This is a genomic window from Streptomyces sp. enrichment culture, assembly GCF_964273255.1.
Classification (GTDB): domain Bacteria; phylum Actinomycetota; class Actinomycetes; order Streptomycetales; family Streptomycetaceae; genus Streptomyces.
On record NZ_OZ186836.1, the window covers coordinates 1 to 57,671 of the forward strand.

At 67.9% G+C, this 57,671-nt stretch carries 45 protein-coding genes and 8 pseudogenes (1 of these 53 running past the window's edge); 26 read left to right on the forward strand and 27 right to left on the reverse strand.

Annotated elements, in window-relative coordinates:
* Positions 1-575: 575 nt before the first annotated feature.
* The 4 genes from ACSU53_RS30235 (at position 576) to ACSU53_RS30250 (ending at position 7,624) form a co-directional block, all read left to right on the forward strand.
* A complete protein-coding gene (locus ACSU53_RS30235; RefSeq protein ID WP_437033498.1) occupies positions 576-1,730 on the forward strand; it encodes a hypothetical protein in 1,155 nt (384 codons plus the stop codon).
* Complete coding sequence (locus ACSU53_RS30240) at positions 1,727-3,601, forward strand: hypothetical protein (protein ID WP_437033499.1); 1,875 nt, start codon at positions 1,727-1,729, stop codon at positions 3,599-3,601. The genes ACSU53_RS30235 and ACSU53_RS30240 overlap by 4 nt, the downstream gene beginning before the upstream one ends.
* 64 nt (positions 3,602-3,665) lie before the next feature.
* On the forward strand, positions 3,666-5,006 hold the full coding sequence (locus ACSU53_RS30245) for a hypothetical protein (protein ID WP_437033500.1): 1,341 nt from the start codon (positions 3,666-3,668) through the stop codon (positions 5,004-5,006).
* Positions 5,000-7,624 (forward strand): RNaseH domain-containing protein, encoded by a 2,625-nt coding sequence (locus ACSU53_RS30250; protein ID WP_437033501.1) that lies wholly within the window; start codon positions 5,000-5,002, stop codon positions 7,622-7,624. Before ACSU53_RS30245 ends, ACSU53_RS30250 begins: the two co-directional genes overlap by 7 nt.
* A gap of 283 nt (positions 7,625-7,907) precedes the next feature.
* Here ACSU53_RS30250 and ACSU53_RS30255 read toward each other — a convergent pair whose 3' ends face one another.
* Positions 7,908-8,417: a hypothetical protein gene (locus tag ACSU53_RS30255; RefSeq protein ID WP_437033502.1), complete on the reverse strand. Its 510-nt coding sequence runs from the start codon at positions 8,415-8,417 to the stop codon at positions 7,908-7,910.
* Positions 8,418-8,613: 196 nt separating this feature from the next.
* On the opposite strand from ACSU53_RS30255, the pseudogene ACSU53_RS30260 reads away from it, so the two are divergent.
* Positions 8,614-8,781: pseudogene (locus tag ACSU53_RS30260) on the forward strand (transposase); the annotation flags it as partial.
* A 485-nt stretch (positions 8,782-9,266) separates the two neighbouring features.
* Here ACSU53_RS30260 and ACSU53_RS30265 read toward each other — a convergent pair.
* The 8 genes from ACSU53_RS30265 to ACSU53_RS30300 form a co-directional block, all read right to left on the reverse strand.
* Positions 9,267-10,061: a toxin glutamine deamidase domain-containing protein gene (locus tag ACSU53_RS30265; RefSeq protein ID WP_437033503.1), complete on the reverse strand. Its 795-nt coding sequence runs from the start codon at positions 10,059-10,061 to the stop codon at positions 9,267-9,269.
* Positions 10,058-12,316: a hypothetical protein gene (locus tag ACSU53_RS30270; RefSeq protein ID WP_437033504.1), complete on the reverse strand. Its 2,259-nt coding sequence runs from the start codon at positions 12,314-12,316 to the stop codon at positions 10,058-10,060. Before ACSU53_RS30270 ends, ACSU53_RS30265 begins: the two co-directional genes overlap by 4 nt.
* A 61-nt stretch (positions 12,317-12,377) precedes the next feature.
* Positions 12,378-12,620, reverse strand: coding sequence for a hypothetical protein (locus ACSU53_RS30275; protein WP_437033505.1), 243 nt, complete (start codon positions 12,618-12,620; stop codon positions 12,378-12,380).
* Entirely contained in the window at positions 12,617-12,754 is a 138-nt protein-coding gene (locus ACSU53_RS30280) for a hypothetical protein (RefSeq protein ID WP_437033506.1), read from the reverse strand. The genes ACSU53_RS30275 and ACSU53_RS30280 overlap by 4 nt, the downstream gene beginning before the upstream one ends.
* 139 nt (positions 12,755-12,893) lie before the next feature.
* The gene (locus tag ACSU53_RS30285; protein ID WP_437033507.1) at positions 12,894-13,370 is read right to left on the reverse strand and encodes a hypothetical protein; all 477 of its coding nucleotides are present in this window, start codon (positions 13,368-13,370) and stop codon (positions 12,894-12,896) included.
* A gap of 148 nt (positions 13,371-13,518) precedes the next feature.
* Positions 13,519-13,716: a hypothetical protein gene (locus ACSU53_RS30290; RefSeq protein WP_437033508.1), complete on the reverse strand. Its 198-nt coding sequence runs from the start codon at positions 13,714-13,716 to the stop codon at positions 13,519-13,521.
* A gap of 360 nt (positions 13,717-14,076) precedes the next feature.
* Positions 14,077-14,271 (reverse strand): hypothetical protein, encoded by a 195-nt coding sequence (locus tag ACSU53_RS30295; RefSeq protein ID WP_437033509.1) that lies wholly within the window; start codon positions 14,269-14,271, stop codon positions 14,077-14,079.
* Positions 14,272-14,470: 199 nt separating this feature from the next.
* Complete coding sequence (locus ACSU53_RS30300; protein WP_437033511.1) at positions 14,471-14,872, reverse strand: hypothetical protein; 402 nt, start codon at positions 14,870-14,872, stop codon at positions 14,471-14,473.
* Positions 14,873-15,162: 290 nt separating this feature from the next.
* Between ACSU53_RS30300 and ACSU53_RS30305 the strand changes: the two genes are divergently transcribed.
* Entirely contained in the window at positions 15,163-15,981 is an 819-nt protein-coding gene (locus tag ACSU53_RS30305; RefSeq protein WP_437033512.1) for a hypothetical protein, read from the forward strand.
* A gap of 117 nt (positions 15,982-16,098) precedes the next feature.
* Here ACSU53_RS30305 and ACSU53_RS30310 read toward each other — a convergent pair whose 3' ends face one another.
* Positions 16,099-17,241 (reverse strand): AlbA family DNA-binding domain-containing protein, encoded by a 1,143-nt coding sequence (locus ACSU53_RS30310; protein WP_437033513.1) that lies wholly within the window; start codon positions 17,239-17,241, stop codon positions 16,099-16,101.
* Positions 17,242-17,307: 66 nt separating this feature from the next.
* Here ACSU53_RS30310 and ACSU53_RS30315 point away from each other — a divergent pair, with 66 nt between their 5' ends.
* Positions 17,308-17,652 (forward strand): hypothetical protein, encoded by a 345-nt coding sequence (locus tag ACSU53_RS30315; RefSeq protein WP_437033514.1) that lies wholly within the window; start codon positions 17,308-17,310, stop codon positions 17,650-17,652.
* Between the two features lie 78 nt (positions 17,653-17,730).
* Here the strand turns inward: ACSU53_RS30315 and ACSU53_RS30320 are convergent, their stop codons facing one another.
* Complete coding sequence (locus ACSU53_RS30320; RefSeq protein WP_437033515.1) at positions 17,731-18,387, reverse strand: hypothetical protein; 657 nt, start codon at positions 18,385-18,387, stop codon at positions 17,731-17,733.
* Between the two features lie 112 nt (positions 18,388-18,499).
* On the opposite strand from ACSU53_RS30320, the pseudogene ACSU53_RS30325 reads away from it, so the two are divergent.
* The 3 pseudogenes from ACSU53_RS30325 to ACSU53_RS30335 all read left to right on the forward strand — a co-directional run.
* Positions 18,500-18,689 (forward strand): annotated as a pseudogene (locus ACSU53_RS30325) (hypothetical protein); the annotation flags it as partial.
* 46 nt (positions 18,690-18,735) lie between these two features.
* Positions 18,736-19,565 (forward strand): annotated as a pseudogene (locus tag ACSU53_RS30330) (IS5 family transposase).
* A 20-nt stretch (positions 19,566-19,585) separates the two neighbouring features.
* Positions 19,586-19,771: pseudogene (locus ACSU53_RS30335) on the forward strand (IS1380 family transposase); the annotation flags it as partial.
* Positions 19,772-19,773: 2 nt separating this feature from the next.
* Here ACSU53_RS30335 and ACSU53_RS30340 read toward each other — a convergent pair.
* A pseudogene (locus tag ACSU53_RS30340) lies at positions 19,774-20,078 on the reverse strand (IS5/IS1182 family transposase); the annotation flags it as partial.
* A gap of 113 nt (positions 20,079-20,191) precedes the next feature.
* Between ACSU53_RS30340 and ACSU53_RS30345 the strand changes: the two are divergent.
* The 3 genes from ACSU53_RS30345 to ACSU53_RS30355 all read left to right on the forward strand — a co-directional run bounded on the left by ACSU53_RS30345 (position 20,192) and on the right by ACSU53_RS30355 (position 22,690).
* Positions 20,192-21,051, forward strand: a protein-coding gene (locus ACSU53_RS30345; protein ID WP_437032984.1) for an IS5 family transposase whose coding sequence is annotated in 2 segments (ribosomal slippage) — positions 20,192-20,537 and positions 20,537-21,051 — 861 coding nt in all. Because the reading frame shifts where the segments join, the coding sequence is not laid out codon by codon here.
* A gap of 30 nt (positions 21,052-21,081) precedes the next feature.
* A complete protein-coding gene (locus ACSU53_RS30350; RefSeq protein WP_437033539.1) occupies positions 21,082-21,486 on the forward strand; it encodes a hypothetical protein in 405 nt (134 codons plus the stop codon).
* Positions 21,487-21,931: 445 nt separating this feature from the next.
* A complete protein-coding gene (locus ACSU53_RS30355) occupies positions 21,932-22,690 on the forward strand; it encodes an IS5 family transposase (protein ID WP_437033516.1) in 759 nt (252 codons plus the stop codon).
* A gap of 340 nt (positions 22,691-23,030) precedes the next feature.
* Here ACSU53_RS30355 and ACSU53_RS30360 read toward each other — a convergent pair whose 3' ends face one another.
* Positions 23,031-23,615, reverse strand: a complete 585-nt coding sequence (locus tag ACSU53_RS30360) for a hypothetical protein (protein WP_437033517.1) — start codon at positions 23,613-23,615, stop codon at positions 23,031-23,033.
* A 65-nt stretch (positions 23,616-23,680) separates the two neighbouring features.
* Positions 23,681-23,887 (reverse strand): hypothetical protein, encoded by a 207-nt coding sequence (locus ACSU53_RS30365; protein WP_437033518.1) that lies wholly within the window; start codon positions 23,885-23,887, stop codon positions 23,681-23,683.
* 122 nt (positions 23,888-24,009) lie between these two features.
* Between ACSU53_RS30365 and ACSU53_RS30370 the strand changes: the two genes are divergently transcribed.
* Positions 24,010-24,852 (forward strand): hypothetical protein, encoded by an 843-nt coding sequence (locus tag ACSU53_RS30370; RefSeq protein WP_437033519.1) that lies wholly within the window; start codon positions 24,010-24,012, stop codon positions 24,850-24,852.
* Positions 24,853-25,225: 373 nt separating this feature from the next.
* Here the strand turns inward: ACSU53_RS30370 and ACSU53_RS30375 are convergent.
* Positions 25,226-26,665 (reverse strand): annotated as a pseudogene (locus ACSU53_RS30375) (transposase).
* Between the two features lie 213 nt (positions 26,666-26,878).
* Complete coding sequence (locus ACSU53_RS30380; protein WP_437033520.1) at positions 26,879-29,752, reverse strand: VCBS repeat-containing protein; 2,874 nt, start codon at positions 29,750-29,752, stop codon at positions 26,879-26,881.
* Between the two features lie 595 nt (positions 29,753-30,347).
* Here ACSU53_RS30380 and ACSU53_RS30385 point away from each other — a divergent pair.
* From ACSU53_RS30385 to ACSU53_RS30400, 4 genes are all read left to right on the forward strand, one after another.
* Entirely contained in the window at positions 30,348-36,614 is a 6,267-nt protein-coding gene (locus ACSU53_RS30385) for an RHS repeat domain-containing protein (protein WP_437033521.1), read from the forward strand.
* A 44-nt stretch (positions 36,615-36,658) separates the two neighbouring features.
* Complete coding sequence (locus tag ACSU53_RS30390; protein ID WP_437033522.1) at positions 36,659-37,192, forward strand: hypothetical protein; 534 nt, start codon at positions 36,659-36,661, stop codon at positions 37,190-37,192.
* Positions 37,193-37,357: 165 nt separating this feature from the next.
* Complete coding sequence (locus ACSU53_RS30395) at positions 37,358-37,771, forward strand: nucleic acid/nucleotide deaminase domain-containing protein (protein WP_437033523.1); 414 nt, start codon at positions 37,358-37,360, stop codon at positions 37,769-37,771.
* 20 nt (positions 37,772-37,791) lie between these two features.
* Positions 37,792-38,373, forward strand: coding sequence for an SUKH-4 family immunity protein (locus tag ACSU53_RS30400; protein ID WP_437033524.1), 582 nt, complete (start codon positions 37,792-37,794; stop codon positions 38,371-38,373).
* A gap of 315 nt (positions 38,374-38,688) precedes the next feature.
* On the opposite strand, the pseudogene ACSU53_RS30405 reads toward ACSU53_RS30400, so the two are convergent.
* Positions 38,689-39,363: pseudogene (locus ACSU53_RS30405) on the reverse strand (3'-5' exonuclease); the annotation flags it as partial.
* 22 nt (positions 39,364-39,385) lie between these two features.
* On the opposite strand from ACSU53_RS30405, the gene ACSU53_RS30410 reads away from it, so the two are divergent.
* Positions 39,386-40,245 (forward strand): IS5 family transposase gene (locus tag ACSU53_RS30410; RefSeq protein ID WP_437032984.1). Its coding sequence is split into 2 segments (ribosomal slippage): positions 39,386-39,731 and positions 39,731-40,245, totalling 861 coding nucleotides; the frame shifts between segments, so codons are not numbered across the junction.
* Positions 40,246-40,258: 13 nt separating this feature from the next.
* Here ACSU53_RS30410 and ACSU53_RS30415 read toward each other — a convergent pair.
* The 4 genes and pseudogenes from ACSU53_RS30415 to ACSU53_RS30430 all read right to left on the reverse strand — a co-directional run.
* Positions 40,259-41,149 (reverse strand): annotated as a pseudogene (locus ACSU53_RS30415) (UvrD-helicase domain-containing protein); the annotation flags it as partial.
* Positions 41,146-41,583, reverse strand: coding sequence for a hypothetical protein (locus ACSU53_RS30420; RefSeq protein ID WP_437033525.1), 438 nt, complete (start codon positions 41,581-41,583; stop codon positions 41,146-41,148). The gene ACSU53_RS30420 and the pseudogene ACSU53_RS30415, both read right to left, overlap by 4 nt.
* A 42-nt stretch (positions 41,584-41,625) precedes the next feature.
* Positions 41,626-42,066, reverse strand: coding sequence for a DUF6083 domain-containing protein (locus ACSU53_RS30425; protein WP_437033526.1), 441 nt, complete (start codon positions 42,064-42,066; stop codon positions 41,626-41,628).
* Between the two features lie 159 nt (positions 42,067-42,225).
* Positions 42,226-42,498 carry a helix-turn-helix domain-containing protein gene (locus ACSU53_RS30430; protein WP_164334205.1) on the reverse strand — a complete coding sequence of 91 codons (273 nt, stop codon included), beginning with the start codon at positions 42,496-42,498 and terminating at the stop codon, positions 42,226-42,228.
* A gap of 580 nt (positions 42,499-43,078) precedes the next feature.
* Here ACSU53_RS30430 and ACSU53_RS30435 point away from each other — a divergent pair.
* Complete coding sequence (locus ACSU53_RS30435) at positions 43,079-43,678, forward strand: hypothetical protein (protein WP_360598304.1); 600 nt, start codon at positions 43,079-43,081, stop codon at positions 43,676-43,678.
* A gap of 222 nt (positions 43,679-43,900) precedes the next feature.
* Positions 43,901-44,497 (forward strand): hypothetical protein, encoded by a 597-nt coding sequence (locus tag ACSU53_RS30440; RefSeq protein ID WP_437033527.1) that lies wholly within the window; start codon positions 43,901-43,903, stop codon positions 44,495-44,497.
* A 59-nt stretch (positions 44,498-44,556) separates the two neighbouring features.
* On the opposite strand, the gene ACSU53_RS30445 is transcribed toward ACSU53_RS30440, so the two are convergent.
* The 5 genes from ACSU53_RS30445 to tpg all read right to left on the reverse strand — a co-directional run bounded on the left by ACSU53_RS30445 (position 44,557) and on the right by tpg (position 49,828).
* On the reverse strand, positions 44,557-45,279 hold the full coding sequence (locus ACSU53_RS30445) for a helix-turn-helix domain containing protein (protein ID WP_437033528.1): 723 nt from the start codon (positions 45,277-45,279) through the stop codon (positions 44,557-44,559).
* The gene (locus tag ACSU53_RS30450) at positions 45,279-47,354 is read right to left on the reverse strand and encodes a hypothetical protein (RefSeq protein ID WP_437033529.1); all 2,076 of its coding nucleotides are present in this window, start codon (positions 47,352-47,354) and stop codon (positions 45,279-45,281) included. Before ACSU53_RS30450 ends, ACSU53_RS30445 begins: the two co-directional genes overlap by 1 nt.
* Positions 47,355-47,382: 28 nt before the next feature.
* A complete protein-coding gene (locus tag ACSU53_RS30455; RefSeq protein WP_437033531.1) occupies positions 47,383-47,979 on the reverse strand; it encodes a helix-turn-helix domain-containing protein in 597 nt (198 codons plus the stop codon).
* A 389-nt stretch (positions 47,980-48,368) separates the two neighbouring features.
* Positions 48,369-49,109, reverse strand: coding sequence for a DUF6193 family natural product biosynthesis protein (locus ACSU53_RS30460; protein WP_437033532.1), 741 nt, complete (start codon positions 49,107-49,109; stop codon positions 48,369-48,371).
* 149 nt (positions 49,110-49,258) lie between these two features.
* Positions 49,259-49,828 carry a telomere-protecting terminal protein Tpg gene (tpg, locus tag ACSU53_RS30465; RefSeq protein WP_437033533.1) on the reverse strand — a complete coding sequence of 190 codons (570 nt, stop codon included), beginning with the start codon at positions 49,826-49,828 and terminating at the stop codon, positions 49,259-49,261.
* A 69-nt stretch (positions 49,829-49,897) separates the two neighbouring features.
* Here tpg and ACSU53_RS30470 point away from each other — a divergent pair, with 69 nt between their 5' ends.
* Positions 49,898-50,965, forward strand: coding sequence for a TniQ family protein (locus tag ACSU53_RS30470; protein WP_437033534.1), 1,068 nt, complete (start codon positions 49,898-49,900; stop codon positions 50,963-50,965).
* A gap of 32 nt (positions 50,966-50,997) precedes the next feature.
* Here ACSU53_RS30470 and tap read toward each other — a convergent pair whose 3' ends face one another.
* Positions 50,998-53,052, reverse strand: a complete 2,055-nt coding sequence (gene tap, locus ACSU53_RS30475; protein ID WP_437033535.1) for a telomere-associated protein Tap — start codon at positions 53,050-53,052, stop codon at positions 50,998-51,000.
* Positions 53,053-53,359: 307 nt separating this feature from the next.
* On the opposite strand from tap, the gene ACSU53_RS30480 reads away from it, so the two are divergent.
* From ACSU53_RS30480 to ACSU53_RS30495, 4 genes are all read left to right on the forward strand, one after another.
* The gene (locus ACSU53_RS30480) at positions 53,360-54,118 is read left to right on the forward strand and encodes a TnsA-like heteromeric transposase endonuclease subunit (protein ID WP_437033536.1); all 759 of its coding nucleotides are present in this window, start codon (positions 53,360-53,362) and stop codon (positions 54,116-54,118) included.
* Complete coding sequence (locus ACSU53_RS30485) at positions 54,115-56,487, forward strand: hypothetical protein (RefSeq protein WP_437033537.1); 2,373 nt, start codon at positions 54,115-54,117, stop codon at positions 56,485-56,487. Before ACSU53_RS30480 ends, ACSU53_RS30485 begins: the two co-directional genes overlap by 4 nt.
* Positions 56,484-57,548 carry an AAA family ATPase gene (locus ACSU53_RS30490; protein WP_437023960.1) on the forward strand — a complete coding sequence of 355 codons (1,065 nt, stop codon included), beginning with the start codon at positions 56,484-56,486 and terminating at the stop codon, positions 57,546-57,548. Before ACSU53_RS30485 ends, ACSU53_RS30490 begins: the two co-directional genes overlap by 4 nt.
* An 81-nt stretch (positions 57,549-57,629) precedes the next feature.
* Positions 57,630-57,671: the 5' portion of a hypothetical protein gene (locus ACSU53_RS30495; protein WP_437023961.1), read on the forward strand. 417 nt of this gene lie beyond the right edge of the window; the window shows 42 of its 459 coding nt (coding positions 1-42); it begins with the start codon at positions 57,630-57,632; the stop codon falls past the right edge of the window.

Sequence of the window (57,671 nt, forward strand, 5' to 3'; positions counted from 1 at the left end):
GGGGGCGGAGGGCCTGTCGGCTCTTAAGTTGGCCTGACGGCCAACTACGGGCCTGACGGCCCGTAAGGTGACGCATCGTCATGCCTGGCGGCATGACTGGTTTGTTGGCTGGGTTGGCCCTGACGGGCCAACAGGTGCAGGGTGGGGCCTGGCGGCCCCGCTGTCGCATGTCCTGGTGTCATGCCTGGCGGCATGACGGTTGAAGACGGTGGGCTCGAGTGGTTGGGATTCCCTGCCCTGGCGGGCAGGGTTGGCACGTGTCGGCGCCTTGCGGCGCCGTGATGTCGTATGGGTTCGTTAGACAGTTATCCGATTGCTCTCCCCTCCCCCTTGGTGTGCCGGGGCTGTGGGGCCTGGCCCTGACGGGCCAGCGGAACGGGTTGAGGCCGGGGCTGGTGGTGGCCCTGCAGGATGCTGCCGGCATGTCTGGATCCTTGTGGTGCCCCGCTGTCGCGGGGCCCATCTTCGTTGGTTTTCGGGGGCGTTGTCGGACCGGGCGTGTATGTTCCGGAAGTTGTTGGCCCGTCTGGAATGGCCCCGAATACCACTGGTGGGGCGTGGAGGGGTGAGGAGCTGTGCCTGTTAGTCAGCATGTTGCCGCTCGGAGGATCATTACTGCTGCCCTGCGGGCGGGTGCGGCGTGGATCAACCGGGTTGAGGAGCCTCGTGCGTGGCGGGAGTTGTCCCGTATGCACGGGGTGCTTTTGTCGAGTCTGCCCGTGGGGGCCGGTCCTTCGACGCCTGCCGAGATGATCGACTTGCTGCCGGTCCGCCTGCGGGATTGGGTGCCTCTGTCCTGGGACGAACTTCCTTCGGCGATGGGGGATTTGATTGTCCTGACGGACAAGGGTGAGCTGACGGAGGAGGCCTTCGATGCGGGGATGAACTATCTGGAGGCCCTGTATGGGGACGACGGATATTTCGATCTCGGTGGGGCGTGGCTTCCGGCGTGGGTTCGGCAGACGGCTGAGCAGACGGAGCGGGCTGTGTTTCGGCACATCCGCTCTGGCGGGCAGGCCGGCTATGTGGCGGCGCGGACGATGCTGACCGAGGTGCCTTATGGCACGGAGCGGGCGTTGGTCGAGGAGTACTCGCGCCGTGGCGCGGCGCGGATGGATGTGTATCGGCCTGTTCCCTCAGACCGGGTGTGGGTGGGGGCGTCGTCGTGGTTGTGGCCGTGTCCGCAGTGCCGGTATCCGATGGTGCTGCGGGGTGGGCAGTTGCGGTGTGAGTATCCGCCGCATCAGAGCCGGTTCGGTCTCGTCGCGGGTAGTGGCAGGCGGGGCGGGCCGCCCGTACTGACCGGTGGGCGGGGCCGGTTGGCGGCTGCGGAGCCGGCGGATGGCGTGTTGTGCCTGGACTGGGGGGTGTGGCGGTACATCACCTGTCCTGGGCTGAGTGAGGTGGGCCTGATGCAGTGGCTGGAGAAGCAGGAGGGGGTGCGGGTCGAGCGCTGGGAGAATCTGGACGAGTGGGATGTCGGCGTCTACCTGGCGGACGGGCATCGCTGGCGGGTGGACGTCAAGGATCACCAGGACGCGCAGACGATCATCGACCGGCCGCCTGCAGGGGAGACGGTGGTCGTTCCCAACTATCGGCGTAGCCAGGTGAATCAGCTGCAGTCCGGGCTTGATGCGCTGCGGACTGCCGACGGGCAGCGCTACAGCGTGTTCACGGTCAGCCGTTTCAAGGCGGCTGTGACGAAGCGGCTGAAGGGGATGGGCACATGACGTCGCCGAAGAACGCGAGGTATTCCGTCAGTGTGCCGCTGACGCTGCGTGCGGCGATCCTGCTGGCCGCGCGGGTGTTCCCCAACCGGGCTCCGCAGGAGCAGGCGACATGGCGGCGTGTGGTGGATCTTGCTGATGCGCACTTCCTGGCCACGGGGCAGATGCATCTGTGGGACGGCTGGCCCGCTCTGGCCGTGCGGGATCAGGTGCGGATCACGCGGATGCTGCGGCAGCGGCCGGCGGTCCTGGCTTCCCACTCGGTGTTTGTCACGGAGGCGGCAGCGGTCCTGGACAAGGGTGAGGCGGTCGAGTTCGCCCCGGCCGACGGGGAAGAGCAGGTGCTGGTTCTGCCCGTCGGGGATGACGAAGCCCTCATCGATGCCTTGCTGGACGAGCTCGAGGACAATGCGGCCAAGGGGCAGTTGCTGCCCAAGCCTGCGCCGCCCGGCTCCTACGTCAGTGACTTGCGGATCAGGGATCCGCTCAGCCCGTCGGGCCGGGTGGTGGATGTCTTCTACGACCTCGACTACCAGGGGCCTGCAGCTGCCAGCGTGGTGCAGGAGCTGGGCGAGGCACCGGTCGCGGACGAGGTGGTGATCCCCTTCGCCGACCTGGACGAGATCGCGGGCCGGCTCGATCGGCTGCGCGGGCAGGACTACCGGCGCAGGGCGGTCGCGGACGTCCGGCGGCACGCCCGCGGCCGCGACGGTCTGGAGGTGGGCGAGCTCCTGCGGGTTCAGGCCGGGCCGCTGCGGGTCTTCCACGCCCCCACCGGCATGGGCAAGAACGTCCTGAGTGAACTCGTTGCGGTGTGGGGCGCCGAGACGGGCCGGGTGATCTCGCTGGTCGTTCCGCAGAATGCGCAAGTCCTGGCCACGGTGTACCGGCTGCAGCAGGACCTGGACGACCTGAAGATCTCCGCACAGGTCGCGCCGGTCGTCTCCCCCGCCTCCATGCAGGAGCTGGCCGAGCAGACGGCCGGCAACCCGCACGACGACGCGGACTTCAGGACCTGGGTGTACCGGGAGATGTCCTACAGCTGTGCTCTGACCGGGCACGCCACCACCTCCTCCGATGCGGTGGATGCCTGGACGCCGGGCCAGGAGCCGTGCGACCAGCTCAAACCCAATGGGCCCGCATCCGACAAGGTTATGGCCTGCCCGTGGCGCGGCGGCTGTGGGAAGTTCCGCCACCACCGGGCCGCGGCGTCGGCGGACATCCTGGTCACCAACCATGCGAACTTCCTCACCGGGCACATCCATGCGCCGGTGGCGGGTCGGCCCGCTCCGGGACGGCGCATGACCACCGAGCAGCTGCTGCTGCACCGCAGCCACCTGGTGATCATCGACGAGGCCGATGCGCTGCAGGCTCAGGCGTTCGACCGGGCGGCCCGTCAGGTGCTGCTGGCCCAGGACGGTGCGGAGCACACTCCGGTGCGTGATCTTGACAGTCAGTTCCGGCGGCACTGCCACCGGTTGCCGATGAGTCTCGAACAGCATCTGCGGCCGCTGATCAACCACCTGGTGTGGCTGGCCGAGTCTTATGTGTCCCATCTCGTCGGCGGGGTCATCCATCCTGACCGGGAACGGCGCAGCATGGTCGTTCCGCGCCGCTGGGACGGGATGTTCGCTTCCCGGATTTTCAAGCTGGAGGCGGGTGAGCGGCCCACCGCGCAGCAGATGCAGGCGGTCAACCAGCTCTACAAGCGGGAGGGGCCGCTGGAGTTCGCCGGTGAGGTCGAGGGGCTGGCGGAGCTGAGGGAGCTGCTGTCGGACCGGCTACCCGGTCACGGATCTGGCCGGCGGGTCGGACCGGCTTACCCACGCCACTCTCAAGCGCATCGGGGAAGCGTTCTCGGCGGTCACCGGTGAGACGGACGAGAAGCGGCTGTCTTCCCTGGCGCTGCTGGCGGCCCGGCGGGCGTATCTGGAGGAGATGCGCAGCATCCTGCACCGCATCGTCGGGGTCGCGGCGCCGCTGCAGGGGGCGGGGATCTCCGCCGGTAACGGTCTCGTGGACGCGCTGGCCTCGCACGTGCCGTGGCGTGCTGCCCCGTACGGCCCTTTGGGGCGTGCGCTGTTCGCGTTCTCCGAGACGTTCGACCCGGCCGACCGGCATCAGACGGCGCTGCGGTTGAAGTCGTATGTCGGGGATCCGCACGCTCACCTGGCCTATCTGGGCGAGGTGACCGCGCTCGCTCATACCGGCACCCGCCGGGCGGTGATCGGGATGTCGGCGACGGCGTTCATGCCGTACGCGCCGCGTCATCACCTTCTGCCGGAGCCGACCTGGTATGTGCCGGACGACGTCAACGGAAGCCTCACCGTCGAGCTGCAGGCCGGCCAGGACGACGGGGCGGGCATCGTGGTGTCGGGCACCGAGGGGTTGAGCCGGGAGCGCGCCTATACGGCCATGGGGCGCAGTGTCGGCCGGGATCTTCCCGCGCAGCTCGATGCGGTGGCCGCGGATCTGGCGACCGCGCACCGGGCGTATGCGCTGCTTGCGCCGACCGCCTACAACGCCGGTCCGGCGCTCGCGCGCGGCATGATCGACGCGGGGGTGGCGGCGGGTGAGATCTGTGTGGCGGTGCGGCCGCAGGAGATGGCGGCGCTGGAGCGGATGCCGCCCGGCTGGGTGCCCATCCCCAGCAACCGGCTCGAGCAGTTCCCCCATGCCGTGGGCCGCGGCCGGTGCCGGTACCTGATCGCCCCCATGGCGCGGGTCGAGCGTGGCCTGAACATCGTCGACCGTGACGGGCGGTCTTTGCTGCATGTGGCCTGCCTGGTCAACCGGCCCGTCCCGGTGATGGAAGATCCCCCGGTGCTGCTGTCCCTGGTCAACTCCCTCGCCTACCGCCGGAGGCGGCCTGGTCCGGATCCTGCGGCAGAGCTGGAGCGGCTGCGGATCGCGGCGGGCCAGATCTTCGACGACATCCGCAGCGGCCAGGGTTATTTCAAGTCGCTGGGTAAGGACGTCAAACTCGCCGTCGTCGCGGAGATCCTGACCCGGTTGATCCAGCTGGGCGGGCGTACCCGCCGCGGTGGGGACCCGGGGCGGCTGCGGCTGCTGGACGCCGCCTTCACCCGCACCGCCGCCGACTCCACCCTTCCCGCTCTCCTTGGGCAGCTGCGGGGGAAATGGCAGGACGAGGGCCACATGTCGCTGATCGACGCCGTCTATGGCACCACCATGAGCGGCGCCCTGCTGGGGCTGGCGGAGCACTCCGCCGCCGGATACGAGAACGAGGTTGAGGATGAGGAGTGGGGCGAATGGTGAGTGACGACCGGGGCCGCCTGTTCACCCTGTCCTTCCCGCTGGATGACCGGCTGCTGGGCACGGTGCATGTCTATCCGCAGGACGAGGCGCTCGCGTCGGCGTGGCGGCGGCTGCCCAGGCCGCGGGGCAGGGACGCCGTGCCGCCGATCGCGTCCCTGCAGACGGCGGCGCGCGCGGTGACCGGTGAGCGGCTGGTGTTCACCAACCCCGACCGGCCTGCCAGGACCGGCCGGTGGGCCGGTCGGAGCGTGATCGTCACGCCCAAGGCGGTGGACGAGGCCGTGGTGCGCACCCTGATGCGGGAGTGGGAGACGCGGCTGGACGGGCATGACGGCCGCGACACCCTCACTGCCCTGCTGCAGCTGTCCGACGACGGACCCCAGCCGCTCAGTTCGCTGCTGCACCGCGATGCCGTGGGGCGGGTCACCGGTCCCCGCTGGGCGTTTCGGGTGGCCGGGTGGCGGCTGGCGGGCATGCTCGCCGCTCAGCCGCTCCCCCTCGACGAGACCCTGCCTGCGCTGCGTTTCCACCTCGACAGTGAGGGTGACCTGCTGGCCTGGCAGGCCCCGCTGGTCCACGAGCGGACGTGGATCGACGAGGAGAGCGGCAAACGCCGGCGCATCGCCGGCTACGCCATGGAACGCATCCACATCGAGGTCGAACCCGCCCCCGGCGGCACGACGCTCATCGCGCATCTGTCGGCGCGGATCTCGCGCGTCGCCACCCACTACAAGGGCATCCGCAACGTTCTGCTGCGTCATCCCGTCAACCCCGACATCATCCTCAAGGCCCCGATCACCACCCGGTGGGAGAAGGGCCCGGACGGGTTCATGCAGCCCGCGGCCGTCACCTACCGCGGGGCGACGGCACAGATCGTCGAGGCCTGCGGCGTCGGCCGGCTGCCCCAGCCGCCCCTGACGGGGCTGGACGAACTGACAGAGGTGCGCGGGGTGCACCGCACGGGCAAGCACCCGATCGACAAGGGCGCCGGGGCGATGTTCCACGCCCGGCTCGAGGAACACGCCACACGCGTCCTCGGTCAGGAGCCCGTCGTCTACACCGGGACACCCATCAAGATCAGCAAGCCGGGCGGGAGCCTGCCGCCCTACGTGCCGGCCGGCAAGATGGCCGGCGCCATGGCCGGCGCCCGCCTCGATGCGGTGCGCACCGTCGTGCTGTATGAGTCGGCCGACTGGCGCAGGCGGGTGATGGGGCAGCTGGCCCGCGACTACGCGCGGCCCGACCTGGCCGATCTGCCCGACGAGCAGCCGGTGGTCCTGGCGGCCGGGTATGAGCTGGTGGCGGTGCGGCTGCCCGAGCTGGTGCGCCACGGCAGTCATGACCGCAGCCTGATCCTGAACACCCTGCCGTGGTTCAAGCCCGGTGCGGGGCGGGCGCTGGTCACCGCCCTGTGCGAGACGCGCTACCTGACCGAGCAGGAGAAGGAGGCGGGGGTGGCGGACGCCAAGCACGCGCTGAAAGTGCTCTTCGCCGAGCGTGGCATTCCCTCTCAGTTCATCACCATGGACTCCGATCCGGGCGATCCCTACCGGCTGAACACACCCGAGAAGATCGAGCGGGCCAGGGCCCGTAAGGCGGGTCTGCCGGAGCCGGAGGTCGCCTACAAGGACGACCATGCGGTGCAGATCGCGCTCGGCAGCCTGCACTGCGACTCCGGCATCATCGACAACCGCCTGGCGGCCACCGCCTTCCACCGCAACGCGCGTGACACCGCCCTTCACCGGGAGGCCGTGGTGGTGGGGCTGTGGACCCGCTACCACCGCTACGGCGAACGTCCCGGCCGCCCCCGCAGGCCGGCCGTGCTGGCTGTCACGCTGGTCGCGATGCGGATCCCGCCGGGTGAGGACGCGTACTGGCCCACCCTCATGTACAGCGATCAGGGCTGGCTCCCGCTGGCCCAGGCACGGGCTCTGCATCATGCCGGTCCCATCGGGAAGAAGGGGCACCATCTGCGGGAGGACAGTGGTGGGCCGGACAATGTGCGCGCCTATGTGGACCGGGCGCTGGCCGCGCTCGGTGGCCGGTATCCGATCATCGTCTTCGCCGAGGAGCGTGAGCGGATCTGGCCCGGGCTGTGCAACGACCGGCTCGGGGATGGCGCTGTTCCCGGGCAGAGTCTGATCGCGCAGGGATGGGATGTGGCGGTCGTCAGGGTCGGCAACGGGCAGGGCACGCCCCAGCCGTCACGGCGCACCGGCGGCGGGGGCAAGCGGCCGGCCAACCCGCTGCAGCCGGTCATGCCGGAGAAGATCCTCTACCGTCACGATCACGGGGACGTGGTGTCCTGGCTGTTTGCCGGGCAGTCCCGCCAGCACGCCGGCGGGCAGCGCACCGGCACCCAGTACACGCGGCGGACCCTGCCCGGTGGGCAACTGGCCCAGATGGGGGCTCCTTTCCACGCCATGACCCGCACCGAGTACGTGGTTGCTCAGCAGGGTGGCTGGCGGGAGGAGCAGTTGGTCGGTCTTGCCGCGCGGATCTCGGAGCAGGCCGCCATGTGGGACGGGCGGACCAACCTGCCCGCGCCGTTGCATCTGGCGAAGAGCGCTGATGAGAAACATCCGGGCTTCGTCGACGAGGAAGGGTTGAGCGAGTAGGGGCGGTTGACGCGTCGGCTCCGGAAACGGTGGCGGCTGGGCTGGCAGCCTGTCGGGCCTCGACCACGGCTGATGAGGGCGGGGGCGCACGCTGGGTCTTCCCTCCGGGCGTTGTCACGCGCATGGAGATGCACGCCGAGTGGCGGGGTGTCGGCCTGGGTTGGGCGCATTCCGGCTTTGTCTGTGAGAACGGGTTCTGGCCCAGGTTCTGGTGCGGCCACGTTGGGTGAGCGGGTCACCTCACGGTTACCGATCCCGATGACGAGCACACACGAACCTCGGGTCAGTCTCCCGCCTCGGCTACAGACCTCTTGCTCAGGAACTGCTTTGCTGCCTCGACCGCTTCTCCGTTGAGTTCCTCGACGGAGACTCCCCAGCTCTCCTCCCAGCCGTGCAGGTTGTGCGCGCAGTGCACAAGGGGTTGCAGCTCCTTGGGGTAGCCGAGGTCATAGGCGATGTCTGCGCAGATGAGGTGAGTGCCGGCGGCGGGATCCAGGGATCCGTCGGCGATCTGACCGGCGATCCAGTAGGCCATCGCCCACTTTGCGGCCCGGGGGTCCTCCGGCGGGTGGAAGAGCAGTCCCAGCTCCTCCAGTACTTGGTCGAAGAGCTCGGGCGCTTCGGGCTCTTCGCTCCGGAGAAGTCCAGCCAGCATCGCCAGGGACGGGCTCTCGACCCCAGCTATCAGCGCGTCCAGACCTGCCTGGATGAGCCTGTCCGACCCGACATGCCTGCCAAATGCCCTCTCACGCGCGATGTGTCTGAACTGATCGAGGGCGTCGTCGCTGGTCATCAAGGTCTTCTCCGTCGACATCTGGAAGGGGGAAGGCTTGCACACGCGTCGCCGCCGCGGCCATCGAGTTCTTCCCGTCTGTGGGCGCGCTTCCGTAGGTTGGTGAAGTCCGCGCGGCCGAACATCTGGCGCTTGAGCATCTTGATCCGGTTGACGTGCCCTTCCACGAGGCCTGAGCTCCAGGGCAGAGTCAGGCCTGGGCCGACGCCACTGGGTGGTCGAGCGAACGATGTCCTGGCTGAACGGGTGCCGTCGCTTGCACCGCCGCTACGAGCGCAAGGCCGGCCACTTCCTCACGTTCGTCGGCATCGCCGGTGCCCTGATCTACTACCGGCGCCTCGGCCATCAGGGAATAGGCAAGTAGGTATTCGCTGGAACGGGAGCCGAACCCGGACGGTTATTACTCGGGCTTTAAGTAGGACCTAGCGCGCCGCCAGACCTGCTGCTGGTACAAGCAGGCCTCGCTGGGGATAAAGGAACTCGACAACGCGTGACGGGCAGAAATACCCGTGCGCCCGGTGATGGTCTGCCTTAGGACAGTCCTCACCGGGCGCATCAGAGACTAGGAGGGCCTAGGTGTGAGGCTAAGGCTGCTCCAGAAGGCCCGCTCCTCCAACTCTCCGAACCTGGCCTCGCCGGAGGAGAGGTCCACCAGAATTGGCCAGCAGTCTAGCAATTGATCCTCGACATTCCTGGTGGCCAAGAATCGAGACGAGTTGTATGGAGCGATAAGAATCCCATCCTTCACGCGAGCAGCGCTCCAATCAATCGCCAATTCAGGTTCACCAGGCCTTCGGCTTGCTTGCAGCAGCCTTTCCGCAAGCGAGCGGCCCTCTGCTTCGGAAATCATCAGTTCGTCCTCATGAATTGATAGCCATCCCATGTGGGGGCATGGCTTGCGTTCCCAGTTTGCCCGTCCAGAAATGTCACCCTGCCTTCGATGTTGACCACATTGAACACGTGGCCACCTTCGGAGTCGAGTCCGTACACGATACCTCGCGCCCCAGGGCCCGCCTTCTGGATGTCATTCACTATATTCGAGAAGCTTCTACCTCGGAACTTTCTACCGTAGAACTCTTCGATCGGCTTCAGGGAGCCACGCTCGAGCGTGGGGATGGCGTTCGAGTGAGCCCCCTTGGCCATGAGTTGGTCGAGCGATATCACGCACGCGCGGCAATTCGTCTTTCCTCCGCCCGGGTTAATGAGGATTTTGAGGCCTGTTTCGGGGGTGTAGTACTTGCCGCCCAAGATAGTAGAGCGGGCGGCGCTATAACCACCGACACCGACTGCAGCCCCGCCGACAAGCGCGCTTCCACCAGAGGCGCCTCCTGTCACTATCTCTGAGATGTTCGCGGCGCATACCGGCGCTGTGGCCAGGCACCCCTCCGCCGCGACGACGGCTACCGGGGCGGCAGCCACAAGAAGTGCTGCACCTGCGAGGAGACCCAGCGTGACCTTCTGCCAGGTGGCGAGCTTGCCCGGGTCTGGTATGTCGTTGGCGTTCGGGTCGTAGTGGGGGTTCGTTCCCATGGCCCAGCAGGCATTGCAGTGGCCGTCATCCCGCTTGGGCTCGGGGTCCGGGCCCTTCTTGAACACGACCTTCGCCGTGGTTACACCGTTGGCGATCTTGACCGTGACCGTCATAGTGCCGGTTCCGACACCACCGCCATCCTTCTGGTACGTGAAATTTTGCGTGTACGTTTTCGTGTACCCCCAAGACCAGGGCCGATCTGCGTGGTGCACTTGGTGTTGGCCGCGCAGATCATGTCGTAGGGGACGTCGGGCCAGTTGGCCTTGGTGTCCTCGGTGAGGCTGGAGCAGCCGCCCGAGACGATGCAGCGCTGTCCGTAGACGAAGCGGACCTGCTGGGCAGCGGGCTTGGAGTAGATCAGGTCGCTGCGCAGACCGTAGTCGATCCGGTTGAGGTAGCCGCCGCGGGTGTAGGCGGTGCCGTTGACCGTGGTGTCGCCGTTCTTGGAGTAGTAGTTCGTCTCCTTGCTGTACCAGTAGGTGCTGGCGTTGCCGTGGGGGTCGACGACGTAGTCGAGGTTCCAGCGCCAGGCCTGGTTGCAGGAGGAGTCGGCGAAGCCGGTGGACTTGTGGCACGGCTCGCCGGAGTCGTCGCCGAAGACCGGGACGTTCCAGGTGGAGTAGGTGGAAGGGTCGTCGTCGGCGGTGTCGGTGGTGCCCTTGTCGCTCCAGCCGGGCATCCGGTGCTTGCCGAAGAAGTACTGGATGCCGGAGGCGTCGGTCACTTTCCAGTACTCGCCGTTGTTGTCGCCGTTGCCGGTGGCGCCGGTGAGGTGCTCGACGCGCGTGCCGTCCTCGTTCTTCAGTTTCCAGCTGCCGCCGGATGCCTCGGACAGAGCGGCGCTGTCACAGGCGTTCTTGTCGGCGCAGGTGTTGACCAGCTCTGCGGCTTTGCCGTTGAGGACCAGGGTGGCGTTGGCGTACTTCCAGCACAGGTCGCCCTTGCCGGACTGGCCGTCGTCCTTGCAGGAGGCGTATTTGCGCTCGATGTAGGACTCGGTGATCGAAAAGCCTTCGCCGACCATCGACGTCTGGTTGTTCTCGCCGGCCGTGCGGCCGTCCACCGAGGCGGAGTTGTAGGAGATCGACAGGTTCGGGGCCGGGCCGGCTGTCGCCGGGGGCACCCGCAGCGGGTAGTTCCAGGTGAAGTCGCCCGTGCTGCCGCCGGCTTCCCAGGTCGCGGTCGGGGACAGCGGGGTAGCGCCGTAGTCGCCGCCGCCGCCCGAGCTCTCGGCCGCTGCCGCCAGCAGCACCGGCGCACCCGCCTTCAGGGCGCCGGCGGAGAGGGTGCCCGTCAGGGTCTGGGACTCTGCATTGTTGTCCGCACCCTTTATGGGGGACTTGGTGCGGCAGGACTTCTTCTGCGGAGTGGTCAGCGCGCAGGCGGGGAGGGTCACCAGGCGCAGGCGGGGGCCGAAGTTGCCGCCGTAGGCGTCGCTGAAGGTGGAGTAGTCGAGGGAGACACGGAGCCCGTCGCTGTCTGCTGTGTCTGCCTTGGCCGGGTCGACGGTGAGCAGGACGCCGTTGACGCCCGCCTTCTTTGCCGCCGGGCGGGAGTGGACGCGGAGCGCCACTTCCTCGGCCGTGCCGCTGGCCTTCGCCTTGGGCTTGCCCTTGGACTTGGTCTTGTCCGACTTGGCCGATGCGGCGGCGGGTGCCTGGGCCAGCTTCACACCGAGTCCGCCGACGGTGACAGCGGCTAGGCCTCCGGGACCGTCCCGGCGGGCGGGATCACCTCCCCGGGGGAAGACGGCGTCCCGTGCGTCGGCCTGGGCCCACGACGGGCCGGCCGCCGCGTGTGCGGCGATCTGCTGCTGCACCCAGGTGCGGGACCAGGCGGTGGCCGCCGACCGGTACGGTTCGGCCAGTACCGCCGGTGCCACCGGGGTACACCAGGCGGGCCAGTTCGCCGCCCAGTACGCCCGCGCACGAAGACCGCGCGGCAGCAGGCGGGCCGCCGTGCCCGCCAGTTCCCCGGGCAGGCCGGGACCGGAAGCGGCGACGTCGGCCGCATACCGCATCGCGGCGCGCACACCCCGGCGCGCGGCGACCTCGCCGGTCGCATACCGCGGCACCCCCAGCAGTTCATCCGCCCCGTCCCCGGACAGCAGCACCTGGCAGTCCAGCTGCCGGGCGCGCAGCGCGGCGGCGGCGTTGACCTCCGGCAGCGCGTCCAGCCGGGGCCCGGCGGCCGACCAGAGCGGCTGTGCGCGGTGCCGGGCCGGGTCGAGGACCACCAGGTCCGCGCGCAGGTCCAGGCCGGCCAGCAGGCGGCGCACCACCGAGGCGGCGCCCGTGCCGGTGTCATCCGTCAGGTCGGTGGTCAGGGCGATGACCCGTCGTCCGCGGGCCGCGCGGAGTGCGTGCACCAGGACGGCGAGGGAGTCCAGGCGCCGGAGACCAGCACGCCGATCACGTCCGTGTGCCGGGTCAGGTCTTCCACCGCGCCGGCGAACGCTTGCGGCAGCGGGCCGGGCACCGGCTCCGGGACATCCGCCGGGGCCCGCTGGACGCCCTGCCACGGGGCGCGGGGATGAACTCTCCCAGCAGCGCGGGCGGCGCCAGCAGCAACGCGAGGGCTTCCAGGTCCACGCGGGCAACGGGGCTGGCCAGCGCCAGCGGGTCGGCTGACCTCCGGCCGGCCCCGTCCTCGAACAGCGGCAGCAGGCTCACCGGCGCCGCAGGACCCGCACGCCCCGGACCAGGTCTCTCACAAAGGCGACCGCACCGCGCTGCGGCTCACCTCCCACCACGCCCTTGCTGCCCTTGCCGTGCTGCCCGTCTCCGGGCGTGGACTTCGTCGACACGACCCCTCACCTTCCCCGTTGTAATCGAACGATCTCTCAGTGTGAGCGGGGGGGGGGTCGGGCGCTGACAGACGATTTCCGGCGGGCGCGCGGGCCGGACGCCGTGCCGGACCAACCCGCGAACGTGCGGCGACTGCCGCTACTTCTTGTCCTTGATGGTGTCGTCGATGACGATCTGCGGTTCCGGGTCGTCCGGGCTGGTGGCTGCTTCGATCTTGTCGATGGCCGGGGCGACGGCATCGTAGACACGGCGGGAGGCAGCGGTGTTGTCCATCTCGCCGTTCCACTTCGAGGGGTGAGCGTTGGAGTCCAGCTCCTTGAGATAGGAGACGAGGTCGGTGCCGGTCATGGTCACCTTCACCAGCCCGCGGCCCGAGCGAGGGCCGGAAGCGACCTCCGACACCTTGGCCTTAACCTCGTTGGCGCCCTTCGGCGGCTTGGTCTCCTCCCACAAGCCCTTCGGGCACACGATGGTCACCCGCGCCAGGCCCGCGGCCTTGCTCAGCCGCTCGTCATGCCCCGCCGGGGACTGGGTGCAGCCGGTCAGCATCAGGACGGCAACCATCGCCCCGGCCCCGGCCAGGCGCTGAACAGGAGAAGTCAGTGGCAGTTTCACCCCGACATCCATGAGCTGCACGAGGGGCCGATATGCACGCTGCGCAGACTTCGGCCGAAAATGCCGCCGCTCGACCGGGAATGACCCACCGCTCTCGCACTGTCCCGGGTTAGCGGGTCCCACGCCAGCACGGGCGCAGCGAGCCGGGTCAGAGGTCCTGGACGGCGCGCAGGGCGGCGTCGACGCGGGCCATAGCTACGGAGTCGACAGGGCCGATGAGTTTGGCGCCGTCGAACCGTTCGGTGCGCAGCTGGACGATGTTGACGGCGACGGCCGTGCAGGGCAGCGGGTCGCCGATGACGACGGACATGGCGGTGTCGGGGTAGCGGCCGCTGTCGTGGAGCACGAGGGCCAGGACGGCGCCGTAGGCCTCTTCGAGCCCGGTCAGGCTGATGATCAGGACGTTGCGGCCGTCGGGCAGTGTCCAGATGTCCCCGCTTAGGCCGGGCGGCCGCGGGGGCCCTCACTGTCCGGGCCAGCGGTATCGTGCCCAGGCACCTACACGCACTGAGGTGCGACGCCCGGGGGCCTGGGATGGGGCATCACACTGGTGTGCGTGTAAGCCCTCAGATCTTGGGGCACTCCCCGGCGAACTACGGGGCAGGTTCGGTGAAGCAGTCCAGCCGGATGTAAGAGTTGTCCCGGAAATGATCCCCGGGTAGCCGACGCCCGGCCAGAATCATTGGCCGGGGCCTCGCCGTGCAGGCTACTGGAACGAACCACCCTGGGCGATCTCGTCCGCGTACCGCGTCAGCTCCGGATCCGTGATCGCCCCGCCGCCCGTCACCAGCGCGTACCGCTTCACCAGTTCCGGCTTCACCTCGTCCACCGGGCGGCCAGAGAACTCCGCGCACATGCTGTTCAGCATCCGCAGCACGTCGGCCCGCAACTGCGCATTCACGTTGGGGCAACCTTCCGCTGCACCTCGCCCTGGACGTGGCGTTCCAGCCGCCGGCGGTGGGCGGCACTCATCTTGAACTTCGGGTTACGGGCCATGTGGCCTCCTCCCCACAGGGACCACCGGGCGCTGGTAAGCCGCCCCATGCGGCTCATGGCAGTCCAACTGCCCCAACGGTAGCCGGACCCACCGACAACGCGGATCACTCCTCAGACGGCGAAGGCCTCCGCATCCTGCGCTCCACTACCCCCTCCGACACCTTCGCCATCTCCGACAACGAGTACGACCGCATCTCCGGCGGGTAGGCGGCATGGACATCCAACGTGCCCTCGTCGACCAGGCGCAGCGCCCGCACATCGGCACGCAGGCCAGAGTGTGCCCCGTCCCGCTTCACCAGCAGGACCATCTCCCGAGCGTCGCAGCGCCCGTTGTCGCAATACAGCTCGAGACGTCCCGTGTCCTCGTCATGGTCGGTCGCGGACCGCTTCAGGGTCCGCTCGCCACAAAGAGCGCATTGGATGGGGTTGGGTTCGCTGCCGTATCCGGCGTCGGGCTGATGGCGGCGCAGCCACGGCGTGGCCCCCGCCTCCCACTCGCTTGACATGGCCGCAGTCTAGCCGCGGGGGAACTTAACTGGCTTACTCGAGACGGTCTGTGAGCGGCAGGAGGAGCTGGGACTATGACGACTCTCCTACCGACTGATGCGACAAAGAGGGGGCGCTTGTGGGGGACGCTGTACGACCAGAAGATCTACGGAAGACGATCATCAGCGAGCTAGTGGGGCATGAGACGGGATCGACCCTGCCCGGCGTGTGCCGACGCCTGGGGATTCCCCACCCTGAGTCGCCGGACAGCCTGGGCAGCGTCAGCAAGGGCGGGTACGTAAGGGCGTGCATGGAGGACGTGGACGGACCCGCGCTGATCGACCTCGCGGTCAGAGTCGTGAGGCAGGTCGGCAGCACCGCGCTGGACGAAATGCTCCGCACCTTGGGGCCGCGGGGCGCGGACGGCAGGTTCCGGAACCTGATCTTCGCAGGCACCACACCGAAAGCGGACCTGGTCCTTTCCAACAGCGTGGACAACACGGTGCAACTCGCGGGAGGGAACGCGGACGGCTGGCTGGTTTACGACCGGCCGCTCCCGTCGGAGGGGCTGCGATGGCTGGACATGATCGACTGGTGGCGGGAGACGGAGCCCGAGGCTACGGCCGGGAAGGACGACGCTGAGGTCTGTCGTCTCCTGTACGCCCGGTTCAAAGCCTCGCTGAGCAGGGAATCACCGCCCGAGCACCGCTTCTTCGAGGCGTACTGCGCACGTATCAACCGGCCGGATGGCTTGGCGCAACCCGCGCTGCTGCCTCAGGTATACCTGCATTACGACCCATACACGAGGCGGCAGCGCGACGGCGACAGCGTGTTGGCCCGTGAGCGCATGGACTTTCTGCTGCTGCTGCCGAACAGAGTGAGGGTCGTGGTGGAGATCGATGGCGATACTCACTACGGGACAGAGGAGAAGTACCAGGTCGGCGAACCTCACCCCAGACGCCTGACGAGTCCGAGAACGTACGCGAAGATGGTCGCGGAGGATCGCCGCCTCAGGCTTGCTGGTTACGAGGTGTACCGGTTCGGAGGGGCTGAACTCCCCAACACTGCGGCCGCACTGTCTGTGGTCGACGGCTTCTTCGACCAACTCCTGGAGATCCTGCTCCGCTGAGCATGACTGCCGCACAGCTGCCCGCCGTCGAGGGTGCAGGACACGGAGGAGGGCCACCTGGAGCCCACCGGGGCCCCAGGGCCCTTCACTATCCTGAAGGGCTTCGATCCAGCAGTGCTACGACTCCCAGCCTGTGAGCTGGTGGCGGAGTCCTTCGTTGAGTCGGTCCGTCAGGATGTCTCCTTCAGGGGTCAGGATGTGCGGCTGGTGGGCTCCCATGTCGGCCAGCAGGTCCGAGGCGAGAGCACACGCCACGGCAACTGCTTCCCGCTTGTCGGTGACGATGGCGGCGAGATCACCCGTGGTCTGCGCGGGAACGGTGGGGAACGGTAGGGCCGGGCCGCGTTGGAAGGCGCTCTCGGTCACGACCAGTCGGACGAGCTTGTCGCTGCCGTCGTAGCGGTGCAGTGCGGCTGACAGCATCAGGTCGCCGGCCGCTCCGGTCTCTGCCGCCCACGCCGCGGCTGCTTGCACCAGGGTGACGAGGTCGAGTTCGAATGTCCGCTGGGACATCTGTTGGGGTCCGTCGGCGTCGCGCTGATCGTTGTGGAGGCTGATGGTCTGTGCGGTGTAGAAGCTGCCGTCTTGATGGAGTTGGCCGGTGGGGAGGCCCTCGAAGCGGACTTGCCGACGGCCTACCAGCGGGGGGTGGCGGGGCCGGGCGTTGAGCGTCACTGCGTGACAGGCGAGGTCGTGGAAGCGGTTGAAGGCAGCGTCGCGATCGGCCCGGGTGGTCAACGGATAGGTTCCGCGTACGGCCGGAACTGCGGCAAGGCTGACCCAGCCCGGGTAGTAGGCCACCGGGACGCTGCCGCCGTCCACGGTCTTGGTCAGATAGTCCGACAGGTAGCGACGGCCTGCGTCGGTGACTTGTCGCAGGCGGTCGACGTCGTCGGAGGCTGCCTGGAAGCGGTCACGGTATCGCTGGGCGATCTCGGATTCGGCGAGGGTGCGGGTCGTCGTGCCGTGCCGGACGTGCACGCGGAAGTTGCAGTCGTTGCCCGGAGCCGCGACGGCGTGCGGGGCTTGGGGGCTCGGGAGCACGGTGAGGACCCAGTGGATCTTGCCTTCGTGGGCAGTGGACTTCACCGGTCGCACGCCCACGTTGGGGACGACGGGCTGGATCCAGTTGGCGAGTACCGAGCGGATCCACTCCTCGCCGCGGCCCGGGACCGGCTCGGAGGGGGCCAGGGCGTGTGCGTGGTCCTTTTTGCCGTCGTCGACGCCGATGACGACCATGCCGCCGACCGTGTTCGCCATGGCGGATACGTCCTTGGCGAGCTCCTTCTTGCCCGCGTCGGTGCCCTGGTATACAACAGCGGCGGCATGTCGTCCACCGAGGGCGGCATCAACCCGGCGATCCCGCCGGGGAAGACCACCCCCAGCGGGGATGCTTGCATTTCGATGTACGCGAAGATGCACGACAGCATGATCCACCTGTTCTCGCAGAACGGGGCTGACCCCACGTTCAACGAGGTGTGCGGCCGGGCGGCGATCTCGGGCATGCACAACCAGGAATCCATGGGCGGCCACTTCGCGAACTTCATGAAGCAGATGCGTATCAACGACAAGGATGCGTACTGGCTGGACACGCGCATGGATGACGGCGGCACCTGCCGTTACGGTGTCGGCGGCGGTCAGCCCGTGATCTGCGAACTCGTCGCGCAGTAACACCCCAGCGCCAACATGCTTCGGCCCCACCTGACGGTCAGGGTGGGGCCGAAACGTGTTGGCGCTGGGGTGTGCGGCTCAAGGAGCGAGGAGGTGGACGGCGGGGAGATTCCCGGCCCGGGCGGCATCCTGGTCGATACTCAGCCCCGTGTACGCGCCCAGCGCGGTGAACACCAGGGTGGGCAGGCGCGCGCCGTGCTGTTCGTAGTAGGCGGTCACCTCGTCGGCGGTGGCGTCGGGGATGGAGGGGAAGACGGCACCGGCGGCGGTGAGCGCCGCGTCCAACGCCGACTCTTGGCCGGTGGTGGTGCCGAACTCTGCGCGCCGTATCACCTCGTCGCCTTCGACGTGCAGGATCGCGGCGGGAGGGCTGTACAGGTTCCGGCTGGCGCACAGGATCTCTTCACCCGGGCCGGGCCTCATCGAGGGGACACGGCGGAAGCCGGTTGCCCAGGTCGCGGCGTGGTCGTTCTCCAGCACGTACGTCCACTCACCCTCGCTGCCGTACATCGCGTAGGCGTAGCGGGTGGGGTCGTGGCCGGGCGGGGTGGACTGGTTACGCAGTTCGGCCAACGGGGTGCGGGCGGCGAGCTGCTCGAGGTCGGCCCCGAGGTTGATGAGGAACTCGTCAGGGTCGATGCCTCGAGCGAGGGTGAGGGAGATGCCACCGAGCATTCCAGGGACGGGCGTGGCGGTGTGGGCGTGGGCGCCTATCCAGGTAAGGCCGTTGGTCATGGAGGGGAGTCCGTTCGCTGGTGGGGTGAAGTCGAGCTGAGCCTCGCGCTTTCATGAAGCAGGCTGTCCGGCACGTGACCAGGAAGGCAGAACGTGCCTCTGACCAGCGAGAATGAGGATTGCTGAGGTCCTTGTTCCCGCCCCTGTCGGAGGCACTTCCCAGGCGAAGCAGCCTATCGGGTCCTATCCCCATGTCCTTGTCCGGGCCGTGGTCTGTGGTCTCGCAGGCCGGTTCCATCCTGCTGGTCGAAACTGTCCGCAAGACCGGCCTTGACCAGGCCAAATCCACAGCGCTTGCCCCTAGGTCGTGTCTTCAAATGATCTTGAGTAGTGGATCATGGTGGGGTGATACGTCGCCATGAACTGTCCGATGCTGAGTGGGACTTCGTCCGGCCGCTGCTGCCCGAGTCCTTGCGGGGGCGGAAGCGGTTGGACGACCGCACCGTGCTCAACGGGATCGTATGGAAGTTCCGGACCGGCACCGCTTGGCGGGATGTGCCCGAGCGGTACGGTCCGTGGCACACGCTGCACACCCGCTTCCGCCGCTGGGCCCTGGACGGCACCTTCGAGCGGATGCTCCGTGCCGCCCAGGCACGGGCGGATGCGGCCGGGGACATCGACTGGCTGGTGTCGGTCGACTCCACGGTCGTGCGGGCCCACCAGCACGCCGCCGGAGCCCGAAAAGGGGGCTCCGCAGCCCCGGCCTCGGACGCTCCCGGGGTGGCCTGACCAGCAAGATTCACCTGGCCTGCGACGCCTTTGGCCGCCCGCTCGCCTTCACGGTCACGGGTGGGAACACCAACGACTGCACCCAGTTCACGGCCGTGATGGAGGAGATCCGGGTGCCCCGCATCGGACCGGGACGGCCCCGCGTGCGGCCCGCCCACGTACTGGGCGACAAGGGCTACAGCTCCAGGGCCATCCGGACCTGGCTGCGACGCCGGGGCATCAGTCACACCATCCCCGAGCGATCCGACCAGGTCCGCAACCGGCTCCGGCGTGGCAGCCGAGGAGGGCGCCCGCCAGTCTTCGACAAGCAGCTCTACAAGCGGCGCAACGTGGTGGAACGGTGCTTCAACCGCCTGAAGCAGTGGCGCGGTATCGCGACCCGCTACGACAAGACCGCCGAGTCCTACCAAGCAGCCGTCACCCTCGCATCGCTGCTGATGTGGACGTGACATTTGACGACAACCCCTAGCGGAAGCCGCGGTCCGTCCACAACCCGGGCAAGATCCTCCTGGACGTGGCGCTGGCGGTCGCGCTCGGCGGGGACTGCCTTGCCGACATCGCGATGCTGCCGGCCGAGCCGGCCCTGTTCGGACCGGCCGCCTCCGACCCGACGGTCTCCCGCCTGATCGACACCCTCGCCACTGCGGGCGAGAAGCACTGGCGAGAGCTGTATGCCTTGTCGCCGCTGACGTGGTCCGGCCGGGTCCGGGGCCTTCCGCCCCGTGGCCGCGGAACTCGGATCCGGTCCAGGACCTCGATCATCTGGAGTGCGTCGCCCCACTGTCCCGGCGTGAGCAGAAGGGACATGGGGCGGCAGCCGCCTTCGCCGGCGAGGTGGATCTTGCAGGTCAGGCCGCCCCGGGACCGTCCGAGTCCCTCGTCGGGGCGGTCGTGCCGGGGCGTCGTCCTTTTTTCGGGACCCGCGGCTTGGCCTTGCGAGCGCCGGCCGCGTGCTGATGGGAAGAGTGGGCCCGTGGCACGTCCCGCGAACCCGATCCCGAACCCGAAGAGCGCCGTCGGACGACTCGCTCAGCCACCTGCGCGACGGGCTAGGCCGTTTCTTTCAGATCATCGGATCGTTGGTCTGGGTGTGTCGTTGACTGACGCCCAGTGGGCCCGCATCGAGCCGTTGTTGCCGGACCGGACCCCTCGGCGCGGTGGTCGGTGGCGTGATCACCGGCAGGTGATCGACGCGATCGCGTTCAAGTACCGCACCGGCACCCCGTGGATGGACCTGCCCGAGCAGTTCGGGTCGTGGAAGGGCGCGTACAACCGGCTGCGGAAGTGGGCCGCCGACGGCACTTGGGAGAAGGTCTTCACCGCCCTGCTCGCCCAGGCCGACGCCGAAGGCGACCTCGACTGGGTCGTCGCAGTCGACTCCACTGTCGTGCGCGCACACCAGCACGCCGCCGGGGCCCGTCAAAAGGGGCCCCGGCCGGCGAGCCGGCTGACCATGCCCTCGGACGGTCCCGCGGCGGACTGACCACGAAGATCCACCTCGTCGCGGACGGCGGTTGCCGACCGCTGGCGTTCGTCATCACGCCGGGTCAAGCAGGTGACGCACCCGCCTTCGAGCAGGTCATGGCCCGGTTACGGGTGCCCAGACGGATCGGCCGCCCCAGGGTCACGCCAGACGTGGTCCTGGCCGACAAGGCGTATTCGTCCCGGGCGATCCGCCTCCATCTTCGACAGCGGAAGATCCGAGCGGTGATCCCGCAGCCGGCGGACCAGGCTGCGAACCGCAAGCGACGTGGTCGGCTCGGGGGCCGTCCCCCGGCCTTCGACCGCGAGACCTACAAGCAGCGCAACACCGTCGAGCGGTGCATCAACAAGCTCAAGCAATGGCGCGGCCTGGCCACCCGCTACGACAAGACGGCCACCATTTACCTAGCCGGACTGCACCTCGCCGCCATCTTCATCTGGTCGACGAGGTGATCCGAAAGAAACGGCCTAGCCCGCCGAGGCCTGGGCTACCGGGAGTTGGCGGACCTGACCCGGTATCACCCCACCACTCTCCAGCGTGCTGCTGACGGCAAGCGCGTCTCATCCTGGGAAGTGGTGGAGGAATTCACGCGAGGCTGCGGCCTCGCCACCCTTAAGGTCCGGACGTTGTGGCTGGCCGCCCGCAGCGAGCGCTTCGGCCGGCGTGGTCCCCGGGACGTCCCGGGAGTCGAGCAGGTCTACAACTACTCCGACTTGGGAGCCTTCCTGGCCGATCTACGTGAAAGGAAGGGGAGCCCTCCGTACCGGCTCATGGAACGGCGAGCCGAATTGACCAGGGAACAGTTCGGTGGCTTACCGCACTCGACTGCGCAGCGCATCGCTACCCGCAAGACACGGCCCTCCCTGTCTCAATGCAAGCCTTCCTGATCGGCTGCGGCATCCCTGCGGAGCGCCACGGCCCGCTGGTGCGGGCATGGCAACGGGCGGCCACTCGGCTCAAGGAGGACCTGGCGGGGCAGATCGGTGGGCGGAGTGGCGGTGAATATGTCCGACTGCAAGCCGACCTAGCGATGTCTGCACACGTTCACGAGTGGGGGGCCATCCAACTCGTTCGGGATCTGAGGTACGCGCCTGTTGAGGCCTTCCGGGGATGCACCCGTCCGTGGTCCGTGCACTGCCGCTCCTGTGGGCGCGCGCGGCGAATCCGGCTGGACTGGGAATTGGAGCGCCTGCAACGACTGGACGGCTCCAAGACCATGTACTGAGCCCTTTCCAACCTGGCGACTGGGCAAGTCAGTTGGGCTGACAGGCAGGTGAAGCCCCTGGTAGATGGGTTTTCGACCAAGAAATCCGTCTCCACCAGAGGCTTCGTGTGCTTGTCTACCCGTCGGGCGTCGACGTGTCCAGTTCTGCCCTGCGCTTCCTGTCCGCCCAGCTCCGCCGGGAGCTCGGTACCCGATGGCGGCGTCTGAGCTCGGGCCGGCAGGCCCTGCTCACGCTCGCCCACCTTCGCAACGGCCACCCGTACGCCCAGCTCGCAGCCGGTTTCGGCATCGGGACCACGACGGCCTACCGGTACGTCGCCGAGGCCGTCGAGCTCCTGGCCGCCCTCGCCCCGACTCTCGCGGAGGCGGCCCGGACGGCATCGACGAAGGCTTTCGTGCTGCTGGACGGCACCCTGCTGCCGATCGACCGGACCGCCGCGGACCGCCCCTTCTACTCCGGCAAGCACAAGAAGCACGGGATGAACTTGCAGGTCCTGGCCGATCCGTCCGGTCGGCTGCTGTGGGCGTCGCCGGCTCTGCCCGGAGCCGTCCACGATGTCCGGACCGCCCGTGAACACGGCATCATCGCCGCTCTCACGGACGCCGGCATCACCTGCTGGGCCGACAAGGGATACCGAGGCGCCGGGGGCACGGTCCGGGTTCCGTACTGGGGACGTTGGGAGAACCTCTCCACAGGCCAGAAGGCCGTCAACCGGTCTCAGGCAAAAATCCGAGCCCTGGTCGAGCAGGCCGTCGCCACCCTCAAGTCCTGGCGGCTCCTCCGCAAACTGCGGTGCTCGACCACCCGCATCACGAGCCTCGTCCAAGCCGTCCTGACCCTGCATTTGGCCAGCTCAGACCGATGATGGAAAAGGCTCACTGCCCCGAGTGCACTGCAGCCCCTCTCCCTGTGCGCGCGTTTGGGTGAGCCGCTCTCGGACGGCCGCGTCCGCCCCCCTGCCCCGCTGGCGGATTGAGGGTGGTGGCTCCGAGCACTCCGCGGGTCCGCAGATCGCCGAGGTCCGGGAGGCGGACGCCGGGCAGTGCCTCGAGAAGGTCGGCCTGTGCGGCGCGGATGCCCTGGGCAGGAGCATTGGGGCCGGTGCCAAGAGGGCGGCGGTTAGTGCGATGATCGTACGGGCGGGGTTCATCGCGGCCAGCGCTCCGCCGCCTGCCCGAGGATCTGCAGGTGGCGGCCGACCGTCCTCAGGGTGTGCGGACGACGGCTCCGGATACGACCCACTGCACCAGGGCGGCGGCGAGGTGAACGCCGGACCGGGCGGCTTCCAGGGTCTCGGGCACGGTCGCGGTCTGGGCCCCGTGCCTCGAGGTCTGCCCCTCCCACAGTGCGCGCATCATCGCCTCGGCCGGGGCAATCGGGTCGCCGGCCGGGGACGGGATCGCGGCGCTGAAATTGTGCCGGGCATTCTTGATCTCGCCCAGCATGGTGCCGAGGGTGGCCTTGGCGTTGTTCGGCTGGACGACGGCGTGCGCCGCGCATTCCACCGCCTTGATGGCCTCGCTGTAGGCGCGCTCTGGGTCCGGACCGCGCCCGTAGGCCGCCTGCCAGGCCGCGGCGAGGTGGTCGGCGGTCGATCCGGCGGCTGGCCCGGCCGCCGCGTCGGCGATCGTCTGGCGGACCGCGTCGCGCACCGCCGGGGTGACCCGCTCCTCCAGCCCGTCCGCAGCCTCGTTGACCCGGTAGGCCGACCCGGCGTCGTCGAGGATCCGGCCGAGTGCTTCGGCCTCGTACGAGCTTGCGGCCCGGGAGCGGAGGATCTCGTCCACCACATCCAGGAGCTGAGGACCGACGCTCTGCGCGAGCGGTCTGACGTAAATCGGCGAACCGTAGCGGTTCATTGACGGGGGGGGATGCGCAGGCGCAGACAGATCGGCTGGGCCTTGCTGTCGTCATCCCGCCCCTGGTAGGTGAGCGCGCGATGGACCCACCTCTGGAGCGGCGCGAGCAGGTGCTCGGGCACGTCGTCGAACGGTCCGTCGTGTTCGGGTGCGGCAGCGAGGCCGACGCGGACGGAGAAGCGCGGACGGGATCCGGTGGTCATAACGGAGACGGTACCGGCGTGGATAGTCACATCGATAACCTCTCCCCTCCTTATCCGACGCCAGGGAAGGGACGCTGACGAGAGGTCAGCGCGGGTGCCGGAACCGGGGAGGAAACCGAGACGTGAGCACGCATCCCGATCTGCCGGACACACTGGTCCACTTCACCGGCCGGCCCCGGCGGCAGGGCGACGAGCCGCCGGATTTCGCCCGGGGCACCGCCGAGGAGCGCATGGTGAGCATCCTGCACGGCGGGGCGCTGCGCGGAGCACGGGACTACTGGGCCGACGCTCCGGTGATCTGCTTCAGCGAGGTCACCGAGACCGCCCGCCGCGCCATGCTCCGCGACGGAGTGGGGGGCCGCGGGGCGTACGCGCCCTGGGGAGTGGTGCTCGACCGCGCACAGCTCATCCGGGCCGGCGCCCGGCCCGTGCTCTACCTCTCCAAGGAAGAGATGGCCCAGACGCAGTCCCTGCCGAGGCGACTGCGCAACCGCCGGGTGCGCTACGACCCCGGCAGCTCGGACTGGCTGCACGAGCGGGAGTGGCGGCTGTGCTTCGAGCCGGAGCAGACACCGGAGCTGGCCATCACGCCGGAACTCGTCGTCGGCGTCATCGTCAGCCGTCAAGGCTGGATGCCGCCGCCGCAGCACATGGGCATGGCGGAGATCCTCTCGGAGGCCAGGGCCCAGCTGCAGCCGGTGCAGGCTCAGATGGAGTCCTTGAAGGCCGCGGCCGCCGAGTTCTCGGGTTTCCAGAGCCTCACGGTGAGCGGGAGCGTGTCGCGGACAAAGTTTGCCGGTGCCGCCGACCGCCTGGCCCGCTGGTACTGGGATGGCGAGGACCTTGTTCCTGACGGCGTCTTCGACATACGGGAACAGCAGATCCACGACCTCCTGCACGACGACCGGGGCCCGAGCATCGAGGTCGGCTTCGGAATCGACCTCACCCGAGAGGACGGGAACTGATGACCACCGTGGAAAAGACGGTGCCAGACGGCGAGCTCACCGAGCCGGGGGGGCCGGCGCTACTGGATCCGGCGGCCGCCGATCCGGTGGTCGGCGTCGGCACCCCCGGCTCCGAGCGGCCCGCCCTGGTCGTCCAGTGGGCGCAGCGCCACGGCGTGGAGGTCACCCAGCGCCTCGCGGACGCGGAGGACTTCGCAGACGAGGTGCAGCGCCGCCTCACCCCGGCGAACCCAACGGACACGTACGCGAAGGCGTGGCGCGTCTGGACCCGGTTCTGCGCCGACCAGGAGTTCCCCGAGCTGGAAGCCACGCGCTGCGCCCTGGTGGCGTTCGTCGTGTGGCTGCTGGACCAGGGCCGGGCGGACGGGAATGGCTACGCCCCCTCGTCGGGCGGGACGATCCTCGCCGGGGCCGTCGTGGAGCTGCGCCCGCCGGGGCGCGGAGGTGAGCCGGGACGACCAGGCACAGGCCCGGGCCACGCTGGAGGCCGCCGCCGTGGGGAGGGCCCGGTGCGCTGCCGGGAGGACGCTGCGGGCGTCCGGGCCGGTGGGCGGCCATCGGCCCGGACGCGTCGTACCCGTCCTGCCCCTGACGCGCAGATCCACGGACGGCCGGTCGACGGTGTCCACCACGACCAGGTCGTGAACGAGAAGCCAGAGCGGTCGCCACCGTCAACGGTCCGCGACGGGGCTGTGGTCACCACCGACCGGTGCCTTGCTGCGCACTGTCGGCTTCCAGGAATCGTTCCGGGTGTGCACGTCATCGCCTTGCTCGGTGTGCATAAACTGCGCCAGTGGTCGACGTCCGCCGGTGCGGCGGCGGTGGCCGAGCACCACAGCCAGACCAGTTTCGGGTCCCGGTCGCCGGGCAGGCGCTCGACCTTCGGGCGGATCAACGTGCCGTGCAGGACGGGGAGTTCTTCCTTGGCGTGGTTCAGCCAGGGGCCGCGGTGGGTGAGCCGGGGGTGCATGCGGTCCCAGGCCGTCGCGGTGGCCGTGCCGTAGCGGCTGGTGTCCGTGGCGGTCGTGGTGTCGGGCTCGTGCCAGCTGTCGGGCTTCTTGACGTGAGGACGCCGCCATGCCGGCGGGGGCGCCCGCCCCGGGGGCCCGACCGGGCGGGGCCGGGGTCGCGGAGCATGACCCGGTCCGAGCGCACGCGCCCGACCAGTACGACGGGCAGGCCGGCGAGAGCGTTGGTCAGGTAGGCGACGTCGTAGCCGGAGTCCATCACGATCAGGATGTCCGGGTCGCCCGGTCTCCAGTGACCTGTGCTCGTCAACCGATAGATGACATCGTGGAGTTGGGCGGCTGTGACGGTGGTCGCGTCGTCGGCCGGGCCCAGGCGGACCGCGTCCAGGAGAGGAGGTGCGGCCGGACTCCAGGGCCGCGACGAAGGAGTAGGGCCAGCCGGGCACCAACTGGTCCGAGCTGCGGTCGCCGCGTCCGTAGACATGACAGAAGAGCTGGTCGCCGCTGGTGGGAGCGTCGGGTCGCAGCCAGTGCGACACGTCCACGGCGAGCACGATCCGCCCGTCGGCTGCCTTCGGCAGGGGCAGGCCCGCCAGCGTGCGGCGCAACCGTGTCGGCTCCAGTCAGCCACGGTCCAGGGCCGCGTACAGCGCACCGTGCCCGCGCCGGTGCTCGACCGCCAAGGAGAGCTCGACCAGGGTTTTCACCGGCCCGTCCGCGCACACCGCGTCGGTGAGCTCGAAGAGCGCGTCCGCCCGCTTGTAGAGACACTCGTAGAACTCGGCCCGAAAGCGGGACGACAGACCCAACGCCTCGATTACGGGCACGCCGGCAGGCAGACTCATGGGCAGCGGCCGTTCTCTCGTGCTTTGTGACTCGACATCTCGAAGCGTGGAGAACGGCCGTCTCCGCTGTCCCGTGAAGAACCGCAGGTCAGCAGGACGAGTGACCCGCGAGGTTAAACGCCAAGCTCAGGGGGAGGCCCCTATAGCTTTCAGGTTCACTCGAGCGACGCGTGGCCCGGGCAGAGTGCCGGGGCCACGCTTCCTGTGCCTGGTTCAGCTGATGGTTTGATAGCTTTCCCAGCCGCTGCTCAGTTGGCGTTGTCCTCGCTCGCCACCGCGGATAGTGAAGAAGTACCAGAGGCTACCCGTGTTCATGGTGTACCAAAGGTCGCTAGTGCCGTCGTTGTCGGCATCCCCCGGCGAGGTGATCAAGGGGACAGTTTCGGCTGTGTAGAGCCTTCCGGGCTGAACCTTGGTCTCTTCGTCAGTGAGGCCGTCACCGTCGCTGCTGGTCCCAGAGAAAATGTGGATGTCGCCAGTTACGCGATTGCGCGCTCCAAGGTCGACCTGTCCGTCGGCATTGGTGTCGCCGACGGCGAGCAAGTCCCGGTCTTGCCAACCGGCCGGGCCGATCAGAACGGGCTCGCGGTAGGAGTCGAGGCGGAAATCACGGTTGCCGTAGTAGAGCCAGAGCAGGTCTCCCTGCTTGACCAGGAGGTCTGGGTAGCCGGCGATGTCGATCGTGCCATCTGCGTCGACGTCGAGCGGTCCGTCGACGTCACCGATGGCGAGGATCTGGTCGGCGTTGCTCCAGTGGTTGTTGGCCGGGTCGTAGACTCCGAGTTCCTGGGCTCGTTCGCCGGTGTCGCAGGCTGTGCAGACATAGCCGGTGCCGTTGTTTGGATGCATCCACAGGCGCTTTGTGCCTGCATCGTCGCGCAAGGTGATGAGATCCTCATACCCGTCGTTGGTCCAGTCTCCGCGGTGGGTGATCTTCGCGCCGGTCAGGTTGAGGGCCGTGGAGCGGAATGCGGCCTTGGCCACGGTGCCGTCGCCCGCGCCGAAGAAGGGAAACAGGGTGCCAGCTTGGTCTACGGCCCAGAGGTCGGCGTTGCCGTCGCCGTTGAGGTCGCCGGGCTTGTCGGGAGTCCTGGGGCCGTTGGCGTAGAAGAGGTAGGTGGTGGTGTCGGAGTAGTTGCCGGCCTTGTCCAAGCTGCGGACATAAAGCTGGTTGGCGCCGGCCACGGTCGGTGTGACGTTCAACGCGACTGGTCCGCCTGCCGCGTTGGGTGTGGCGGTGCGGCGTGTGGCGTCCCAGTCTGTCCAGTACTCGTACTTGGTGACATCCGCGACGCCGCCGCTGGTGACATTGAAAGTGCCCTCAGTGCGAACGGTGCCGGTGGTGGCTGGCCAGCCGTTGCTGCCGTCGGGGAACTGACTTGAGGTCACGCCGGGCGGTGTGCTGGGCCGGTCGGGGTCGAAGACGAACCGGCACCCAGGCTTACCTGTTGCGGGTACCCAGTCTGAGGAGAGCGATCCGTCCTCTGCTTGGACCTTCCATGAGAAGTTGCCGTTCGCCATGCTGATGTACGGCGCGAGTTGCGCTTTCGTGACCTTGAGTTTGACCACGGTTCCGGAGGGGGCGCTCACGTGGGTGTCGACGATCAGCTTTCCGTTGGGGTCGTCATTGGGGTGGTGACCGGTGGGCCACAGGTGTATGTCGGCCTTGACGGTGCCCCCGTCGGGGTCGGAGATCTTCGCAGTGAGATAAATGTCCGTGTTGCCGATCAGCCCGTGCGGGGCGGTATCACCACAGCCTGCCTGGTTCCTGGTCGAGGGGATGGTGTCCAGGCTGTTGGGCAGGTTGGGGCGCGTGTTGTACGTGGTGGACAGCACCGCGGACTTCGCCTCGAACCGCTTGTAGGCGAGCCTGTCGCTTTCAGTCGCGGCGCGCAGCCCGAGGGTGATGTTGTTCCACTTGCTGGACTGCGCCTTCTTCGCGCCGGAGGTCACGTTGAAGGCGAGGCTGCCGGCCGGGCACGATGAGCTGTACCCCTTGGCGTCACTGACGGCGGCCAGCTTTTCAGTCCACGACGGCTGAGCACTCCACTTCGTAGAGGAGCTGATGCTCCCCGTGAGCCAGAGCTGCACCTCACGCTTGGTGCAGGAGTACGAGTAGCTGTTCTTGATCTTGAAGGTGGAGCTGGAGATCACCTTGTCGGTGTTCCAGAGGTTGTTGGCGTCCATCCGGAAGAACGAACGGGACGTACCATCCCCGGGGTTGCCGACTCGGGCGTAAGAGGTCACCTTGTTGCCATCGCCTTCGTCCCAGCCGTTGCCGTTGTAGAAGGCGGTCGACGGTGCGCCGCTGTAGGCGATGGTCCACGCTTCGCGGGAACCGGAGACTGCGGGGTCGATGTAGACCGGGTAGCGAGTGTCGTCGCCCTTGAGGATGGCGCTGTCGGGTGTCAGGGACAGGGCGTCCGTGTCGAGTTCAACGCCCACCGCTCCCTCCCTGGCACCGAAGGGTGCTTCGAACTCGTGGGCCGGCGGCGGAGGGGTGGGTTCGCTGCTGCGCGCCGCTTGGGGCCGACTGCTGTCCCACATCATCGGCGTCGGTGCGGTGAAGATCTCCTGGCCGGCTGGGTTGAGAGCGCGGAGGTTGCCATGCGCGTCGGCCTTGACACTCAACCCCTTGGTGGCGAGGGGGAATCTGAGCCGCGCGAGAGCGGGGTTGGCGGCGGCCGTCGCGTTGTGCACTACCAGCAGCTGCCCGAACCCGGCGGTGCCAGCCTTGAGCTTGAGGTCCACGTCTTCAAGGACGTTGTGGTAGATCACCGTGTCCCCGTCGACCTCGGGGGAGGGCAGCTTGCCAGGCCAGGACCAGGACATGCTGCGGCCGTCGCGGGTGACCGTCGCCAGCGGCCCCTCGCCTCCGCCGGAGAACGTCACGCCCACTTCCGTGGCCTTCGTGGACAGCGTGCCGTCGGTGTTACGTGCCAGCGTGGTGTCGATGTCGATCAGCTTGCCATCCTTGCGCACACGCTGAGCGAGGGCGTACTGGTCGGTCGTGAACGACCCATCCGGGTTCGCGAACGTCTCCGTGGTCTCTGTGCGATGCGACAGCACCTCGACCGGCTCACCCACTTCGGCGGCCTTGGCGAGTGCTTGAGTCTCTTCCCGCGTGGGCTCTAGAGGAGCGGGCTTAGCAGGCTCAACTGCCGTCGCGCGAGGGGCAGTTACCACCGGGACGACAGCCAGTGCGAGCGCGAGGGTGAAGGATATCGGAGCCCTCAAGTAAGGTGCCCCCCCGGATATTCTTCGGTGAATTCTCATCACACTTCCTTTTCAGCATGGAACGCAATCTGTGGAACAGTACATGCCCCTGCATGGCGAGTGCAGTTACGCGGAGCAATGACCGATAAGTCCCCATTCTCATAAATGCATACTTCTTGTTCGCACCTTCGAGCAGCCGGTCGGAGCGCCCTCGCGCGGCGCGTTGACCTGCCTCTTTACACTCCCGAGCGGGACGATGGGGGGAAATGTCCTGTTTTTCGAGAGGTGGGGAATGGGTACTGACACCCATTTCTCGAAGAGGATCTTCCGAGGTGGTCGCCTGGGCTGTTAACGTCCGCTGGCTCTTCAATAATGTGGACTTCCTGTGGGGAGAATTGTGTCCGGATTGCGTTCTGCGGCGTTCCGCAGTGTGCGAACACCTGGCAGACGTATGCGGATTGTCGCCGTGAGCTTGGTGGCCTATCTGCTCGCCGGCCTGTTGGGCGGCCCGATTGCTGCGGCGGCCGAGCTGGAACTGCGCAAACTGAAGCAGCCGGATCCGGTGCCGGTCTCCGCGGTCAAGGGCAGGAAGCTCAACAAGCTTGACGAGGCGGCGAAGCACACCTTCAAGCCGGACACGAAGGCGACGTGGCCCGCCGCCGGTAGCACGACGATCAAGGTGACCGACGCTGGCGGCAAACAGACGCAGTCGAAGGCGGGGTCCGTACCGGTCGAGGTTGAGCCGGGCAAGAATTCACGCAAGGCCGCGGCTACACAGGCGCAGGTACAGGTTCTTGACCGCAATGCCGCGAAGGCGGCCGGTGTGGACGGCCTCCTGCTCGCGGTGCAGGGCCACGGTGCAGAGGAGGGCCAGGGCACGCTCGGCCTGACTTTGGACTACTCTTCGTTTGCTGGCATCTACGGCGGTGACTGGGCCTCGCGCCTGGTGGTGCGTGAGGTACCCGCGTGCGCGCTCACCACGCCGAGCGCGAGGGGGTGTACCCCCGGCAAGACGCTCCGTTCCCACAACGACCCCAAGAGCAAGACGCTGTCGGCTGATCTGACCACCCAGGTCAGCACCAGGACTGCGGCCGAGGCCGGTCAGCCGGTTCAGCAGGTATCCCCCGTCAGCCGCACCCGGACCTCCAGAGTGGCCGAGGGCGCCACCCTGCTGGCCGTGACCGCCGCCCCCTCTGGCGCTAACGGCGACTTCACCGCCACCTCGCTGTCCCCGTCGGGCAAGTGGGAGGCTGGCGGCTCGTCCGGTGCGTTCTCCTGGACATATGAGATGGACACGCCCGCCGTACCGGGCGCGCTCGAGCCGGACCTGGGTCTGTCGTACTCGTCGCAGGCTGTGGACGGACGCACGGCGGCGACGAACAACCAGGCCAACTGGATAGGGGACGGCTGGTCCCTGTCCCCGGGGTCCATCGAGCGGCGCTACGTCTCCTGCCAGGACGACAAGTCCGGCGGCAACAACCCGTCGAACAAGGTCGGCGACCAGTGCTGGAAGAAGGACAACGCCACTCTGTCGCTGGGCGGTTCGTCCACTGAACTGGTCAAGGACGACGCCACCGGTGTGTGGAGGAAGAAGAGCGACGACGGCACACGCGTGGAACTACTCAAGAACTCCGCGCTTGCCAATGGCGACAACGACAACGAGTACTGGAAGGTGACCGCGCCAGACGGCACCCGCTACTACTTCGGCTACAACCGCCCCAAGGGCTGGGCCGACGGCAAGGAAGAGACTAACTCGGTCTGGACCGTGCCAGTGTTCGGCAATCACTCTGGCGAACCCTGCCACGCGAGTGCATTCAAGGACTCCTGGTGCCAGCAGGCTTGGCGCTGGAACCTCGATGCCGTGATCGACCCGCACGGCAACGCCATGACGTACTACTGGGCCAAGGAGTCCAACTTCTACCAGCGGGCGATCGACGCGAAGTACAAGGGCACCTTGACCTCCTACACTCGTGGCGGCTACCTCAAGCGCATCGAGTACGGGCTGCGGGACTCCAACTTCTACGGTCAGCCCGCTGCCAAGGTCGGCTTCACCGTCACCGAGCGTTGCTTGCCCTCTGAGTCGTTCGACTGCGCGGCGGACAAGCTCACGGAGGCGAACGCCAAGAGGTGGCCGGACGTGCCCTTCGACCAGATCTGCAAGTCGGGCGATACGTGCGAGGGAAATTCAGCACCGTCGTACTTCACCCGTAAGCGGCTGACTTCGGTGACCACCTCGGTGTGGAACGCCGGTGCGTACCAGAAGGTCGATTCCTGGGCGCTGATTCAGAACTTCCCCTCCACCGGGGACGGCACCGATCCGCCGCTGTGGCTTGCCGCGATCACTCGCACCGGACACAGTGCTGGTACCGCCATTACCCTGCCGAAGACCACCTTCCATGGGGTGCAGTTGCCCAACCGGGTCGCTGGCGCGGTCGATGCGGTACCCGCGTACAACCGCTACCGCGTGTACAAGATAGGCACCGAGACCGGCGGGTCGATCGGCGTCACCTACTCGGCGCAGGACTGCTCGAAGACCAGCCTGCCCACCGCTTCGTCGAACACGAGGCGCTGCTACCCGGTGATGTGGTCGCCACCGGACGCCCCGATTGAGGGCTATGAGCCGTACCAGGACTGGTTTCACTCCTATGTAGTCACCCAGGTCCTGGAGTCGGACGACACGGCCGGCTCTCCCATCAAGCGCACGGACTACACCTACCTGGGTGGCCTCGCCTGGGCCAAGACCGATGACGAGTTCACCAAGGCGAAGCACCGCACCTACGGTGAACGCAAGGGCTACGAACGCGTCCAGGTCCGCACCGGCGACCCCGCGGAGGGCACCCAGACGCTGAGCGAGACCCGCTACTTCCGCGGCATCGAGGGCGCGAGGGTCGCCGACGGCGAAGGCAACGAGGTCACCGACCGCGAGGCGTTCGCCGGCATGACCCGCGAGGAAGCCAACTACAACGGCTCCGGCGGCGCCCTCATTTTCGCCACCAGCTACACCCCGTGGCGCTCGAGCGCCACCGCCACCCACTCGCGCTCGGCGGACAGCCTGCCGACGGTGTATGCGTACCGCACGGGTCTGCAGAAGGACCAGAGCCGCGAAACGATTACCGGTGGCGGACTACGGCGCACGGAGACGGCCCGGGGGTTCGACTCCTACGGCGCGGTCAAGTGGGTGTCCGAGACCGGAGACACTGCCAGGTCCGGTGACGAGCAGTGCACCACCACGACCTACAACCGCAACCTGGACAAGAACATCCTTTCCACGGTCGCCGAAAGCAAGACGGTGGCCAAGGAATGCGGAGCCACACCGAGCCTGCCCGCTGACCTCATCAACACCACCCGCGCCTACTACGACGGCGGCACCGCCCTGGACACCATGCCGACCAAGGGGGACGTGACGCGTCAGGACGAGAACGACGGAGCCGGCACCGGCTTCATCACCGTTAGCAAGGCCGCGTACGACGCCTACGGCCGCCAGACCGAGGTGATCGACATGGCCGGCGCGAAGACCACCATCGCCTATACCCCGGCCACTGGCCAGGCGCCGACGGAAACGGTCACCACGAACGATCTTGGCCACACCTCGAAGGCGATCACCGATCCACGTCGCGGACTGGTGACGGCGACGGTGGACGCGAACGGCAAGCGCTCGGACGTGGAATATGATGCGCTAGGCCGGATCACGAGAGGCTGGGCACCTGGCTGGGCAAGAGCCGACCATCCGACACTGCCCGCGGCCGAGTTCATCTACCGCGTCTCGAAGACTGAGCCGAACGCGGTGACCACCAAGGTCCTCAACTACCAGGGCGCGTACGACACCTCGCACGCCCTCTACGACGGGCTGATGCGCCCGCGCCAGACACAAACAGCAGCGATCGGCTCATCCGGCAACCGTCTAGTGACCGAGACCCGCTACGACACCCGCGGCCAAGTCTGGAAGACGTACGGCACCTACTTCGCCACCGGCGCGCCCTCGACCACGCTGGTCGGCGGAGACGACTCCAAGGTGCCCGCAGGTTCCGAGGCCAAGTACGACGGAGCCGGGCGCGCCACCGAGGTCATCTCGCTGAAGTTCGGCGACGAGACCAAGCGCACGGTGACCCAGTACGCTGGCGACCGCACCACGGTGATCCCACCCAAGGGGGGCACCGCCACAACGACGATCGTAGACGCGCTCGGCCGCAAGACCGAGGCACGCGACTACACCAACGCCGCGCGAACCGAGTTCCTGGCCACCCGCTACGAGTACAACACCCGGGGTCAGTTGGCGAAGATGACCGACCCGGCTGGCATCGCCTGGACGTGGACCTTCGACGCGCGCGGCCGCCAAATCGAGACGAACGACCCGGACAAGGGCATAGCCAAGACCACGTACGACAACGCGGACCGTCCGGTCAAGACCACCGATGCTCGAGGTGTCGAGCTCACCACGGTGTACGACGAGTTGGGCCGTCAGAAGGAGCTGAAGCAGGGCTCGACGGTTCGCGCCTCGTGGGCGTACGACTCCGTACTCAAGGGGCTCCCCGCAGCGAATACTCGGTACGTGGAAGGCAAGGCATACACCACGAAGATCGACAGCTATAACGACCGAGGCCAGCCCACCTCATCCACCACCACCGTGCCGGACGGGGCGGCCGCAGGCACCTACACCTGGACCTTCGGCTACAACCAGTACAACGGCATCAAGGAGTGGGTGAAGCACCCCGCCATCGGCGGCCTGCCCTCAGAACGCCAGACCACCGTCTTCGGCCCTGGCAACCTGCCCGACACGACCGTCGCCGGCCAGGTCACCCTGGTCAACGACACCAGCTACGACGTCTACGGGCGCCAAGTCCGTGCCGAATACGGCACTCTGGGGCAGAAGGTGTACCGCACACAGGAGTTCGACGAGCACACCAGTCGGCTCACCCGCTCCACCATCGACGGCGACAAGGCCCTGCGGGTGGAGGACACCCGCTACGGCTACGACCCGGCCGGAAACGTCATCCGCATCTCCAGTACGTCCGGCCAGGACGCTGCGGCTGTCACCGACACACAGTGCTTCGCCCTCGACGCCCTGCGCCGGATGACGGAAGCCTGGACAGCCAAGTCCCCAACCGACAACTGCGGCACGGCTCCGTCCGCAAGCACGGTCGGCGGCCCGGATGCGTACTGGCACTCCTACTCCTACGACAACGCTGGCAACCGAGCCAAGGAAGTCCAGCACGCCACCAGCAGCGGCGGCACGGACATCACCCGCACCTACACCGCCGGCAAGGCCGGCGACACCCGCCCACACGCGCTGCGGTCGGTCGCCACGACCGGCGGACCCCAAGACGGTAAGACGGAGTCATTCAGCTACGACAATGCCGGCAACACCACTAAGCGCACCGGCGGTTCACGCACCCACGATCTGACCTGGGACCCGGAAGGCCACCTCTCCAAGATCGTCGAGGACGGCAAGACCACCGAATACCTCTACGACTCGGCCGGCAACCGCATGCTCGCGAAGAACGCCGACGGTTCCACGACCGCCTATCTGCCGGGTGGCAACGAACTGAACGTGACCTCCACCGGGGCGAAGTCCGCCACCCGCTACTACACGCACGGCAACGAAACCATCGCCGTCCGCACCAGCTCCGGCTTCCAGTTCCTCTTCGGGAACCACCAGGGCACCGCGCTGATCGCTGTCACCATGGGCGCGGCCCAGACAGTCACCCGCCGCAAGCAACTCCCCTTCGGAGCACCGCGCTCCACATCGGGCAGCAGCCCCTGGCCGGGCGACCGCGGCTTCGTCGGCGGCACCAGCGACCCCACCGGCTACACCCACCTCGGCGCCCGCGAATACGACCCGGCACTGGGCCGCTTCCTCTCCATCGATCCGCTCCTGATCCCCGACGACCCGACGCAACTCAACCCGTACGTCTACGGCAACAACAACCCAGCCACCTTCGCCGACCCCACCGGTGAGGCGTATGAAGAATGCGTCAGCGGGCAGTACAACTGCACCTACGGCAAGGGTGGCACCGGAGACATCAAGAAGGTCAGCTTCGGCAAGAACTACAAGAAGGAAACTCGCGCCCGCGGCGGCAAGGTGTCCAAGAACTACTACGCCCAGCAGCTCACCGGACGTAAGTACACCTACACCAAAAACAAGGGTATGAGCACCCGGTATACGAACTACGAATATCGCGAGGCGGAAAAGCTCCGCCAGAAGAAGGAGCTCAAGCATCAACAGTATCTGAACAAGCGTGAAGCAGAACTCGAAGCGCTGCGGAACCCGCCCGGGGACAAACCGTGGTACGAGAACGCATGGAACGGGGTCTCTGGCTTCTTCGCTGAGCACGCGGATGGAATTAAGGTGGGTATCGGGGTGCTAGCTTTCGGTACGTGCGTCGTTGCCAGCGCCGGGACCTGTTTGGTGGTGGCTGTCGGTGGCTTGAGTATGAGCGCAGCCCTCGACCAAAACAGCGGCGTTGACACAACTTCCGCCGAATACCGGACTCAGACTGCGCTGATCTTCGGAGTTTCGGTCGCCGGCGGTGGAACCGCCGCGTGGCTCGGAAAGGGCGGGAGTAGCAGCGTGAGTTGGCGCCAAGCATTCTCGAACAGCCCCCGAACGCGTATGACGCACGGACGCACCAATTGGGGTCCCACGATGAGAAATTACGTGACAAATTTCGGTTTCACCAGCCCGACCTGTGGTGGCACGATCTACTTGAACAACAATGCGGGGTACTGCGGATGATCCCTCCTCCGGGTCTCGCGGTCATTAGGCAAGATGAGCAGACCATGAAGTTGAGAACTTCGAATGCGCTATGGAAGGCCATACTCTCCCCTGTTCCGGCGGTCTCGCTCGCGATCCTCTACATGGTTGTGGGCAGCGACGGGCTGGATATGGGCGGCGCAACGAGGAGCGGCACTGCAATTTCCATCGCAGTGACGGGGTGTGCGGTAAGCCTTTGCTGGCGCTTGTGCTTTGTTTCGAGCCTTGACGTTTCGGCAACGACTGTCCGCGTGATCGGCGTGTTCCTTCGAGCGGAGTTCGACGTCGATTCAATCCGGAAAATAGAAACCCCCGGTGCTGGGAGAAGCTATGTTTCCATGCGCCTCATGAACGGGTCCACCGTCTATGTGGGCGCACTGCCGGCTGGACCCGAGACCAACGAATACGTGGAGCATTTGATCACTTCCAGAAAGAACGGTGGTGGGGAACACACGTCGAAAGCGGAAGTGCAGGTCGAATGGCGCCCCTACGCCCATCCGTCAGACATTATCGCGCTCGTAGCGTTGACGGCAGCGTTCCTTCTGGGAGCGACGGGTTGATTTGAGGTGTAGGCGCTCCTTTGTTTCTGCTGGGCGGCCATCGATAAGCGGCGGTGGGAGCGGCCCGCACGCTGATTACGGGGGGCGGCGGGACCGGGACCGGGTGATCGAGTTGACTCCAAGTCGATCAAACCCGGTTCGACAGATCTGGCTCAGGCGACGCAGGTGGCCCGGTACGCACGGAAGGACTGGAGCGGCAACAACTACGCAGCCGGCAACTTCAAAGATGACAAAGGGCACGAGTTCATCCTGGTCGGCTACAGCAAGAGCGTCCATTCCGAACGCTCCGTCGGCTACCCCTTACTGAGGGCGAAACAGCAAGACGGGCTCACCAGCCTGTACACCGAGCGTGAGCCCTGCCAGAAAGCGCCCTCCTACTGTGATCGCTGGACTGCCAAGTACTTCGACAAGGAGCTACCTGTAACCCATTCCCAGTCGTATGATCAGTCCTTGCCTCGGCAGCCCGGGGAGACCGACTACAGGTACGGCAGAAGAGTTGACGCCGAGCATGTGCAGTACCGCAAAGACTTGAAGAACTGGTACAAGACCCACACCCCACTCACGCCATATCAGGGTTGAGTAAAACGCGGCAGGATGAAATGATCTTTGCTACACCACACGACGAGTTGGTTCACACGTTCGGCGAAAGGCGCCTCCGCCAGGTCCCTGCTCAGGAAGCACAAGCAGCAGGCTTCAGTGGCGAGACGCTCGCTTACCTCACCGGAACGGGGCTACCCGAAAACCAGTTCATCTCCTTCCCCTCATTTGACGGAGAAAACCCCGGGTTCCGTCCAGTCATCCCAGAAGAACTTGCAAATACCTGGAGTCTTCCGGCCGACGCTACTAACTGGGTTTTCCTCGGGAACTTTGAGGTCAGCGCCATCGCGGCAGACACGCAAACGGGCGAACTTTATCAGTTCGCTGAGGGCATCATGCGCCCTATCCCATTGCACGGTGATCTCTCCTCGCTGGTGCACACCATCACCGAATTGACGAAGATCGTCACAAGCCTGCCCGAGGATTACGATGACGACGAGGACTTCCTCGATTCACTCGGGGAAACCTTGGAGGCCCTGAAGGCTGAGATCGACCACCGTGATCCTCGCCCCTTCGGCAACGAGCACAGCGAGTGGATCGAGATCGTCACCAACATCGGGGCCGGCAACTGGGGGCCGGAGTAACAAACCTGTGTGCCCGCCTGCCAGACGGCATAGCCGCGGTACCGACGGCTGCACGACACGGCGCCGCCCCGCCCTCGAACACCGTCGGCTGCCTCGGCGTCACCCTGCGCCGTTTGGACAGCCGGCCTCCACGCCAATAGGCAGGTAGGAACGCCCGTCCAAGTCCCTGCAGGCACGGCAAACCGGGCGTCAGGCTGCGCTTCCTGTCTGGCCAGGCCGTCTCAGCTGTAAGACCCGCCATGGTTAGACGACAGAGGTGATCAGGGGGTGTGCAGTGAATGGCGGTGACCTGCGCGGCCAAGGGCTCCCAAGGCTTCAGCCAAGTGACCCTCGATTGGCGAAGCTGGGAGACACTGTCTCTCCACTATCACGCCGTTTCGAGGTCTCGTTCTGGGAGCGTGGCTCTGGCAGGTCGTGGTGGCCGTCAGGGTGGTCGTGGATCCAGGACAGGCCTCCCAGGTCCAGGCGTCGACTGGTGCGGGTGACGGCTACGTAGGCCAGCCGTGCTTCGGCATCGTCGATGGGGTCGGGTGGTGCCGGAAGGCCGGGGCGGTCGCCGTATTGGTTGTCCTGGGGGCGGGCGAAGTCGTCAGCGATCATTACGCGGGGCCATTCGCGCCCCTTGGCCTTGTGGGCGGTGGAGACGGTGATCTGGGCGTGCGGCTCGGGGGCGAGGTGGGCCACGGCGGTGAGGATGGCGTCGGTGCCGTGGGTGTCAACGAGGTTGACCAGGGGCTGCAGGTCGCGTCCGGCTGGGTCGTGGGAGGCGTAGTCCTGCAGATCCCCCCAGGTAGGGAAGAGGGTCAGTTCAGGGTGCTGGGTTCTCCGGCCTTCTTTCAGGTCGCGGGCGGCGAGGGCGAGGGTTTGCAGGCTGTCTCCTCCCCCGGCCAGGGCGACGGAGTATCCGTCGGCCATGAGGGCCATGATCTGGGCCATGGCGCCGGTGTTGGTGCGGCACAGCACGGCGTCCGGTTGTGCGACGGGCCCTAGGCCGTTTCTTTCAGATCATCGGATCGTTGGTCTGGGTGTGTCGTTGACTGACGCCCAGTGGGCCCGCATCGAGCCGTTGTTGCCGGACCGGACCCCTCGGCGCGGTGGTCGGTGGCGTGATCACCGGCAGGTGATCGACGCGATCGCGTTCAAGTACCGCACCGGCACCCCGTGGATGGACCTGCCCGAGCAGTTCGGGTCGTGGAAGGGCGCGTACAACCGGCTGCGGAAGTGGGCCGCCGACGGCACTTGGGAGAAGGTCTTCACCGCCCTGCTCGCCCAGGCCGACGCCGAAGGCGACCTCGACTGGGTCGTCGCAGTCGACTCCACTGTCGTGCGCGCACACCAGCACGCCGCCGGGGCCCGTCAAAAGGGGCCCCGGCCGGCGAGCCGGCTGACCATGCCCTCGGACGGTCCCGCGGCGGACTGACCACGAAGATCCACCTCGTCGCGGACGGCGGTTGCCGACCGCTGGCGTTCGTCATCACGCCGGGTCAAGCAGGTGACGCACCCGCCTTCGAGCAGGTCATGGCCCGGTTACGGGTGCCCAGACGGATCGGCCGCCCCAGGGTCACGCCAGACGTGGTCCTGGCCGACAAGGCGTATTCGTCCCGGGCGATCCGCCTCCATCTTCGACAGCGGAAGATCCGAGCGGTGATCCCGCAGCCGGCGGACCAGGCTGCGAACCGCAAGCGACGTGGTCGGCTCGGGGGCCGTCCCCCGGCCTTCGACCGCGAGACCTACAAGCAGCGCAACACCGTCGAGCGGTGCATCAACAAGCTCAAGCAATGGCGCGGCCTGGCCACCCGCTACGACAAGACGGCCACCATTTACCTAGCCGGACTGCACCTCGCCGCCATCTTCATCTGGTCGACGAGGTGATCCGAAAGAAACGGCCTAGTTCGGTGCACATGCTGGGGGTGCCGGTGAGGCGGATCGGGGCGTCGGCGAGGCGGAGCCACCGATTGGCTTCCGCGGCGAGATCTGGGCCGAAGCGGAAGGATTGCGACAGGGCGAGCCGGGTGCCGTCGAATCCTGTCATGACGTCTTTGGCGCCGCGCCAGTGGTAAATGGCCTGGGCGGAGTCGCCGACCATGACCAGCTGGGCGTGGTCGCGTTAGTTGAGGAAGATCTGCTCGACGACGGGGTTGGTGTCCTGGGCCTCGTCCAGCAGCAGGAAGTCGGCCTGGATCCGTGGCCTGGTGAGGGCCCACATCTTGAGGTAGTGGTCGTGGTCGAAGCGCACCGCGCCGTCGTAGGGGTGTTGTAGGTCGCTCCATGCCTTGCGGGCGAAGGGCACGACGTGAGCGGCGAGTTGCGCGTGAAGAGCTGGGTCTTCCAGTCCGCGCAGGCGTGGGACGTGGTGGTGGGTGATGGCCTCGTCGGCGGTGTGGCAGAAGTGAGTGACGGTACGCAGGGTGGCGTTGGAGAGGGCCTTTTGGGTGACGTTGTGGTCGCCGAGTCGGAGGGATTTGGTGAGTCCGAGGGTCTGTCCGGTTTGCCAGGCCGGGCGGCGGGGTGCGTTCAGGCGGCGGGTGTAGCGGTGGCCGACCGCGGCGTAGGCCAGGGCGTGGGCGGTCTTGCACAGGATGTTCCTCGGGAAGCGGGTGGCGGCTTCCTGCGCGATGGCGCGGTTGTAGGCGAGGTATTGTCCGCGGCGTTTGGTGGTGTGGGCGAGTAGGGCCAGAGTGGTGGTCTTGCCGGTGCCCGCGCCGGCCTGTACCGACAGGTGGTCGCCCTGGGCGAAGGCATCGGCTGCGGCGGTCTGCTCGTCGGTCGGGTTCATGTTGTGGTTCCTTGGGTGTTGTGGGCGAGCGCGCGTCCCATGGCGGTCAGGAGATGAGCGGGAAGCGTGTGGGTGAGAAGCTGGCGCACTTCACGCTCGAGGCGTTGCACTTCCTGATCGGTGTGCTCGGCGAGGGCCCGGTGGATGGCCTTGTCCAGGAGGCGCTCGGGCTTGTGTCCTGTTCGGAGTGCTGCGGTGTGGAGGGACGCGTGTGCGGCGGGCGGGAGGGCGACGTTGAGCAGCACGTGTCCGTTCGTGTCTGGGTAGTGCGTGGTGATCACGTCGATGGGGAGCTGGCCTTTGAGGCGTCGGCGCAGCTTGTGGGCGGCCCGGGCGGGGGTCTTGGCGGGTACGAGCGCGATCAGGCGGGTGGAGCTGTGGTTGGCGGCGAGCGGCATTGTGCGGCAGGCGGCGTCGAGTTCTTCCGGGCTCACAGGGCGAGTGAGGGTGATCTCCAGGGCGTGGTGCGGCATCTGTCACCGCCGCTGGTGCGGCGCGGAGGGTGCCGACTGGGTGCGGATGTGTGGCGCGTGGTGGACGGTGAGCCGACGGCATAGTGCTACGAGGCGCAAACCGGTAGCGCAGGGGTCTACGTCAAGCCGGGGGCACAGGACGGCGTGCGGGATGCGGGACCAGCCGCTGCCGTCGTCGTGGGGGTGGGCCATGCCGCCGCTGGGATGCCGGCGGCAGTCTTCGGGGACTTCGGTGGTGGCGGTTTCCGCGGGGTGCAGGGCGAGGGGCCGGCGGTCGGTGCGGTGATACCAGTCGATGCAGTTGCCGCAGTTGCGGCAGCGTCCGGTCTGGCCGGTGCGTAGCCGGCGGCTGGGGCTGTTGGTGGCGATCTGCAGGGGGCGGTGTGCAGAGATGCGGGGGCTGGCGTCCCGGTGGCGGGCCGGGGGCTGGGTGTGGAGGCGCATGAGGGCAACGTGTCAGGCGGGGCGTGGCCGTTGGCTGCGGTGGCGCGGGGGTGTCCCTCGGTCGGCTCAGCGCTCCCGAACGGGTCATCAAGTGTGCGATGAGCGTTCGGTGCTTGTTCGTCGATTCGGGTGATTCGCTGTGCCGTGTGTTCGCCCTGGTCAGGGGTTGTTGGGCGCCTGAGGTCCGGGGGGCGTGTGGCTGGAGCACATGGTGCTCAGCAGGTCTTCGAGCGGTACGTCGAAGGCGTGGGCGAGGGAGTGCCAGGTGGTGACGCTGCCCGTGGTGTGGCCGTGTTCGAGGTCGATGAGGGTGCGCCGGGCCAGGCCGCTGCGGCGGGCTAGTTCGTCGAAGGACCAGCCGCGCTCGGCCCGAAGGCGCGCCAGCTGGATGCGCAGCGCGGTGAGGTCGGGGTCGGGCGGCAAGATCGTCACCCCATCATCCGACGGTGCAGAGATCTGCCCTGTCAGTGCAGAGGTCTGCACTATTTGTCGGGTGGGGTGATTCACGGTGCAGGAATCTGCACTACCGTGCGTTCGTCCAGGTGCCGCACCGGGGGCACCGGCCGTAGACGGCACTGACAGTCGGCAGGAGGTCAGCCAGCCAATGAGGGTTGCCGGGGCGCATGCCGCAGCTCGTATCTGGTCAGTGGAACTGCGTCCGTGCTCGGGCGGGGCCAGCCTGGTCTGCGCCCACTGCACCGTCCATGCTGCGTCCTTCAGCGCCACCTCAGCGCGGTCGGCTGCGCTGGCCCATCTGGCTCGTCATGCCCTCGCTGATGCTCTCCCCGTGCACTTGCGTACCTGTCAGTGCCGGGAACGCGGCTGCTCATGGCATCCGCGGCACCGAGGCTGCGCCGGCCGCATTCTGCTTGCTCTCACACGTGACCGAAGCGGCCGCACCTGGCGCCTGGCCGACACGTGTGCCGCCTGCGCAGCAGTGACCCGTCACACAGCCGTTGTCCCCGACACGCTGCTCCGCTCTCAGCGTCCGTCTGTCCGTCGCCCGGATCCCGTGCTCGTCGAAGCACAGGCCGGGTCCGACGCACAGCTGCGTGTGCGGGAGATGCTCACCTACCTCGCTGCCGCGCTCCCCCGTTTCGTATCCCCCGCGGCCCGGCTTCTGGCCCTGCAGTGCGCGCTGCGTGTCAACAGCCGCGGCCAGGTCCGCATTCCTGCTGGTCTGCTGCGGGGCATGCGTCTGCACGGGCGCAAGGAGCTGTGGGCCGAATTGGAATACGCGGACTTGCTTCGGACGTCGAGCCCGGGGTCTTCCGCCTCGGAGGTGCAGCTCCTCGATGCCGCCCTGCTGGACCAGGCGCCCGGCCGCGCTGCGCGCCGCCGTGCCGCTCACTGGGCGCTTCATCCGGTGCTTGAGCGATTGCCGGCCTGTTCCCCGCCTGCCCTGCAGCTGATCACCCTGGCGCTGGCCGCGCACATGTCCTCCGGGATTTGTCACCGTACCGACATGGAGGACCTGACCCGGTTGAGCGGGCAATCCCGGCATCAGGCCGCCGAACTGCTCGACAGGCTGGTGAGGACCGGCATCCTGACCTCATGGCGGTACGACCGTGATTCCGACGAGGTTCTCTGGCAGCCGGCCCTTACGGGGTGAACACCATGGCTGCGCTGCGATCACCTGTCCGCAGTTCACTGTCCAGCACGGTAAACGGGCACGGAACAGAGCGATGCCGCTCGTCCGTACTATTGCGGACCGAAGACCTCGAGCAGCACTCGCAGCACTGCGACGACATCCCGGGGGAGACACTGCCCGCTTCCCTCAACGGGGCTTTCTCCCTTCACACGCTCCGGCTGTACTCCGAGAAAGGCAGACACCATGTCCGAAACCGCGACCGCCACCCAGGACCTCGCCTCGCAGTATGCCGCCCAGGTGACCAGCGACCTCGAGCACAACCTGAAGGAACAAGAACGTGTCAACGCCGAAATAGTCCTTCTGCAGGAGGAGTTGGCAGCACTGCAGCAGAACCACACGGTTCTGGTGAGCATGCAGCAGGCTCTGGCCGTCGTCCCCGCACCCGCCGAACAGCCCACAGCCGTGCCTGGCTCTCCTGCAGTGCCCAGCCCCCGCGACAACGCCACTGCCGCCGGCAAGAAGGCGCCGAAGAAATCCACCGGCCGCCCCCGCAGGAAGACGGCTGCAGCCCCGACGGCGGATCAGGCCACCCTGGTCGACCTGGTCCGCCGCCACCTCGCCGAGCAGAGCGAACCGCGTTCTGCAGCGGAGATCACCACCGCGCTCGGCCAGGCCCACCCCGGACGGACCTTCAAAGCAACTGTCGTACGTACCACTCTGGAAGGGCTTGTAGCCAAGAGCCAGGCTCAGCGCACCAGGCAGGGCCGCTCCGTCTACTACACCTCCGCCCGGGCGTCAGAACAGGAATCCGGGCCCCAGGCCGACGCACAGATCAGCTGATCGGCGGCAGGCCCGGCCCTCGCGGCTTCGAGGTTGAAGACGCATCGGCGACCAGCGGATCAGCGCGGACGCCAGGTTCGTACTTCGAGGTGGAGGATTTGAGCGTCGGGGCGGATGCGTCCGGTCTCTACAAGCCACTGGTGTACGGCTTGGGTGACGTCCCCGCCGGCGGCGTCGACGCGGCGGGCGAAGTCGGTGGCGTCGAAGCCTCCGGTCTGGGCGGAGCCGTAGGAGCGTTCTTCGCTGTGGTCGGCGCGCTGGATCACGTCGCGGCGGATGCCGGGAGAGTCTGTCCTGCTTCCGGAGGGGTGGCGGTAGCTCGTCTTGGCGAGGCGGACGGTGAAGGCCAGGCGCAGTCCGCGGCGGGCGGCTTCGGCGATGAGCGGGCGCAGGCGTGCGGAGCCGGAGGCGATGGCCTGGGCGCCGACGCGGCCGGTGCCGGAGCCGGTGGGGGTGATCAATACGGCTTTGGTGCGCACGCGGGCGCGGGCGCCGGATGCGGTGGTGCGGCGGCGGGTGTGGCGGGCGGCGATGGCGGCCAGTTCGGGCAGGTCGGTGATGCCGCCGGTTTCGGCGGCGGTGAGCACTTCGCGCAGGGCGGTGACGAAGGCGGCGCCTTTGTTTTTGGTGTAGAACTGCGAGACCAGCGAGGGGTCGCGGTTGAGGATGCGGGCGATGTCTCGCTTGGTGTAGCCGTGTTGCTGGAGTCGGTCGGCCAGTCGGGCGGCCTCGTTCAACGGGTGCCGACGGCCTGGAGTGCTGCGGCGGGGCGGGGGCGCCATCAGGTCTCCCGGTCACTGGTGAGGGCGGCACGTCCGGCATCCCGCAGGGTGAGAAGTTCCTCTTCGGTGGTCGGGGCTGCCAAGGGGCCGGTGAGGTTGCCTTTAAGGAGGTAGTCGCCGGGCTGGTGGTGGTAGGGCCAGTTGTGGGGCTGGGTGAGGTAGAGGGCGTCTGTGCGGAAGGCGACGACGGTGCCGGGGGGTGTGTGGAGGGCTCCGGCGTAGGCGTCGTCATCACGGTGGCGCTGGGTGAGGAGGGCGGCGCGGGCGCCGGACCAGATGGCGGCAGCCCATTCGGGATGTGCGTTGGGGTCTCGGGCAAAGCCCGTGGGTTTCTGCCAGGTGATCACATTGTCGTCGAAGCCGATGATCTCGGCGTCCGCGGGTACGTCGCGCTCCATGGTGCGGGGGGTGGTGCCGGTGACCATGCGGGGGCGCTGGGCGAAGGCGCCGATGCCGTACAGCAGGATGGAGCGCACGGCGCGGGAGGCGAGGTGGGCGGCGCGGGCCTGCTGGGGGTCGCCCTGGAAGTGGGCTTGGGCGGAGAGGTTGCTCCAGGTCTCCTTGAGTCTCTTGGCCCAGTCGTCGAGCGGTTTGCCGTCGTCCCACAGGATGCCGTCGAGGATTTCGATCTTCCACGGCTGGATGGGGTTGGTCAGGGCTGCATGGAGTTCGGGGCCGCCGGCCCAGGTGGTGAAAGTGGTGCCGGGGCTGGCCGGGTAGTGCCAGGCGCGGTCGCCGGGGGCGGGGGCGGGCAGGAGGCCGACGTGGTTCCAGGCGTCGGGGACCGTCACGCGGACCTGCCAGTGGCCGCACCCGTACAGGGCGCGGATCTGTTCCTTCTCGCTCCAGGTGACGAAGGTGTGGGCGGTGATGCGGCGTGGGGTGCCGACCGGGGATTTCCAGGTGTGTTTGGCGTAGGCGAAGGTGCGGTCGTATTCGACGAGTTGGGGCAGTTCGTCGGGGACGCGGGGTGGGGTGATGAGTTCGTTGCGGCCCTGTCCGGCAGTGGCGTGAAGGAGACCGCGCAGTTCTTCGGACAGGACGGGGTAGCCGTCGGCGTGCTGGCCGCGGGTGGGGATGGTGCGGGTCCACAGGTCACGGCCGGTCTGGGAGGGGGAGCCCATGATGACGGCGTCGTTCCAGTGGCGGCGCAGGGCCTGCCACAGCAGGACGAAGGCGTCTCGGATGGTGGCGGGGTCGTCGCCGTTGGTGTCGAACCACTCCCCCACCGAGCGGATCTCCACATGGCTGTCGCCACTGTCGCGCTGGTAGCGGCCGACGGGGTTGCGGGCGTGGACGAAGTGCCCCGCCATCCGGTCGCGGCCGCGGCCGGTGTCGGTACGCCAGCCCGGGATGGGGGCGTTCAGCCAGGCGGCGACCGCATCGCGCAGATAGGGGTAGCGGTCGGCGTCGCGGTGCCAGGGGTCGCCAGCGGTGATGTAGATCCGTTCCACGCCCTCGGGGATGGTGTGGAAGACGGCGGTGAGGACGTCCGCGGCCGACCTGGTGCCGAGGTCGAGGCGGTGAGTCTGGTTGCGATGGACCAGCACGCCGGTGTCGGTGTCCAGGAAGACGGTGGAGCGGGCTTGCTGGGTGAAGTTCGGCCGAGTGGAGGCCAGGCCGGTCGTATGGGCGAACCAGGCATCGCCCGTCTCCCCCTCGGGGATGGAGGGAAGAGCACGCGGCGCATCCGCGGCTGCCGTCACCGCCGGGGCTTCGGAGGGGGCGGCCTGCGGCCGCGCGGTACGCAGGGCGGGCGCCACTGCGGCGGGCTGCGTGGCCAGTTCCAGCTCGGCGTCCTCGGACAGCGTAGGCGCGGCGGTAGCCGGCACCTCGGCATTTCCCGCGGTGAGGCTGTCGGGCGCCAGGGACGGGACGAGGGCGACGACGTCGGACACGCTCAGCCCGGCGGCCGGGGCGATCCGCTCTGCTTTGGCCTTCTCGTAGGAGGCCACCTGGGCGATCCGCCTAGCCCGGTCATTTTCGAGCTTCGCCAGCGCCGCCCGGGCCTTCTTGATCTGGTCCCGCACGGCGCGCAGGTCGGCGAGCGCGGCGTTGTAGCTCTGTGCGTCCATGAGGGGCTTCCTTGTCCGGGCCTGGCGTTCAGTTGGCGGTACGGGTAGTGACGTAGGCGATCGCCCCGCCGGAGTCGGAGGGCAGGCGGGAACCCAGCAGCAACTCGGCAAGGTGTTGATCACCATCCCTGCCGGAGGTGAGGGTGATGCGGGGTGCGGCCAGGTCGGTGATATAGCCGGCCAGGCGAGCCTGGGAGAAGGTGTGGCGGCCGGTTGAGTCTTTTTCCCATGCCTGCAGGCCGGTCAGGACGGCGACGACGTAGCCCGACAGGGTCACGGGGAGTACTCCCCCAGCCGCGACGCTTACCGGGTCGCAGCGCCACCAGCCGCGCAGGGCCTTGAGCAGGTCGTCGGGGGTGAGGGTGGCGGCGAAGCCGATCCATCGCCGGTCGGGCTCGGGGGCCGGGCGGGCTGCGTCGACCCGCAACACAGCGATCTCCGTGACGTCCAGTTGTTCCAGCGGGGCGCGACGGCGGGTGGCGAGGGCTTGGACCGCGTCCAGGGGGATCATGACGCGTACGCCACGGCGGGACAGGCCTGGCAGCAGGCCGGCATGCACGAGGCGGCGGAAGGTGGTGATCGCACAGCCGAGTTCGTCTGCCGCCTGCCCGGTCGTCAGCAGCATGCCAGCCTCCCTTCTACAAGCGGACTCTGTTATCTGATCGGGGACTCAATCTAGTATGGCAGCTGAAAGAGCGTCAAAGGCGGCAGAAACGCGACGGTCGACGTCCCACAGCACCGCGTCCGCCTTCCGCCCCGAGTCCCGTGCTGGCAAGCAGCGCGTGAGGGCGACCGAGGTCAACCACGCGCCCCGCCCCGGGCTCTGAGCCGAAGCACGGTAGTTGTCACCAGCAGGACCGGCTGAAGTGGTGAATGGGGACGGTCGAGGCAGCCTGGTTGTCACCAACGAGGCATTCGACCTGTCACAAGTGCTTGTTCGGCAGCCTTTCTGTCACCAGTGCCGGGGCGATGCGGGCGGTGGTTGCACCCACACGGCCCCTCTGTCGGGCAAGGTCATCCGCCAAGCGTGACCGGGCCGAGGCCGGACGGCATATGGTGCACGGCCACCGCCACGGCCTCGTGCGCTGTGGCGAACAGGCCAAGGTCCGGCGTGATGAACCCTGTCCCCACCCCGTACATGCCGTCGCTGCCCGCGGTCAGGCACGGTCCGACGACGGTCAGGTGCGGGCGGGTGCTGGTCGAGAAGCGCAACGCCCAGTGGCTCGTGAACGGGTAGAGGGCACGAAGCGCCGGCTCGGCGTGCGCCGCCTCAATCAGGGCTTGGTACGTCTTCTGCCAGACGTAGTCCAGCCCGCTCGCCTCCACGCGCATGCTCTGCCACTCAGATTCCACCAGTCGCGCGGAATCGAGATCGGGCACCTCGAACCGGCCAGTCAGGTGCACGAAGGGTGCCGCCTGGCGAATGCCGTTCAACGGCTCACCGTCGTGCCAGGCCCGGGCGGCCCTGGCGACCTCCGCCAGGTCGTCCGTCCTGCCATCAATGAGGGACAGGGTCTGGAACGGTTCCGTGCCGCGGATCGACCACCGCCGCTCGTGCGACCATGCGCTGATCTGCAGCGGCTCGCGGTTCGGCAGCATGCTTGTGACGGTCGCGTGAAGCAGCGGATCAGAGTCCGAGGACGTGACGGGAACACCGGCGAGGCAGCCTTCCGCCTCGGCCCGGAGCGCCGCGGCGAGGCTGCCGCAGGCCGCGACATCGGGGTACAGGACTGCGGGATCAGGAGGGGTGGGCACGGCTCCTGATTGTGCCCGAGGCGCTGACTTCCCGGATGGGCGGGCCCAGCGACCCGCAGCTTCGCCGGTGACAGCAAGCCTGCCTATGTGACAACTACCGTACTTCGGCTCACGGGCTCATTGCAGGGAGCGGGAGGAGCGGATCGATCTCAGTAGTAGAACTCCAGGAAGTCGATGCGGTCGAGGCTCACGCTCTCCCTGAGGTGTGCGGGCCGGCCGCGGTGGAAGTAGCACGTGCTGAGTGCGTCGTTGAGGATGGCTTGCAGTTCTGATTCCGGTGCTCCGATGCGCCGGGCGGTGAACAGGAGTTCCGGAAAGGGGGCGTCCAGGTGCAGGCTCAAAAAGCGCAGGCGTGGGTCGTCACTTGATCCGACTGTTGCGGTGAATCCCAGCCATGCGCGGAAGCTGAGTGTCATCCGGCCGCCGTTGGCGAGGAGGGTGGCGTGGGCGCGGCGGCGGACGCGAGGCTGCCATATCCGGACGACTTCGCGTTCCACTGCGTTATGCAGGTCGTCTTCCGCTACCTGCTGAGCGTCGAGCAGAGCGTCCAGGTGGGAGGGTGTCGTCTGGAGCCGACGGGCAAGGGCGGCAGGCTCGTAGTGCTTGAGGAGGTAGGTGAGCCGGACCCGCATGGAACGGGGCGGGTTGCGGGTCCAGTGCCGGGAGTCGGCCCGGTCGAGTGCTTCCTGGACGGTGTCGGCGCTCAGCCTCAGAGGCACGGCGGGCAGCTTTCGTGGTGGGTGGCTTGTTTGTGTGGCGCCGGCGGCGGGGGTTGTGACGATCACTGCATGAGGATCGAAGAGCCGCTCCCGCGGTTGCCGGGACGTGTGGTGATGGTGCGCGGCGAGACGATCGCGTCGTATCTGTGGCGGCTCGCGGTGCGCAATGGGATGGCCTTCGAGGAGCTGGCTCAGTACATCGGTGCGCCGAGGACCATCCGGGCGGTTGATCCGGGTGCTGAGGAGGTGCGTCTGGGGCCTGCGGCGCGTCAGCGTCTGGCGGAGGTCAGTGGACGGCCCTTGCCGCATCTGGAACGGGCGCTGGTGTCGCTCGGCGACAGCGGCATTGGTCCGCGGGCCCGCCACCAGGTGAAGGTGGAAGCCTGGCCGGAGAACTGGATGCCGGTGCAGGCCTGTGCGTTGTGCGCGGCTGGGCTCGGTGAGCGTCCGGTGTGGCGGGTGGGCGGTGGGCAGTGGCCGGTGTGTGTGCGGCACGGACGGTGGACGGCTGTAGGCCGGGGGCAGTTCCAGGTCGGCCTCGAGCGGTTGCCAGAGGTGGTGGAGGCGCACGTGCGGCGGGTGGGTCTGGAGCGTCGTACAGGTCTGTACGCGCGGGCTCTGCTGGCGGATGCGCAGCAGGTGGCGGTGTATTGGTGGCAGTGCCGTCAGATGGCCTGGCGTGGGGTGTGGCGGGCGCGGCAGGAGGTTTTGGGGGTGGATCGTTCGGCGCTGTGGGCTGTTCCCTTGGTGGTGTATCCGGAGGTGGTCATCGTGGCGGAGGCGATGGCCGTGCGGGAGCGGCAGCGGGCGGTGGGGCGCAGTTTCGCGGGCGGTCCTGCGGGGTGGTCGACGGGGCGGTGGGTGCAGTGGGTGGGTGAACGGCTGGGGATGGGTGAGGAGATGGCCGCCGGGGGGCATCGGGGGTTGGAGGCGTGGCTGATGTCGCACCGCAATACGGTGCCGGTCGTCGAGCGTCTGGCGCGGCAGGATGCGCGGGCGCATCCCCGGAGTGTGCCGCTGGCGTTGCTGGAGCCGCATCGTGTGGTTCCGGTGCATGGTCCGCTGGAGGAGGCGTCGTGTCTTCCGTGGCGTCTGGGAGCGCGGATGACGAGCATGCCGTGGCGGCCGACGCAGTAGGTGTGGGGCAGGTGGCATCGGCGTGGGAGGGGTCAGGCGTCGGGGTGGGCTTTGATGTAGCGGGCGGGGTTGAGGCCTTGGGTGTGCTGGTGCTGGTACCAGGCCATGGTCTGAACGCCTTCTTCTTTGACGAAGCCGGGGTTGACGCCCAGGCACAGCAGTCCCTTGATGCCGGTCTGGTCGGGGCCGGTGGGGACGACGTCGAGGGCGGTCGGCTGGTGGGCGGGGTAGATGACGCAGTCCGAGAGGACGGCAAGCGGGCTGCGGCCGGTCTCGGTGAGCATCCTGCGCATTTTGCGGTGCAGGCTGACGCGGGTGCGTGAGATGACGGCGGCACGGATGTCGGGGCGCCAGGTGGGCTGGTTGAGTGCGGGCCAGCGTGTGTAGGGGGCGGCGGGGGCACGGGGGCCTTCGCGGAGTTTGCCGAGGCCGCCTTTTCCTGTGGCTTTGATCGCTGCGAGCAGGGCGAGCAGGGCGGGGTCTGCCGTCGAGAGTCTTTTCATGGCGGCCAGGTAGTCGGCCTGGGGGATGTCCTTGTGTACGCCGAGGTCGGCCATGGTGGCGAGGTAGGCGTCTCTCAGTCGCGTGTACCAGGGGTCCAGATATGAGCCGTGATCGTCGCGGACGTAGGCCTCGATAGGCCGGACCTCGATGTTGAGTTCCTTGGCGTAGGCGAGGGTGACGGTCGTGTACCAGGCGGGTTTGGTCGGGGGTTGACCGGTGGCGGTGAAAGGCGAGGGCAGCCGCGGGTCGTGCGGGGCGTGGCTGAGGTCGCAGTACCAGGCGCCGGGAGTTTTCTCGTCGAAGGCGGGCGTCGTGACATGGCGGGGCGGGGCATTGCGTCCGACGGACAGCCTGGAGGCGGCGACGATAAAGGCCATGTTGGTGTCGAGTCCGACGACGTGCGGGAAGTCGGCTGTCTCCTGCTGGTCGGGCGGGCGGCTCCAGTCCCAGGCTTCCTCCTCCATGGCCTGCTCCGGCGGGCGGCCTTTAGCCAGGGGGTGGGCGTCGGGGGCTTCTGGGGGCGCTGGCTCGAACGGCTTGTGCAGGGCGCCGGGGTTGGGCCCGGACACCCATTTGAGGGTGGCCGGGTCGTAGGTCGCTTTGGTGGGTGGCCGCAGGGCCGTCATCAGTCTGACGCCGCAGACCGCGGTGGAGCCGCTGGGGGTCAAGAGCCGGGCCGCGTAGGTGCCCAGCAGCCGTGCCAGGTCTGACGGCGGCAGTGGTGGGAGGTTCCACCCATCCTGAGACAGGGCTCCCCAGGCCATGACGGCGACGTGTACCGAGGCGCGCCTGTTGTTCACGACCGGCCGGTAGATCCCGGCCCACGGGCCGAAGCCGCGGCGGGTGAGGAGAAAGCCTGCCTGCCCCAGCTGCGTCAGGACGGGATGGCCGGCAGGAAGGCACAGGGCGGTTCGGTCCTCCAGGTGGGCGGGCAGGTGCAGTGCGGCACTCGCTGCGGGGGTCAGGACGATAAGCGGGTCACTGTCCTTGCCGTGGGGGGACAGCCGTTCCTGGTGCAGACCGCTGCGCAGCGTCCACTCCAGCAGGCCGACAAGGTCGTCCGCGTCCAGGGGCAGGCGGGTGCCGTTGGTGAAGTGGGCGACCAGGAAGATGTCGTGGTCGATAACGGCCAGCGGCCCGGTGGGCGTGACGGGTGGTTCGCTAGCCACTGGCGGGCGTGGTGGTGCTTCGGCGGATGCGGGGAAGAGCGCTGGCTGCTGCGGACCGACGGGCAACGTGGGTGCTGTGGGCCGTGCGGGCCGTGCGGGTGATGCGGTGCTCTCGCCGGGGACGAGCTTGTCGTCCCGTTTCGGTTTCTCCATGTGCTTAAGGCCCTTGAGAAGCCGCGCGTAAGCCGTGCGACGAACACCGATCGGTTCCCGATTCCCGGCCTCCCATGCCTCGATGTCCTGAGCCTGGCAGACGAGGGTGTCCGCTACCTGTGCAGGGGACAGGCCCGCGGCCTCGCGCAGCCGGGTCCGTTCGCAGGCCGGTGGCAGGGGGCTGCGCCGTGCTGCCAGGTCGGCGAGGAGCCCGTCCACGCGGGCGTGGAGATCGGAGGTGTCGGGGTGGTCTTCTCGCACGCAGCCGAATCTGGCAGGCCGACGGCGTGCGGCGTCGGCATCCGGTCATCGTGGATCTTGTGTCGGCAGGTGCGGCCCGGGACAGGACGGATAAGCGGCTGGCGTGGGACCGTCCAGGTCAGCGGTCTGCAGGGAGAGGTGAGGGTGGTCATGGTCTCGCCCTGCGGGGCGTCACGCCGGCCGTCGGCGGGACGGTCGGCAGCTTTGAGGATGACGGTATTTGACCCTTGGCCATCTCCCCCCGCACTAAAGTCAACTCGCCGTGCAATATGAGGATTTGCAGAGGCCGGACAGATGCGGGAGCACGATGGCTGAGGCATTGATGGCGGTCCACCGCCTTGAGGACGGCAGCAGGAGCATCACGGTCCCCGTCGCCCAGGCAGGCTCTGTTCCGCTCACCCGCCGGGGCGAGGTGTGGCGTCCGGCCCGGCATCCCTCTCAGCGCAGCATAGCTACCTGGTGGTGGGCCGCCACGACCGGCAAGCATGTGGGCTGCCGGTCCATGAACGTGCTGGCGGTGGCCATGCTGCTGGATTTCAGCCCGTCGGTGACGGAGTTCACCGCTTGGTCCGCGAAGATCAAGTGGCGTGCGCGGGGCCGGGAGCGCAGCGTCGTGCCGGACTTCTTCGTGCGCACGGATCAGGGGGCGACGCTGGTCGTTGCCTGCCCTCCGGCGAGCGGGCCGAGTCCGCGGTGGCAGCGTCAGCAGCAGGTGTTGCGCCAGGCTTGTCAGGAGGCGGGCTGGGAGCTGGGGATGCCGCGGATTCCGGGACCTATGGCGCTGGCGAACCTGCGGTGGGTATCGCATTACCGGCACCCGCGGTGGGGCGACCGGGAGGTCGAGCAGGCTCTGAAGGCCGCGTTCCGGACTCCCTGCGAGCTGGAGGAGGGGGTACGGGCGACGGGGCTGCCGCGACTGTCGACGCTGCCGCGCCTGTATCACCTGCTGTGGCGGCAGGAGCTGGGCATGGAGTGGAACAAGGCCATGGGCCCGAGCAGTGTGATCAGATTGTCGGGCCGGATGCCGTCGGCGATGAGGCAGCCCCTTGAGGGGAAGACAGCGTGAGCGTGGTGCCGGAGAGCCAGCCCCCGGCCGCTGGCCTGGCGCCGCGCGGCATTCTGGCGCCCGGCGACCAGGTGCGCTGGATGGGCAGCCACTATGGCGTCTCGGCCCTGTCGGGTACGACGGCGCATCTGGAGCCTGCCTCAGGTGGGGCGGCCTCTGCGGTGTCGGTGCCGATTCAGTTCCTGGCCGCAGCCGGGGACTTCGCCGTGCTCGACCGGTCGGGCCGGCCGGTGTCGGCGGAGCCGCTGCCGAACTGGTCCATGCTGGAGGGGGTCAGTGCCGAGTGCGCCCATGAAGCACGGATGTGGCGGCGGCACGTCATCGAGGTCGACACCGGTCTGCTGCCGGAGGTCCCCGAGGGCAGCAGACCGCGGGAAGGTTATGACCCGGAGCTGTTCACGCTGGTCGAGCGCTATGAACGCAAGGCTGCCGAGCTGCAGGCCGTGCTGGGTTGGAAGGTGTCGTGGAAGACGGTCCAGCGCAAGCGGCTGGCCTTTCTTCGCGAGGACATCTGGGGGCTCATCGATAAGCGGCGTACCCGCCAGACAACGGTGAACGGGCGCACCGATGCTCGGGTGGTGGACCTGCTGCTGGCGCTGCAGGAACGCCAGGCGAAAGAAGAAGCCGCCACCGACGCCCGCACGCTGTTCAAGAACCTGCGGCGCACGGCACGGGCCAGGCTGGGCCCCGGCGTGAAGGTGCCGGCCGACCCCACGCTGTACGCGCTGTTGAAGCGGCTGGGGATCGACGCGCTTCAGCTGCGGGATCCCACCCGGCGCCGCAAGGACCGTCTCAACCGTCCGGCCCCGCCGTTCGCTGTGACCACCGCCACCGCGCCGGGCGAGCTCGTGCAGATCGACTCCACCGCGCTGGATGTCAAAGTGCTGGGCGATGACGGACGGCCCACCCAGGTGGAACTCACGGCAGCCATCGACGTTTTCACGCGCAGCATCATCGCAGCCGTGCTACGGCCCAAGACTGCGGGCCGGCGCAAGACCCGGCAACAGACGAGGGCGCTGCTGAGCACCGGCACGAGCAAGGGGCGGGCCACCAAGGCAGTGGACGCCTCACTGCTGCTGGCGCTGTGCATGGTGCCGGCCCCGATGCGGCCTGGCTTCGACGGGGCCGCGTCCGCGGCCCGTTCGGATCTGCCGTATGAGGAACTGCTGGAGGTCGACGCGCGGATGGAGCACGCAGCGGCCCGGCCGGTCATCATGCCGGAGACGATCGTGATCGACCACGGCACGGTCTTCACCGGGCAAACCTTCTTCGACGCCTGCTCCTACCTCGGCATCTCTGTGCGTCCGGCGCGCAAGCGCACCCCGACCGACAAGGCGATCGTCGAGCGGACCTTTGCGTCGATCAAGTCGCTGTTCAGCCAGCACGTCAACTCCTACACCGGGCGGGACTTCAGCCGCCGCGGGAAGGAGATCGATCCGGACCGGCTGTGGACGCTGCAGGAGCTGGACAATCTGCTGCAGGAGTGGATCGCGGTCGGCTGGCAGGCGCGGCCGCATGAGGAGCTGCGCAGCCCTTACGAGCCGAACCTGCCGCCGTTGACTCCGAACCAGATGTACGCAGCGGGCGTGCAGGCGGCTGGCTACCTACCGATCCCGCTGGGCTTTGCGGACTACCTCCAGCTGCTGCCCACCGCCTGGGTCGGGGTGCGCGATGACGGCATCCGGTTCAAGAACCGCACCTACGACAACTTCAAAGGGGAACTCGAGGAGGTCCGCAACACGCCGTCGGGGCTCAAGGGCAAGAAGCGTGACGGGTGGGAGCTGCGCTACAACCCTTACACGCCCGAGCAGGTGTGGCTGCGCGACCACCGCTCCGGCGAGTGGATCACTGCCGTCTTCAAGCACCAGCACCTGATCGGCGCCCCGTGGACACAGCACCTGTGGGACTCGGCCACCGCGGAGTGCGTGGCGCGCGGCGGCCGCCACACGCAGGACGAAGCCATCGCGCAGGTCCTGGCCGACCTGCTGGAGCGGGCGGGACAGGGTCCGGACGACCCGGGTGTGGTGAGCGTGCCCGACGGCTACGCGCCCGTGCCGGGGCTGGATGGCGGGTGGGAGCCGTCCGGTGACGGCGTTTTCGACCCGTTCGCCGACGCGGAGGCGCTGGACCTGGACGCGCTGGGACCCTTGACGGTGCTGGAGCTGGACGAGCCGAGCCTGTATTCCCCCGCGGAAGAAGAGATCGCGCCCAGGCCCGCCCACGGACCGGACGCTCCCGGCGGCGCGGACACCGAAGTGTCCTCGCTCCTGGCGGATCTGGGTGACCTGGACGACAGCCTCGACAGCGTGGCGCGTCACCTGCTGGACCTGCCCGCCGAAACCGACCCCCCGCAGGAGGACAGGACATGACGCAGCCACCGGTCATCGAGGAGACCGAAGACGATGACATCCGTCTACTCATCGACTCCCCCGCCCCCACGCCGGTGTTCACCGCGCCCCGGCCGGTATGGCTGAACACCCTGAGCAACTGGCGCACCTTCGCCGCCCTGGACCGCACCCGGCCCGACCTGGCCGACAGCCCGCCGCCCGGCACGGAAGTCGCCGACAACGACCTGCGGCTGCGCTATCACGCCCTGATGCCGACCGTGGTCACCCCCGCCATCGGCCGGGCCCTGGTCGTCGTCCACGAGCATCTGCTGGCCAACCGGGAACGCATCCACGGCAAGACCGGTGTCATCATCGACGGCCCCCGCGGCACCGGCAAGACCGAGATCCTGCAGTACATCGGCCGCCACTACGAGAACAAGATCGCCCGCCTGTATGAGCCGGACGAGAACCGCATCCCGGTGATCGCGCTGCGGGTGCCTCCCCTGGCCCGCGGCGGACGGCGGAACTGGCCGGCAGCTTTCGCCTCCTTCCTCGGCCTCAAGCACGACGGCGGCAGCGACCCCACCCGCTCCATCTGCCATGTGATGCGCAACAGCTCCACCTTGCTGGTCCTCATCGACGGCATCGAGCAGCTGCGGGCCGGCGCGGACGCCGAGGAGTCATTCGCCTACCTGGAAGAGATCAGTGAAAGCACCGGTGCCACCTTCCTCTTCGCCGGACGGGCCGCCCGTTCCATCATCGATCCCCTGACCCGGGACCGGGAAACCGCTCTGGCCGACAACGAGGAGATCTGGGGCGACTACGCCGCCCTGCGCACCAGCCGGATCGGCTACGACACGGACGGCCACAAACTGTTCACGAAGATCGTCCGCAAGTTCGACAAGAACCTGTGCCTGCACCACCACCAGCCGGACGACCTGACCAACCTGCACGAATACCTGCACCGCCGCACCAAGGGCTACCTGCGGGCCCTGTCCCAGCTCGTCAGCCAGGGCGCCCAGAAAGCGATCTGGAACAAGCAGGAGCGCATCACCGAGGAGCTGCTGGATTCCCTGGCCATCGGCCGCAGCCGCACTATCTGACATCGCTTGCAGCCGCCCGGGCAGGCACAACACTCAGGCACGGACTCTGGTGACAGTTCACCGAGCAAGGGAAGAACAGGCGTGGAGCACGACTTCCTCGAGGAGAACGAGAAATTCGAAGAG

Excerpts from the sequence above, each read along its gene's own strand:
- ACSU53_RS30390 (WP_437033522.1), top strand. The coding sequence starts at position 36,659 with ATGAAGTTGAGAACTTCGAATGCGCTATGGAAGGCCATACTCTCCCCT.
- ACSU53_RS30315 (WP_437033514.1), top strand. The coding sequence starts at position 17,308 with ATGTCGTCCACCGAGGGCGGCATCAACCCGGCGATCCCGCCGGGGAAG.
- ACSU53_RS30265 (WP_437033503.1), bottom strand. The coding sequence starts at position 10,061 with ATGACGGTCACGGTCAAGATCGCCAACGGTGTAACCACGGCGAAGGTC.
- ACSU53_RS30490 (WP_437023960.1), top strand. The coding sequence starts at position 56,484 with ATGACGCAGCCACCGGTCATCGAGGAGACCGAAGACGATGACATCCGT.
- ACSU53_RS30445 (WP_437033528.1), bottom strand. The coding sequence starts at position 45,279 with ATGGCGCCCCCGCCCCGCCGCAGCACTCCAGGCCGTCGGCACCCGTTG.
- ACSU53_RS30440 (WP_437033527.1), top strand. The coding sequence starts at position 43,901 with ATGTCCGAAACCGCGACCGCCACCCAGGACCTCGCCTCGCAGTATGCC.
- ACSU53_RS30450 (WP_437033529.1), bottom strand. The coding sequence starts at position 47,354 with ATGGACGCACAGAGCTACAACGCCGCGCTCGCCGACCTGCGCGCCGTG.
- ACSU53_RS30310 (WP_437033513.1), bottom strand. The coding sequence starts at position 17,241 with ATGGCGAACACGGTCGGCGGCATGGTCGTCATCGGCGTCGACGACGGC.
- ACSU53_RS30240 (WP_437033499.1), top strand. The coding sequence starts at position 1,727 with ATGACGTCGCCGAAGAACGCGAGGTATTCCGTCAGTGTGCCGCTGACG.
- ACSU53_RS30305 (WP_437033512.1), top strand. The coding sequence starts at position 15,163 with ATGGAGGACGTGGACGGACCCGCGCTGATCGACCTCGCGGTCAGAGTC.
- ACSU53_RS30470 (WP_437033534.1), top strand. The coding sequence starts at position 49,898 with ATGAGGATCGAAGAGCCGCTCCCGCGGTTGCCGGGACGTGTGGTGATG.
- ACSU53_RS30365 (WP_437033518.1), bottom strand. The coding sequence starts at position 23,887 with ATGACCACCGGATCCCGTCCGCGCTTCTCCGTCCGCGTCGGCCTCGCT.
- ACSU53_RS30300 (WP_437033511.1), bottom strand. The coding sequence starts at position 14,872 with ATGTCAAGCGAGTGGGAGGCGGGGGCCACGCCGTGGCTGCGCCGCCAT.
- ACSU53_RS30255 (WP_437033502.1), bottom strand. The coding sequence starts at position 8,417 with ATGACCAGCGACGACGCCCTCGATCAGTTCAGACACATCGCGCGTGAG.
- ACSU53_RS30455 (WP_437033531.1), bottom strand. The coding sequence starts at position 47,979 with ATGCTGCTGACGACCGGGCAGGCGGCAGACGAACTCGGCTGTGCGATC.
- ACSU53_RS30320 (WP_437033515.1), bottom strand. The coding sequence starts at position 18,387 with ATGACCAACGGCCTTACCTGGATAGGCGCCCACGCCCACACCGCCACG.
- ACSU53_RS30400 (WP_437033524.1), top strand. The coding sequence starts at position 37,792 with ATGATCTTTGCTACACCACACGACGAGTTGGTTCACACGTTCGGCGAA.
- ACSU53_RS30245 (WP_437033500.1), top strand. The coding sequence starts at position 3,666 with ATGCGCAGCATCCTGCACCGCATCGTCGGGGTCGCGGCGCCGCTGCAG.
- ACSU53_RS30425 (WP_437033526.1), bottom strand. The coding sequence starts at position 42,066 with ATGCGCCTCCACACCCAGCCCCCGGCCCGCCACCGGGACGCCAGCCCC.
- ACSU53_RS30250 (WP_437033501.1), top strand. The coding sequence starts at position 5,000 with ATGGTGAGTGACGACCGGGGCCGCCTGTTCACCCTGTCCTTCCCGCTG.
- ACSU53_RS30480 (WP_437033536.1), top strand. The coding sequence starts at position 53,360 with ATGGCTGAGGCATTGATGGCGGTCCACCGCCTTGAGGACGGCAGCAGG.